We start from the raw sequence: 54,575 nt of genomic DNA, 5'->3' as shown, positions 1-54,575 counted from the left end.
CGAGCACCCGCCGGGCGCCGCACCGCCGGAGGGTGGCGAGATCGACCCCTTCGCGGATCTCGACCTGCCGGACGCGCCGGCCAAGCCCCGGGCGCCTGTCGAAGCGACGCCGGGCAATGTGGTGGCGGCGCGCGCCGCCGAGGCGGTCGCGCCGTTCGACACCGCCGCCTACGAGACGGTGTCGTCCCTGGAGCAGCTCGACGCCTGGATCGCGGAAGGCCAGGAGGCCGGGGTGATCGCAGTCGATACCGAAACCGACGCCCTGGACGCCCACAAGGCCGGCCTCGTCGGCGTCTCGCTGGCGGTGGCGACCGGCAGGGCCTGCTACATCCCCCTGGCCCACGTGCAGGCCGCCAAGGTGCAGGCCGACGCCACCGACCTGTTCGGCGAGGGCGCTGCCGCCTCCGACGTCGCCGAGCCGGTGCCGGGCCAGATCCCGCTCAAGGAGGCGCTCAGTCGGCTGAAGCCGCTCCTTGAGAATCCGGGTGTCCTCAAGGTCGGCCAGAACCTGAAATACGACTGGGTCGTGCTGGCCCGCTACGGCATCGAGATTGCGCCCTTCGACGACACGATGCTGATCTCCTACGTGCTCGACGCCGGCAAGGGCGGGCACGGCATGGACGAACTGGCCCGCCGCCATCTCGGCCACCAGCCGATCACGTTCTCCGATGTCGCCGGCACCGGCCGCAACAAAGTGACCTTCGACCGGGTCGCGATCGACAAGGCCACCGCCTACGCGGCCGAGGACGCGGATGTCACCTTACGCCTGTGGCGGATGATGAAGCCGCGCCTCGTGGCCGAGCACCGGGTCGCGGTCTACGAGACCCTGGAGCGGCCGCTGCTGCCGGTGATCGCCCGGATGGAGCAGCGCGGCATCCGGGTCGACCGCGAGATGCTGAGCCGCCTCTCGGGCGATTTCTCGCAGATCCTCGTCCGCCTGGAGGAGGAGATCCAGGAGGATGCTGGGGAAAAATTCTCGGTGGGCTCACCGAAGCAGATCGGCGACATCCTCTTCGGCAAGATGGGCCTGCCGGGCGCCAAGAAGACGCCATCGGGCCAGTGGGCCACACCGGCCACGCTCCTCGAAGAACTGGCTCAGGCCGGGCACGCCTTGCCCAAGAAGATCCTGGAATACCGCCAGCTCTCGAAGCTGAAATCCACCTACACGGATTCGCTCCAGACCCATGCCGACCGCGAGACCGCGCGGGTCCACACCTCGTTCTCGCTGGCGGCGACCACCACGGGACGGTTGTCCTCGTCCGAGCCGAACCTGCAGAACATCCCGATCCGCACCGAGGAGGGTCGGCGGATCCGGCGCGCCTTCGTGGCCGCGCCCGGGAACCGGCTGATCTCGGCCGATTATTCGCAGATCGAGCTGCGGCTGCTGGCCCACATGGCCGACATCCCGGAGCTCCGGAAGGCGTTCGAGGACGGGATCGACATCCACGCGGCCACGGCCTCGGCGATGTTCGGCGTGCCGCTCAAGGAGATGACCCCCGACCTGCGGCGTCGGGCCAAGACCATCAACTTCGGCATCATCTACGGCATCTCGGCCTTCGGCCTCGCCGACCGGCTCGGCATCGGCCGCGAGGAGGCCTCGGCGTTCATCAAGCAGTATTTCGAGCAGTTCCCGGGCATCCGCGACTACATCGACACGACCAAGCGGAGCTGCCGCGACAAGGGCTACGTCACCACCCTGTTCGGCCGGGTCTGCCACTACCCGCAGATCCGCTCCAACAACCCGTCCGAGCGTGCCAGCGTCGAGCGGCAGGCGATCAACGCGCCGATCCAGGGCTCGGCCGCCGACATCATCCGGCGGGCGATGACACGGATGGAGGCGGCGCTCGCCGCCAAGAAGCTGAACGCCCGCATGCTGCTGCAGGTGCACGACGAACTGGTCTTCGAGGTCGCCGAGGATGAGGTCGACCGCACGATCCCGATCATCGCCTCGGTTATGGAGGAGGCGCCGGCGCCGGCCCTGACGCTGAAGGTGCCGCTTGTCGTAGAGGCCAAGGCGGCGGGGAACTGGCAGGAAGCGCATTGAGCCGGGCTGCCGCGCAGGTCGTGCCGGCGGCATGAGCAGCGCGGATCGGAGCTCGGTCCATCTCCGTCTTCGCGAGCGCAGCGAAGCGACCCAGGGCGGCGCGACGTCTGAGACCGTGGCGCTGACCGGATTGCTTCGCTGGGCTCGCAAGGACGGCAGTGCCTTGATCCGGGTTGTTTCGATGGCCCGTGAAGCGAAATCTGCGAGCGGGCCGGCGAAGGGGTGATCGGGACATCGGCGATGATGGCCGCTGCACGATCGCCACTCGGAAGTCCGGCCCGGCCGATCGGCCCGGCAGGCTTGGAGATGCCGCCAAAGACCGTCATACGCGGGGCGCCCATGATCTGCACCGCTCGCAGCCCTTGACCGATCCTCTCGCCTTCCTCGCCGGCGGCGGCGAAGCCGCGGGCATGATCCGCGCGCGCGACTGGTCCGGCCATCCCCTCGGCGCCCCGGAAACCTGGCCTGCGGAGTTCCGCGCGGCCCTGTCGCTCGTGCTCAACTCGCCGGAATCGATGATCCTCGCCTGGGGGCCGGATCTCCACTTCTTCTTCAACGATACGTATTTCCCGCTGCTCGGACCGCGCCTGCCCTGGGCCATGGGCGCGCGGTTCGACGAAGTCTGGGCAGATGCCTGGGCGCAGGCGAAGCCGATCATCGATGCCGCCATGGCGGGCCGTTCGGAGCGGTTCGTCGATCTGCCGTGGCAGCTCGATACCGACCGGGGCGCCCAGGAGACGTGGTGGACGTTCTCGTACTCGCGGGTCCTCGATGCCGAGGGCCGGGTCGCCGGGCTGTTCATCCTCACCAACGAGACCACCGGGCGGGTGCTCGCCGACGCCGCGCTCCAGGAGAGCCAGGCCGCGCTGGAGGCGGCCCTCGGGGAGCTGCACAAGCTCAACGGCACCCTGGCCCAGCAGGTCGAGGAGCGCACCGCCGACCGCAACGCCCTGTGGACGCTCTCGTCCGACATGATGCTGCGCTGCCGGTTCGACGGAACGATCACCGCGGTGAACCCGGCCTGGACCGAGGTGCTCGGCTGGCGCCCGGACGAACTGGTCGGGACGAGGCTGATCGATCTCGTGCATCCGGACGATCTTCCCCGCACGGTCGAGGGCGCGCGGCGGCTGTCGGCGGGCGAACGCCTCGCACGCTTCGACAATCGTTACCGCCACCGGGACGGCGGCTACCGCTGGATCAGCTGGGCGGCGCGGCCGGGCGATGGGGTGATCGCCGCGGTCGGCCGCGACTTCACCGCGGAGCGCGAGCAGGCCGACGCCCTGGCGGCCGCCGAGGAGGCCCTGCGGCAATCCCAGAAAATGGAGGCGGTCGGCCAGCTCACCGGCGGCCTCGCGCACGACTTCAACAACCTGCTCGCCGGCATCTCCGGCTCGCTGGAGCTCATCCAGACCCGGCTGGGCCAGGGCCGCGTCATGGACGTGGACCGCTACATCACGGCCGCCCAGGGGGCTTCTAAGCGGGCCGCCGCCCTGACCCACCGTCTTCTGGCCTTCTCGCGGCGCCAGACCCTCGATCCGAAGCCCACCGACGTGAACCGGCTGGTCGTCGGCATGGAGGACCTGATCCGGCGGACCGTCGGCCCTTCGGTGGTCGTCGAGGTTCTGGGTGCGGCGGGTCTCTGGCCGGCCCTGGTCGATCCGCCGCAGCTCGAGAACGCGCTGCTCAACCTCTGCATCAACGCCCGCGACGCGATGCCGGACGGTGGCCGCCTCGCCATCGAGACCAGCAACGCCTGGCTCGACGAGCGCGCCGCGCGCCGGCACGACATGGCGCCGGGCCAGTATCTCTCGCTCTGCGTGACCGATACCGGCACCGGCATGCCGCCGGAGATCGTCGGCAAGGTGTTCGAGCCGTTCTTCACCACCAAGCCGCTCGGCCAGGGCACAGGCCTCGGCCTCTCGATGATCTACGGCTTCGCCCAGCAATCCGGCGGGCAGGTGCGGATCTACTCGCAGGTCGGGCAGGGGACCACGGCCTGCCTCTACCTGCCGCGCCATCGCGGCGCGGTGGCGGAGGAGGATCCGCAGGCCGGGATCGAGGCGCCTCCGCGGGCCGCCCCGGGCGAGACCGTGCTGGTGGTCGACGACGAGCCGACCGTCCGCATGCTGGTCACCGAGGTGCTGGAGGATCTCGGCTACACGGCCATCGAGGCCGCCGACAGCGGCGCCGGCCTCAGGGTCCTGCAATCGGACGTGCGCATCGACCTGCTGGTCACCGATGTCGGGCTGCCGGGCGGCATGAACGGGCGCCAGATGGCGGAGGCCGGCCGGATCAAGCGCCCGGGGCTGAAGGTGCTGTTCATCACCGGCTACGCGGAAGCGGCGGTGTTCGGCAACGGCCCGCTCGATCCGGGCATGCAGGTGCTCACCAAGCCGTTCGTGGTGGAGGTGCTCGGCGCGCGCATCCGCGAGATGATCGGAACGGCTTGACCGCGCCGCCGGTTCGGGCCTGATCGGCGAAACTGCCGGGGAGGGGACACGCCATGCGGGCGCTGCTGTGCACGAGGCTCGACGGGCCGGAGCATCTGGAGATCGTCGAGCGTCCCGATCCGGTGCCCGGTCCCGGGCAGGCCCTGGTCCGGATCCGGCTGGCGGCGCTGAACTTTTTCGACACGCTGATCACGGCTGGGCGCTACCAGGTGAAGCCGCCGCTGCCGTTCTCCCCGGGCGGCGAGGGCGTCGGTGTGGTCGAGGCTCTGAGCGAGGGCGCCTCCGGCGTTGCGGTGGGGGACCGGGTGATCGTCCATGCCGGGCACGGCTGCTGCGCCGAACGGATCGCCGTCGATGCCGCCCGGCTCACGCCGGTGCCGGACGCGGTGCCGGACGAGCAGGCGGCCGGCCTCACCATCACCTACGGCACCTCGCTCCACGCCCTGGCGAACCGGGCGCGCCTACAGCCGGGCGAGTGGCTCGCGGTGCTCGGCGCCTCCGGGGGTGTGGGTCTCGCGGCGGTGGAGCTCGGTCGGCTGATGGGCGCCCGGGTCATCGCCTGCGCCTCCTCGGAGGAGAAGCTCGCGGTCGCCCGCACCCACGGCGCCGAGGCGACGCTGGTCTACGATCCTGCGACCCTCAAGGATGAGTTGCGCCGGATCAGCGGCGGCGGCGTCGACGTGATCTACGACGCGGTCGGCGACGCCTACGCGGAGCCCGCCCTGCGGGCGCTCGGCTGGCGCGGGCGCTACCTCGTCATCGGCTTCGCCGCCGGCGCCATCCCGCGGCTGCCGCTGAACCTGATGCTCCTCAAGGAACTCGACGTGCAGGGCGTCCACTGGGGCGCCTTCCTGGATCGCGACCCGGAGGCGCACCGGGCCGACCAGCGCCGGCTCCTCGGCTGGGTCGCCGAGGGCAAGCTCACCGCGCAGGTGCACGGCGTCTACCCGCTGGCGGAGTTCCCGGAGGCGTTCGGCCTGCTGACCCGCCGGGCCGCCATGGGCAAGGTGCTGCTGCGGCCCTGATCGACCGATTCCCGGATCGCCGGTTTGATCAGGTCAAAGCAACGGGACGTTCATGCTCAGTCGTGATGGTGTCGCCTTCCGATTCGCGGCATGCGGCTGAGGTGATGGTATGATGATCTGGAGCAGGAGCATCACATTTCGGCTGATTCTTATTTCGACTGTCGGTCTAATTATTCTTGCCGTGAACTCTGCGGTCAACATAGCGCAGATCAACTCAGTCAACAATTCCGCCCGGGAAATGCGCGACGTTTGGATGCGCAAGGACGACCAGCGTGCCGAGCTGCAGTTCCTGGCGCTCCGGTATCATACGACGACGATCCGCAAGGTCGTCGCGGTCGACGAGACCGAGAACCGCGATCTCGATTCCGAATTCACCGAGATGAATGCGTCGATCCCGGAGGCATTCGGGCGATATCGGGCCCTCGTCGGGTCTTCGCGCGAGCGGACGTTGTGGGAGGCGTGCGAGACGCGGTGGCAGGCCTACCTGGCGGCGCGGGAGCCGATCATCGCGGCCCTCAAGCGCGGTGATCGGGCCGGCGCGCGCGACGCCATCGCACCGGCGCGCCAGCCGCTGGTCGACGTGTTCGGCGCGCTGTCGGATCTCGCCAAGTTCAATGCCGAGGGCACCGAAGCCTCAACGATCCATGCCGAAGACGCCTACCGCACGGCCTGGATGGTCACGCTCGGCCTGCTCCTCGCCGGGCTGGCCGTGACGGGGGCGACGCTCTGGGACGTCCTACGCCACATCGCACGGCCGATCCGGAGCATGACCGCCGCCATGAGCCGACTGGCCGCGCAGGATCTCACCGTCGTGATCCCCGGCGCCGAGCGGCGCGACGAGATCGGCGCCATGGCGGCCTCGGTCCAGGTGTTCAAGGAGGGTCTGATCCGGGCTCGGGCATTGGAAGACGAGGCGGCCGGCGCCCGCGCCGAGGCTGAGGCACAGCGCAAATCCGGCCTGCGCCAGATGGCCGATGGCTTCGAAGGTGCGGTGGGCGGCATCATCGGCACCGTCGCGACGGCCATCGCGGCGCTGCACGACACGGCCTCCCGCATGACCGAGGCGGCGTCGGGTACCGCCGGGCGCTCCACCGATGTGGCGCGCGCGGCCGAGCTCGCCGCTGTCAACGTCAACACGGCGGCTTCCGCCGCGGAGGAGCTTGGCAGCTCCGTCCAGGAGATCGGCCGGCAGGTGTCGGGGTCTGCCGCGCTGACTCAGGCTGCCGTCGAGGAGGCCGAATCGACCGCCCAGCTCGTCCAGGACCTGAGCGGCGCGGCGGCGCGGATCGGCGACGTCGTGACGATGATCACCACCATCGCCGAGCAGACCAACCTCCTGGCGTTGAACGCGACGATCGAGGCGGCTCGGGCGGGCGACGCCGGCCGCGGCTTCGCGGTGGTCGCTGCCGAGGTGAAGGAGCTGGCCGGCCAGACCGCCCGGGCGACCGAAGAGATCTCCGGCCAGATCGGCCGGATCCAGGCCTCCACCGGCGACGCGGTCTCGGCGATCGGCCGGATCGGCGGCCGGATCCGCGAGATCAGCGCGGTTGCCACACGGATCGCCGCCGCGGTCGAAGAGCAGGGCGCCGCCACCCAGGAGATCGTCCGCAACGTCTCGCAGGCCGCACTGGGCGCCGGCGAGGTGACCACCACGATCACCGAGGTGGCGGGGGCGGCGAACGAGACCGGGGCCGCAGCCGAGCAGGTTCTCGCCTCGGTCGCCGAGCTGGCGCTCCACGCCGAGCATCTCAGCGGCGAGGTGACCCGGTTCCTCGCGACGGTCCGGGCCGCCTGAGACCGGTCGGGCGGCTGGAACGCCGCCCGACCGGTCTCAGGGCTGTGCCGAGCGGGTCAGAGAAGCCCGCGCGCCTTCGCCAAGCCGACCAGGTCCGCCTGCGGACGGGCGCCGATATGCTGGATCACCTCGGCGGCCGCGAGCGTGCCGAGCCGAGCGCTGGTGACGTAGTCGAGGCCGCGGGCGTGGCCGGCCAGGAAGCCGGCCGCGAACAGATCGCCCGCGCCGGTCGTGTCGACCACTTCGTGCACCGGGCTCGCCTCGACCGAACGGACCTCGCCGCCCTGCACGACAAGCGCACCATCCGAAGAGCGCGTGACGAGGCCGAGGAGGTGGCGGCCGCGGGCATTGCGCTCGTCCCTGAGCGCCGCCACGGCGGCCTCGGGATCGTCGGTCTGATAGAGGCTCTGCAACTCGCCGATATTGGCAAACAGGATGTCGACGCTGCCATCCCGCACGAGCTCCAGGAACTCGTCACGGTAGCGGCCGACGCAGAACGCGTCCGACAGGGTCAGTGCGACGGCATTTCCGGATGCGTGGGCGATCTGAGCGGCCTTGCGGAACGCGTCCTTGGCGGCCGGCGGGTCCCAGAGATAGCCTTCGAGGTAGACGACGCGGGCGGAGCTCACGAGCGCCTTGTCGACATCGTCGGGCGTCAGGCCCTGGCAGGCGCCCAGGTAGGTGTTCATCGTGCGCTCGCCGTCCGGGGTGACGAGGACGAAGCAGCGGGCGGTCGCCGGCCCCTCGCTCGCCGCCGGGACGGTGAAGCCGACGCCGGTCGCCTTGAGGTCGTGGCTGAAAAGGCCGCCGAGCTCGTCGTCCCGGACCTTGCCGACGAAGCCAGTCTTGGTCCCCAGAAGCGCTGCGCCGACCGCGGTGTTCGCGCCCGAGCCGCCCGAGACGATCGTGGCCGGCCCCATCGCCTGGAACAGCGCCTCGGCCCGCCCCTCGTCGATGAGCTGCATGGCGCCTTTGGTGACGCCCTGCGTGGACAGGAAGGCGTCGTCCGTGCGGGCGATCACATCGACGATGGCGTTGCCGAGCACGAGGAGATCGAGGGGTGCGGTCATACGGGCGTCCTGATTCGCGTTCGCGCGGCTGTGGCATCCGTGCAGGTTCGGATCAAGCGTCGTCGGAGGCTGGCGGGAGATCGGCGAACAGGTCCGGCACGGGTAGGCTCAGGCCGGGCGGGGTTAGGTCAAGCGTGCCGGCTATCGCAATACGCGTCTCGATCAGGCCGCCTTCGGCGCGTTGGTGATGGATGACGAGGCGCTTCACCGGATCCACGATCAGATAGTGCATCACGCTCGCGAGGCTGAAGTAGCGGGCGAGCTTGAGACCCGAATCGACGGCACGTGTGCTCGGCGACTGTACCTCGACGACGATGATAGGATTGGTGATCTCGGTCGCATCGGGATGGGCACGCGCGCCGCAATAGACGAGAGCGTCGGGCTCGAAAACGGTATCCGCACCGATGCGGACACTGATACCGTCCGGCAGTGCGAAGCAGGCACGTTGCGCCTGATTCAGCGCTGATCGGAGAGCCAGATAAGCTGCGGCTTTGACCTCGGCATGCCGGACCCGCTCCGGCGACATCGCGAACACCTCGCCGTCGACCAACTCGAAGCGTCCGGGCCGATCCTCGGCCCAGGCCAGGAATTCGTCGACGTTCATCCGCAGCTTAGGCTGTGCGACCATGACTCCCAGCGTAGCACAGGTCCTAGGTGCTGAGAGCCGGCCCGAGGTCTAGACGGTGCCGGTATTTGCGCAGGATCCCTCGAGCAAAGCGCGATCCGGTGCAGCGATGGAACCTGCCCGGCCGCGTCTTCTTCACCTGCGGAGCCTGCCATAGCCCGGCCTATGCTCGGCTCTGGGTGGCCCGGCTGGCCGGCCGAACTGATCCCGCTTCCGCCGATGTCCTGATCGCGATGAAGCGCTCTCGGCAATCGAGCACCTCCGACTTCGGGAGCCCGGCCAAGTCCTGCACGGCGCGCTGCCCCGGGCGCGCCGCGACCGCCTCGTTCCGCCGCCGAGCCCGAGAGGAGCCTCACCCGGCAATCTTCTCCAGGGCCACATCCCGCGTCCGCGGGCCGAGGAGGCCGACGAGCAGGCCTGCCGCCAGCATCGCCGCCGAGATGAACAGGAACACCCCCGGCGTGCCGGTCTCGCGCAGCACGAACGCGATGATGAAGCCCGTGAAGATCGCCGAGAAGCGGCTCCAGGAATAGACGAAGCCGACCGCCCGGGCGCGGATGCCGGTCGGGAACAGCTCGGCCTGATAGGCATGGAAGCTGTAGGACATCACGTTGGAGGCGAGCGTCAGCCCGATCCCCAGCACGACGATAGCGGTGACGTCGCGCGTCTGCGCGAAGGTCAGCCCGCAGGCGATGTAGACGAGGGCGGCGGCCACGATGACGTGCTTGCGCTCGAACCGGTCGGCGATGGCCAGGCCGATCAGCGGCCCGATCGGGGCGGCGAGCGCGATCAGCGCCGTGTAGGCGAGGCTCGACGTCACGGTGATGCCCTGCGCGACCAGCAAGGTCGGCACCCAGTTGGCGAAGCCGTAGAAGCCCACGGTCTGGAACACGTTGAACCCGGCCATCATCAGCGCCCGGCGCCGATAGGGTTGGACCCACAGGTCGCGGAACGCGCCGCGCGGCGAGACCGGCTCTGGCGCGGAGGGGGCCGGCAGCGGCCGACCGTGTTCGGCCGCGATGCGCGCTTCCAGCTGCTTCAGGACCGCGTCGGCCTCCGCGAGCCGCCCGTGCTCGACCAGCCAGCGCGGGCTCTCCGGCAGGCCCGCGCGCATCCACCAGACCACGATGGCGGCAGAGGCGCCGATCAGCACCACCCAGCGCCAGCCGTCGATCCCCAGCGGCGCGAGAGGGATCAGCAGGTAGGACAGGAACGCCACCACCGGCACTGCGGTGAAGCCGATGCCCTGGCACAGGGCGAAGGCGCGGCCGCGGATCGCCTTCGGCACCAGTTCCGAGAGGTAGCTGCCGATCGTCACCATCTCCAGCCCGAGCCCGATCCCCGCGATGAGTCGCCAGAGGTTGAGGCCGAAGGCGTCGGTCTGGCAGGCCATCACCACGTTGGCCGCCGTGTAGGCGAGGAGCGACCACGTGAAGATCGTCCGGCGTCCGAAGCGGTCGGCGAGCCAGCCGCACGCGAGCGTGCCGATGAACAGGCCGGTGAACAGGGCGGCCACGAAGCTCGCGACGCCGCTGGCGCCGAACAGGCCGGGTGTCGTCGGGGTCAGGATCCCGGCCTTGACGAGGCCCGGGGCCACGTAGCCGGTGAACAGCAGGTCGTAGAGCTCGAAGAAGAAGCCGAGGCCGAGCAGGGCCACGAGCTGCCAGACCGTGCGGGTGGCCGGCAGGCGGTCGAGACGCGCCAGGATGGCGCTGGCATCCGGAACCTCAGCGGTAGCCCGGACCGCCATACGCGTCGCCATGCTTCTAAATCCTGTTCACGCCGCTGCGGCGCCCGGCCGGCGCAGTGCCGCGGAAGCGAGCGCCGCGCAAGGGATCCGCTCACGCCCCGAAGACCGACCAGCCCATGCGCTGCGTCAGCCGCTCCAGTGCGATCCGACCGAGATGGGAATTGCCCGCCGCGTCGAGTCCTGGCGACCAGACCGCGATGGAGGCCTTGCCGGGCGCGATCGCCAGGATGCTGCCGCCGACCCCGCTCTTGCCCGGCAGGCCCACGCGATAGGCGAACTCGCCCGACCCGTCGTAATGACCGCAGGTCAGCATGATCGCGTTGATGCGGCGCGCCCGCTCCGCCGAGACCACCGAGTGGCCGGTCGACGGGTTGATGCCGTTATGAGCGAGGAACCGGCCCGCCATGGCGAGCTGGCGGCAGTTCATCGCGATGGCGCAGTGGTGGAAGTAGACGCCGAGGGTGAAGTCCACCGGATTGTCGATGACGCCGAACGATTTCATGTAGTTGGCGAGCGCGGTGTTGCGGAAGCCCGTGCGCTTCTCTGAGGCCGCCACGGTCTCGTCGATGGCGATGCTCGAATCCTGGGCCAGGAACTGCAGGAAACGCAGGATCTCGCCGAGCGCCTCGCGCGGCGCGTGTCCCGAGAGGATTACGTCGGTGACCGCGATCGCGCCGGCGTTGATGAACGGGTTGCGCGGCACCCCGCGCTCGCGCTCCAGCTGGACGATGGAGTTGAACGGGTTGCCCGAGGGTTCGCGGCCGACGCGCTTCCACAGCCGGTCGCCGACCATGCCGAGCGCCAGGGTGAGGGTGAACACCTTCGAGACGCTCTGGATCGAGAACGGCGTCTCGCTGTCGCCGCCCGCGAAGACGCGACCCTCGGCGTCGATCACCGCCATGCCGAACTGGTTCGGGTCGATCCGGGCGAGTTCGGGGATGTAGTCGGCGACGGCGCCCCGGTCAGGGCGCAGAGCCATCTCCTCGGAGATGTCCCGGATGACGAGGGCAAGATCGGGCACGGTGAAGCTCACGCGTCGCGATGCGTCGGAACCGGGCCGGTTGGCGACGTCTCGGGCGATGCAAGGTCCGGTCCGGCCGCCGCGTGATCTAGCAGCGCGGACCAGAACTGAGAACCGGAGCGGCCGAGTTTATGCGATGATCAGCCGGCGAGCGTCGGCCGCCGGGCCGTCACCTGATCCGCACCGTCATCGCGCGCGCAGCGAAGCGACCCAGAGCGGCGCGACCTCGGCAAGCGTGGCGCAACGGGATTGCTTCGCGACGCTCGCACAGACGGCTGCGGTGAGTCCGCTCGACGAACCGGATTCACGCGGCGGCGAGCGCCGTGCCCATGGATTCCTTCTTCATCAGCTCCCGGAAGAAGCCGTCGAGATGGGTCAGCTTGTCGGGCGACCCGTCCTGGGCGATGCGGCCGCCCTCCAGCACGACGATGCGGTCGAAATCCTGCAGCGTCGACAGCCGGTGGGCGATGGCGATGACGGTCCGGCCCTTCATGAGATTGGCCAAAGCGTGCCGGATCGCCTGTTCCGACTCGGCGTCCAGCGCCGAGGTCGCCTCGTCGAGGAGCAGGATCGGCGAGTTCTTGAGGATGGCCCGCGCGATGGCGATGCGCTGGCGCTGGCCGCCCGAGAGCTTGACGCCGCGGTCGCCGACCATCGTGTCGAACCCTTCCGGCAGGGCCTGGATGAAGTCGGTGCAGTGGGCGGCTTCGGCGGCCTGCCAGACCTCCTCGTCGGTGGCGTCGGGCCGGCCGTAGCGGATGTTCTCGCGCAAGGAGCGGTGGAACATCGACACGTCCTGCGGGACCACCGTGATCGCCTCGCGCAGGGATTCCTGCGTCACCCGGTCGATGTCCTGGCCGTTGATCCGGATCGACCCGCTCTGCACGTCGTAGAAGCGCTGGATCAGCGAGAACAGGGTCGACTTGCCGCCGCCCGACTTGCCGACGAGGCCGACGCGCTGGCCCGGCTCGATCACGAGGTCGAAATCCGTGAAGACCGGGCGCCCGTCCGGGTAGCTGAAGGCGACGTGCTCGAAGGCGATCTGCGCGCCCTGGCCGGTGAGGGGCTTCGCCTCCGGATGGTCCACGAGGTCGTGGGGCTGGAGCAGGGTGTGGAGCGCCTCGGACAGGCGGGCCGTGTGCTGCGTGGCGTCGACCAGCGCGACTGCGAGGTCGCGGGTGGCGGCGAGGATCCGGATGCCGAGGGTGCAGACCAGAACGACCTGACCGTTGGTCGCCTGGCCGGCTTCCCACATCTGGATCGCCCAGTAGAGCAGGCCGAACACGGCGAGCACGGTGAGCACCGCGTGCACGATGCGCAGCTTCTCGAGGTAGAGCAGTGACGACCGGCGAGCCCGCATTTCGGTGGCGATCGTGCCCTCGAAACGCTGGCCCTCGCGCTTGAACGCCGAGAAGGCGCGCACCAGCGACATGTTGCCGACGAGATCGACCATCTCGCCGTCGACGGAGGCCGCCTTGGCGGCGAAGTCGTGGTGCAGCGGCTTGCCGGCGGACGCCATCTTGAACATCAGCACGACGACCGCGGCGAACACGCTGGCCAGGATCGCCGCCATCGTGGTGTTGACGGTGGCGATGTAGGCGATCGAACCGAAGGCCGCGACCGTCGGCGGCATCACGTTAAACACGAACATGTTCTCGACCGTGAAGATCGCGTTCGAGGTCGCCGTGATGCGCGACGCCAGGGTGCCCGGCTGGCGGTCCGAGAAGAAGGTCGGGGAATGGCCGGTCAGGTGCCGGAACAGGTCACGCCGGATGTCGCCGGTGATGCCCACGAAGGTGAAGGCGCCGGTCAGGGCCGCCACGCGCCAGAGCATGTTGTCGGCGGCGATGAAGCCGATCAGGACCGCGAGAGCGCTCCAGACCACGGTGTTGCCCGGGCCGGGTCCCTTCGTCAGCGCGTCGACCACGCCCTTGAGGGCGTAGTCGGTCGAGACCGAGAAGCCGACGGCGCCGAGCACGGAGATCAGGATGACCAAGTGCGGCAGCCAGCGCCGGCGGAGATACCGCCCGACGAAGGCGAAGGGCCTGTCGGCGTATCGGTGCAGCTCTTCCATCGCGGTGACCATTCCGTATTCGCGCGGCGTGGGCTTGCGGGTTAAGGCGGCGTGCAGCGCGGGCGCAAACTGACCCGCAGCGGCAACGCGAGAGCGTTGCCATTGTTGCACCGTCCCGCCTCGTATCGCGCGCCTTTTATCGCTCCAACCTGAACGCCACTTGAGCGGTTCAGACATACACAAGCGAAACCGATGCCGCGGCCGCTCAGGCCGCGGGATCGGTCTGGCGCGTCTCGGGCATAATGAGCGCCACCAGCATGAAGGCCGCAAATCCCATGCAGGCCAGCCCCAGGAAGGCGCTGTGGCTGCCGAGATGGTCGGCCATGATCCCGGCGAGCGAGGTCGAGAGGGCGGCGCCGATGCCCATGGCGGTTCCGACGGCGCCGAGGGCGAGGTTGAAACGCCCGGTGCCGCGGGTGAGATCCGAGACGATGAGCGGCACCATCACGCCGAGGACGGAGGCCGAGACCCCGTCGAGCACCTGGATGGCGACGAGGCCGTACGGATTGGTCGTGTAGGCGAGCAGCAGGCCGCGGACGGGCAGGGCGCCGAAGCCGAGGAGCAGCACCGGATAGCGCCCGAATCGCTCGGCCGCCCGGCCGACCGCCGGGGCGCTGACCGCCAGGACCGCCTGCGGGATCATGATGCAGGCGGCGATCAGCGCGGTCGCCGTCTCGCTCGTGCGCAGCGTCAGGACGCTGCCCACGAGCGGCAGCATCGCGGCGTTGGCGAGGAAGAACAGCACCATGCAGGCCGAGAAGCACAGCAGTCCGCGGTTGGTCAGCAGGGAGCGGATGCCGTCCTGCCCGGACGGGCGCGGCGCCTGCTGCGGCGCGGCCGGCTCCTTGAACACGCTCGGATCGATGTCCTGGGCGCGGATGCGCGACAGGGCGATGACCGCCGGGAGCCCGAGCGCGGCCGTCAGGTAGAACACGGCGCCGTTCGACAGGTAGTAGCCGATCGCGCCCATACCGGCCGCGCCGAGGGCGTTGCCCAAAGCTGCGAAGCTCGCGTTCCGGCCGAGGCGCTCGCCCGCATGGGCGCGCCCGACCAGGCCGATGCTGATCGCCGCGATGGCCGGCGTGAGGACGCAGCTCGCCCCCGAATGGACCGCCATCGCCAGCAGCACCACCAGGAAGCTCGGCCAGACCGCGAGCGCGAAGGCGCTGCCCGCGATGCCGATCACCGCCACGGCGGCGGCGAAGCGCTTCGAGCGCACCACGTCGACGAAGGCGCCGCCCGGCACCTGCCCGAGCAGGGCGACGAGGCTGCCGACGGTCAGAGCGAAGCCGATGTCGGACTGCGTCCACTTGGCCTGCGAGAAGTAGACCGCCAGGAACGGCCCGAAGCCGGTCTGTAGATTGGCGACAAAGAACGCGAAGCCATCGAGGCCGTAGCGGCTCGCCGGCGCGATCGCGCGCCCGGCAGGATGCGCCTCGGTCATCGGCATCGGCTCGCGCGCGCTCTCGGCCGCCTGATCCTTCAGGCGCAGGGGGCGGGAGCGGATATCTTGCCGGGACACCTCGCGCTCGCGGGTTGAGGTGGCGGTTCGAACCTTCAATCGGGCCACCGTCACTTATCCGGCGCCTTCTCCGGCGGGCTGGCGGCCGTGGTCGGGGCGGCGCCCGTCGGCGCGGGCGGGGGCGCTGCCGCAGGGCTGGCCGGAGTGGTCGCCGGTGTGGCGGGCGGAGCGACCGCGGCCGGCGCAGGCTGCGCGGCGGGCACGGCCGCGGTGGCCGCCTGCTCGCTCTCGCTCCCGGGCGCCGCCGGGCTGGCGGGGCCGAGCACCACGATCGGCTCGCCGGCCTTGTATTCGGGCGACACGCGGACCTGGTTGCGGGTCAGCGCGACGGACAGCTTGCGTTCCTTGCCGCCGTCCGGGGCGAAGCGCAGGGCGCGCCAGTCCACCGCGATCTTGCGGGTGCCGACGCCCAGGAAGCCGCCGAAATCGATGATCGCGGCGCGCGGATGCCCGTCCTTGTCGATGATGATGTCGATGACCCGGCCCAGCTCGTCGCCGCCGGCGCTGCGCACGCTGCGACCGAGCAGGCTCTCGTAATCCTGGGTGTCGAGGACCGTGGCCGGCGTGCCCTGCTGCTGGGCTTGCGGCAGGGGAGCCGGGGGAGGTCCCGGCGGGGTTGGGGCGGGCGGAGCCGCGGGGGCCGGCGCGGCGGTTAGGCCCGGGGTCGGGTTCGCCGCGGGGGCCGAGGGCGGAGCTTGACCGGATGCGCCCTCGCTGCCGCTGGACTGGGCCTGCGCCGCGGCCCCCGATGCCCAGAGGGCAAGCGTCACGACCGCGATCATCCGGTTGGTTCTGAACACGCTTCGTCCTCTGAGGAAGGGTCGGGCCCAGCCGGCACGCCGGCGCAACCGCGACCGTATCGGCTGGTTCGAGGTCCGCCGCCGGCCGGACCCCGCCTGCGATGGGCTCTCGTGCCGCAGGACCTGGGCGAAGTTATGGATCACGCCGGGCGGGCCGCAAGGATCGGACCGTTGCGGAAGGCGGGCGCCGGTCGGAGACGGTACTGTCTGGTTTTCGCCGCATCCCCGGCGTAGAAACCCGCGCACAAGCTCATGCGAGAGCTCATGCGAGCCGTGGACAGCACCGCGGCCCCTTGCGAGGACTGCACGATGTCGACCCTCCCCTCGTCGCGACGCGCCGCTGCGCGCGGCCTTGCGCTCGGCGTTGCCCTGGCCGGCCTCGTGGCAGGTTGCCAGGCGCTCGGTGGCGGCGGCGGCGTGATGCCGGCCACGGAGGTTGGGCTCCCGCCGTCCCTGCGGGGATCGCTGCCGAACCGCGAGCCGCGGAACGCCGCGGTCGATGCCGACGGCCAGCCGCTGCAGACCGCGCCGACGAAGCAGCTCGCGATCCCGAAAAGCGCCGGAGCCTCGACCCGCAGCGCCGATAACGGCGAGCGCCGGATCCGGCGCGAGGATCTCGATGGCGGCAACGCCGCGGTCGGCGGCAGCGGCGGTAGCGGCTCGATGGGTCCGATGCTGTCGCCCGGCGGCAGCGTCGGCCTCGGCGGGAAGTTCTGAGCGCGCGGCGCGGCGCGGGCCGCCCGACCGCTCAGGCGGTCGGCGCACGCCGTCCGTAGTAATCCTCGATCCGGCCGCCATAGGCCGGATCCGCGAAGCCGTCCTCACCCGGCCCGTGGCTCGGCGCCCCGGCGAGGACGCCCGGATCGATATCGACCACGTAGCCCCCGAGTTCGGTGCTGTAGGTCAGCGCCTTCCACGGCAGGGGATGATGGTTCTCCCCGAGCCCCAGGAAGCCGCCGAAGGCCAGGACCGCGTAGGCGACCTGCCCGGTTATCTTATCCACCATGAAATTGTGGACGGCGCCGAGATGGCGGCCGGTCCGGTCATAGACGGCCGTGCCCTCGACCTTGTTGGAGCCGATCAGCCGGCTGGTCTCGTCGATGGCGATGCCCTCGCCCATGGGATCGAGTTCCAGCGTGCCCGGCTTCCGCACGGCGCGTTCTTTGGGTAGGTCCGTCGGCATGGTCACTCCCGGTTCGTCGACGCGGCAGGGGCCGCATCCGGTCATCCCTGCGGACCAAGCGGGTCGATGCGGACGGGTTCCGTGCGCCCCGCGCCGTGCATGGTTGCGGCGCGGTTAGACGTGCGTCTCGGCTCGGCCCGCGGAGCGCTCAGAGATCGGCCGGCAGGCCGGCGCTCGCCCGCCGCTGGTTGATCCGGTCCCGAACCGAGCGGCTCGCCAGGAGCATCTCGAAGCCGAAGGCGACGAGGGCGCACAGCGTGCACAGGATCGCCGCACCGAAAAGGCCGAACAGCAGGGTCGCCACCGTGTTGTCGCGCAGCGCTCCGACGAACAGCGTCAGCACCGAGCCGCAGGTGGCCACGCCGCCGAGGGCGGCCAGGAACACCGCGGCGTCGAGGGCGAGCGAACGCTGGTGTAGGCGGTCGAGGCGCCGGCCCAGGAGGATGCGCTCCGCCTCGCCCGCACCGGCCAGCAGGCCGGAGACGCGGTCGGCCTGATCCGCCACCCGGGCGAGCCGGGCACCGAAGACGTTCAGCAGCGTCGCGATGCCGGACAGGAGAAAGACGGGGCTCAGCGCCACCTGAACGATGTGCGCGGTGCTTTCCAGGGCCGTGAGTGCGGTCGGATCAGTCATGCCGGCCGGCAGATGCACCGGGCAGGCCCGGGCCGCAACAGCGATGCGCCGCGCTCAGTTCAGATGAGGCCGCGACCCGGCTCCATGCCGGAAGCGGCCGGTTCGGCCCGGATGCTGAGCCCGAGACCAGTGATCAGCCCGGTGGCGAGCAGCAGCGCGAGTGTGAGGGCGGGGGCGATCATGACTGTACTTCAGCGGCAGGATCATTAAGAGCAGGTTTCATCGGCGTGAATCCGGTGAATAATCTTCCCGCTCGCGCCAATCCGGCCGCTCCGGCGTGGATTCTGGCGCCTGCCTTGTGGATGAGGGGGGCGCGAAGGCGATTTCCCCTTGGAACGGCAGCGGCACCGCTTAGTTGCTGCTATGCTGGCTCGGCCGTGGGGCGATCATGCCCCGGCCTGCGGCCCGAGAACCGGAGGAATTTTATGGCCACAAAGACCGAGAAAGCTGCGCCGAAGGCAGCCAAGACCACCAAGACTGCAGAGAAGGCCGCTCCGGCCAAGGCTGCGAAGCCCGCTGCGACCAAGTCCGCCAGCACCAAGCCGAATGCCCTGCAGCAGCCGCTGAAGCCTTCGGCCGAGCTCGGCGCCATCGTCGGCACCAGCCCGCTGCCCCGCGGCGAGGTGGTCAGCAAGGTTTGGGATTATATCAAGAAGAACAACCTTCAGAACCCCGAGAACAAGCGCGAGATCGTCGCCGACGACAAGCTCAAGAAGGTCTTCGGCAAGGACAAGTGCTCGATGTTCGAGATGAACAAGCATCTCGCGGCGCACCTGAAGGCCTGATCTTACCCTAGAGCCAAGCCCGGCCCTTCACCGGGCCGACGGCTCTAGGAGTTTCGTCGCTTCATTTGCGTGCGGCAGCCGCCCGTCATGAGGATGCCCAGCGCACGGTGAGCCGCCGTCATTCCGGGCTCCGCTGCGCGACTCCGGAATGACGGGGTGAAAGCGGCTGCGACGCCTTCATACGGCGAAGCGGATTGCGCGGGCGGCCGAGGACGATCGCGCGATGCGCCTTCTGTCGCCCGCACGGGAACTGCGGCCCTTCACGCCTGTCCCGTGATCCGAAGCCGCTCTAGGCGAGGCCCTGGAGGACACCGCCATCCACCCGCAGGGCGGCGCCGGTCGTGGCGCTCGCCGCCGGGCTGCAGAGATAGGCGACCAGGTTGGCGACCTCCTCCACCCGCGCAAGGCGCTGGATCAGGGAGCTGGGGCGATGCTCGGCGACGAACTTGCGGCCCATGGCCTCCAGGTCGGCATCGGCCTGTCCGCCGGCCATCTGCGTCATGAATTCCGCGACGCCCTCCGACAGCGTCGGTCCGGGCAGGACGCTGTTCACGGTGACGCCGCTGCCCGCGACCGTCTGGGCGAGGCCGCGCGAGACCGCGAGCTGTGCCGTCTTGGTCATCCCGTAATGGACCATCTCGGTCGGCGTGTTGATGCCGGACTCGCTGGAGATGAAGATCACCCGGCCCCAGCCCCGCTCCGCCATGCCCGGCGTGTAGGCCCGTGAGAGGCGCACGCCGCTCATCACGTTGACGTCGAAGAAGCGCTGCCAGTCCGCGTCGGGGATTTCGAAGAACGGCTTCGGCTCGAAGATCCCGGTGTTGTTGACCAGGATGTCGACGGTCGGCAGATCCCGCACCAGCGCGGCGACGCCCGCGTCTGTCGACACGTCGCCCGCCGCCGCGAAGGCGCGGCCGGCTCTCGCCTCGCCCCGCAACTTGGCGAGGGCCGCCTCGACCCGCTCGGGCGTGCGGCCGTTGAGGCCGACTTCGGCGCCGAGGTCGCACAGCTCCTTGGCGATGGCGTAGCCGATGCCGGCGGTCGAGCCGGTGACGAGGGCCTTCCGGCCTGTAAGATCGAGATCCATGGGATTCTCCAGCACGTGACGATCGAGCGACTAAATCGGGGCGTCAACGCAGGCCCGCCCGGTCGGTGGCATGCCGGAGCCGTCTAGCCGCTCCGGCTCCGCCGCAGGACGCTGGCGCAGCCGCCGATCACGGCGAGCGCCACCGCGCAGGACAGGGAGAGGGTCACGGCCCGATCGGCCCCGAGCCCGTGGGTCAGGCCGAAGATCACCGCCACGAGGGCGGCGCCGAGCGACTGGCCGGTGAGGCGCGCGGTCGATTGCATCCCGCTCGCCCCGCCCGCCCGCTCTCGGGGGGCCGAGGTCACGATCACCTTGTTGTTCGGCGACTGGAAGAGGCCGAATCCGAGGCCGCACAGGGTGAGGCGCCAGACGATGTCGAGGGTGGCGGGCGCGGCGGGCAGCAGCGTCATGCAGACGAGGCCGGCGGCCATCATGGCCAGCCCGATCCCGCCGAGGATCCCGGGCGGATAGCGGTCGGCGAGCCGCCCGGAGATCGGCGCCATGGCGGCGACCGCGATCGGCCAGGGCGTCAGCAGGAAGCCGGTCTGGGTGCTGGAGAGGTGCAGCACGTCCTGGAAGTAGAAGGGCAGCGCCACGTAGGAGACCATCTGGGCGCAGAACGAGGCCACCGAGGTCGCCATCGACAGAGCGAAGGCGGGGATCCGCAGGAGGTCGACCGGCAGGAGCGGTGCGGGCAGCCGGATCTGGCGCCGCACGAACACCGCACCGATCACGAGGGCGCCCGCCAGTTCCGCGACGGCGATCCGCTGGCCCTCCGGGTCCCCGAGGCCGTCGATGCCGATGATCAGGAGGCCGAAGGTCAGCGCATTGAGGATCGCGCTCACGAGATCGAAGGGCCGTCCGCTCGCCGGCGTCACCGGCAGGGTGCGCGAGGCCACCGCCAGCGCCAGCAGGCCGACCGGGATGTTGACCAGGAACAGCCAGGGCCAAGTCGCCACCGACAGGATCGCGGCCGCCACGGTCGGGCCCGCGGCCGAGGCCACGGCGACCACCAGCGCGACGTTGGCGACGCCCTGGCCGATCATCCGGTGCGGGTAGATGAAGCGCACGAAGCCGATATTGACGCTCATGATCGCCGCGGCGCCGAGACCCTGGACGATCCGGGCCGCGATCAGCAGCGGCAGGCTCGGCGCGACCGCGCAGGCAAGCGATGCGGCCACGAAGATCGCGAGGCCCGGCAGGTAGACCTTCCGGAAGCCGAAGATGTCGCCGAGGGAGGCGAGCGGCAGCAGACTCGCGGTGACGGCGATCTGGTAGGCGTTGACGACGAAGATCGCGTCGGCCGGCTTGACCGCGAGGTCCTTGGCCATGACCGGCAGGGCGACGTTGACGATGGCGCCGTCGAGCACCGCCATGGTCATGGCGAGCCCGACCGCCGCCATGGCGAGGACGCGCTCCCGCGGCGGCAGGCCGTCGGTGCTGCTGCCCTGTGCGGCGGCGCCTGAACCGGGCGGGACCTGCGCCATGATCGCGCGCGCTCCTGCGGCGTCCCGGACGGCCGTGACGTCGATCGTTGGGAAAAATCCGGGCGCGGTCGCGCCACGAAGACTGGCTTCCTGTCGCGCAGCGCCGGCGGCCCGTCGAGGGGCGCGGTGTGTTGTATGTCACGGCGCGGGCGGGTTTGTTCGCCTCGGGCGACCGATCGGCGCGTCCATGCGCGGCCCGGGGCGCCGCTCAGGCGAGCATGTAGGTCAACAGCGAACGGAGCTGCGCCGGCTTGATCGGCTTGCGCACGAGCTCGGCCCCCGCCGCCACGACCCGCGCCTCGACGTCCTCGGTATGATCCGCGGTCGTCACGATGACCGGGAGCGGATCGGTGCGCCCGGCCTGGAGGTAGGCGGCGACGTCGAGCCCGCAGGCGCCGTCGTCGAGGTGGTAATCGAGCACGAGGATGTCCGGCGGCGGCGCCCCGGCCGCGACGGCCGCTTGAACGCCGGCGAGATCGCGGAAGGTCGAGACCCGCGCGTCCCAGTTCTGGAGCAGGCGCGCGAGGGCGTCGGCCGTGGAGGCGTCGTTCTCGACCACCAGGACATGCGCCCCCGACAGCCGGGTCGCCACGGGAGCGGGCGGCGCGCCGGCGGCCGGAACGGCGCTCAAGGGCAGGGACAGCGCGACGCGGGTGCCGTGGCCGGGCCGGGAGGCGAGGCTCAGCGGATGGTCCAGCGCCTGGGCCATGCGCCGGACGATCGACAGGCCGAGGCCCAGCCCCGGCTCCTCCCCGGTGGCGGTGCGCGCGCCGCCGCGGAAGAACTCGTCGAAGACGAGGTCGCGTTCCTCGGCGCTGATCCCGCAGCCGGTATCGGTCACCTCCACCCGGACGCCGCCGGCGCGCCGCCGCGCGGCCAGGACGATGCCGCCCGCGCTCGTGTACCGGACCGCGTTCGAGACCAGGTTCTGGAGGATGCGCTGCAGCAGGACCACGTCGCTGGTGACGGTCAGGTCCGGGCAGCGCACCGAGAGCCGCAGGCCCTTGCGCTCCGCGAACGGCTTGAAGCTCTCCGCCAGCTCGGCCAGCAGGTCGGGCAGGAACACCGGCTGCAGTTGCGGCCGGACGATGCCGGCATCGAGCTTGGAGATGTCCAGGAGTGTCTTGATCAGGTCCTCGATCGTCTGGAGCCCGCGCTCCACCTGGCCGGCGATGATGCGCGCCTCCGGCGGCACGTCGAGGTCGGCCAGCGCCGAGATCGACAGGCGAGCGGCGTTCACGGGCTGCAGCAGGTCGTGGCTCGCCGCTGCGAGAAAGCGGGTCTTGGACCGGTTCGCGGTCTCGGCCTCCTCCTTGGCGGCACCCAGCGCCGCGTTGGAGCGCTCCAGCCGGTGCATCAGCCCGGTGAGCTCCTCGGTCCGGGTGCGGACCCGGCCTTCCAGCATGATGGCGGTCTGGAACAGCGAGTAGGCGCTGCCCCGCTGGTCCATGGTCCGCTCGACATGGGACATCAGCGCGGCGTTGATGCGCTCGAGCTTCTCGATCCGCCGGTGCAGGGACGCGTCGGTCTCGAGCCCGCCGGCATGGACGGTCACGAGGCCACCGGGGGCAGGGCGTCGCCGGGTTCCGCCACGGCCAGGCTCTTGCCGATAGCGATGCCCGTGAAGGTCTGGTTCAGGTGCATCGCCCGGTACTGCTCGCCGAAGGTCTCGAAGCCGACGACGTTGTAGCGGCGGTAGAGGTCGGTGATGCCGTGGCGCACCTGGCGGCTCTCGGCGTCGAGACGGCGCAGCACGCATTCGAAGCCGATGATCAGGTCGACCCCGCCGAGCGCCGCGTCGAGCCGGGTCAGCTCCGCCCGCGTCGAGGCGACGATGTCGCGCGGCTCGGCCAGCGTCAGCACGACGCCCTCGTCGACGGCGCAGAAGAAGCTCAGCGAGCCGTCCTCGTTCATCCGGCGGATCGACCGGCAGAAATACTCGCCCCCGACCTTCACGGCGAGCGGGTAGGCGGCGAAGCTCATCGGCGACAGGCCTTCGGGATCGAGGCCGATCGCCATCGCGTATTCGCGCGCCGCCGGCTCGGCATTCAGCTCGTGCACGGTGCGCCGCTCGCCGTCCGACGCCGTGACCACGAACTTGGTCCGAGTCGGCTCGAAATTGTCGCTCTTGAAGATCTCCACCGAGAAATCCGTCTCGACCAGCACCAGGACCGCCGCCTTGCGGTGGATCTTGCCGCCGTGGAGCAGGACCGCGTCCCGGAAGCGCAGGTCGTCGCCGGCCGAGCCGCCGACGATCGGGATCCCGTCGAGCGCCCAGGCGATGGCCGAGACCACGGTTTCCTCGGCATTGGTGAGGCCGTCGATCAGCGAGAGCGCGAAGCGCCGCCCGGCCGCGGCCGGGTCACCCTCGCGGCAGCGCTCCGACGGATCGAGCGTCCGGCGCAGCGAGCGGACCGCGGACGCGGTCCGCTCGACGTCGAGATGGTCGATGGCATCCAGCACCGTCGAGACGATGCGGAAGCGTTCGGCTGGAAACGCGATGGCGACGAGGCCACGGTCTAGACCGCCGGCCGGCGCGATGCCGCCCGACATCGAGCAGCCGGCCACTGGAACGCCGGGAAACCGGGTCTCCAACTCGCGGGCCAGCATCTCGGCATCGTAATCGGCGGAGAAGAACACCACGATCTGCGACAGGGCGGAATCGCCGACGGCCCGGGCCACGTCCCCGACCGCGTCGGTGGCCGAGGCCGCCTCCGTCCAGGCCGTGCAGATGCCGCACAGATGGCGGCGAACCCCCGATCCCTGAACCACGTTCCACCCCCTGCGACCCCCTCGGCGAGCTTGGCGCCCGCTCTTCAGCGTCTTACGCGGAGTATGTCGTGCGCAACCGAACCACGCAACTTTGCGGCTCGATGCGCGCTCAGGTTCAGTCGGTCAGGACCGCCCCGTCAGGTCCATTTGGACCGTCACTTCATGCAGGCATCCTCGGCCTTCTCGAAAGCCGCCGGCTTGGGCTCGTGCTCGGGGGGACGGTTGCGGCCCAGCGCGCCGTCGGAGCGGGCACGCAGATACGTATAGATGTCGGGCATGTAGCACATGACGTTCCGGTTATCCCCGAAGGCCGGCATGACCAGCTCCTGCGAGGCGTTCACGTCCTTCTTGCCGCCGACGATGATCCCGGCGAAGTGCGCGTAGTCCATGCCCTTGAGGGCATCGACCAGAGACGGCGCGTAGGTCGAGCCCATGCCGTCCGGCCCGTGGCAGACGATGCAGTTGGCGTTGTACCGGAGATAGCCGGACATCGTGTACCAGTCGACTTTCTTGCCGTTGTCGGTGACGTGGTAGGTCGGGTCGCCGTTCTTGTCGGTGTACTGGCCGTCCTGGACCTTGGCCGGCTGTGTCGGACCGTCGCTCTTCAGGTCGGCGGCGCTCGTCCCGCCGGACGCCGCGGGCGGCGTGGTCGGGGCCGCGAAGGCCGCGACCGGACCGAGAGCACCTGCTGCGAGTCCGGCCAGGACGATCCCGGTAACCCTGCTTGCTGCGCACCGCATGAGATTTCCTCCTGCCGCCCACAGGCTGTTTCCCGGGGATGCGGCGCGGGGATAACGACCTTCGCCGATCAGGAAGGTCTCGGTGTTCATTCACGTTTTCGCGCAGGCGGCGAACCCGCGATCACAACGATGTGGCCGTCCTGCATTATCCGCGTTGCGCACAGCATTAACCTTTTGTTAATCGGCGGATTGCCGCCGGCCCGCCGGCGTGAGAGCTTTCGTTAACGAGAGCTTAACGGTTGGGTCACGGCGATGCGGTTCGCGGTTTCCAAGGTGCAGGGACTGGTCTCCGGCTCCGCATCGCGTCGGCTCTCCGGCCCTCGCCGCGCGGTCTTCGGCCTCGCCCTCTCGGTCCTCGGCCTGGCCGGGCTCGCGCTCCCTGCGGCGGCGCAGACGCTGGCGAGCCTGCCGTCCGAGGCCGGTGCCAAGGTGCAGGGTGATGCCCGTCCGATCGCCGCGTGGGTGACGTTCTGCCAGAGCTACGCGGCGGAATGCGCGGTGGACCGGACCGAGCCGTCGCGGATCAGCCTGACGCCGGCGACCTGGGCGACGATCGTGTCGGTGAACCGGCGGGTGAACAAGGTGGTCGAGCCGATGACCGACCAGGACCACCTGCACGTGGCCGACCGCTGGGACCTAGCCGAGGACGGCATCGGCGATTGCGAGGACTTCCAGCTGCTCAAGCGCCACATGCTGGCCGAGGCGGGCCTGCCGCGGCGGGCGATGCGCATGACCGTGGTGATCGACGAGAAGGGCGAGGGCCACGCGGTGCTGACGCTGGTCACCGACCGGGGCGACCTCGTCCTGGACAACAAGACCAACGCGATCCTGCCCTGGCACCGGACCGGCTACGTGTTCATCAAGCGCGAGAGCCAGGACGCTGTCGCCTGGGTGTCGCTCGGCGGCGTCACCTCGCCCGTCACAACCGCCAATCGCTGAGGCTGCCGCGTCGGGCGCCGCCCGCGGGTGCCTCTCGCCTCCGAGCCGATATCTTAACCGGTTGCTAACCCTATCGGTGGCATTCTGTCCGGGGACGGAGTGCCTGATCGATGCTGCCAGCCCGCCACCTGTCGCCGGTCCTGTCTCTCGCGGCGCTGCTGGTCGTCGGCTGCGGTACGGCACGGGCGAGCGGCGACGCCGCGATGCGGCACGACCTCTGGCGCGACTGCCTCAACCGCAACTTCGAGATCCAGGCCGTGCTCACCGAGCGGGAACTGGCCGCCGACGCGGCCTTTCGGGCCTGTCGGGACACCGAGGACGCGTATCTGTCGGCCCTGGCGGGCTCGCCGCTCCTCGCCGACGACGACGTGGTTCGCGCCCGGCCAATGCTTGCCAGCCGCTTCCGCGCCTGGTTGATCGGCGGCCGCGGATAGGTCCCCGACCCGGTGATGGGCCCGGGACCGTGTCCGTCGCGCGATGACCCCCGGCCGGGCGAGCCGAAACCCTGCCTTTCCCGCCGCGCTGACTGTCGAATGCGTCGTTGCGAGGACGACCGGCCCGCAACCGTCAACCCGTGGAATCCCGACCTCGGGTGTGCGGATGCGCCCGACGATCGCGCGTCAGATCTGCCGAGCCCTCCGCGTCGGCTCGGATTGTCCAGGGGCGGATTTGAAAAATCGCCCGGCGAAAAAAAATCTATAGATTTCGAATAGATGTGTTCTGTGCCCGGTTGCTGGAAGACGTGTCCACCGAGGCGCGCCGGTCGGCCGAGGCGCGGTGCCGGGCGGCCACCCAGGAGATGGCCGAACGCTTCGAGCGCGCCGTCGCCGGGATCATCGCCCGGGTCGCTTCCGCGGCCGCTGCGCTTCAGGCGACCGCGCGGCAGATGGCCGATACGGCCCAGGGGACAGCTCGGGACTCCAACCGGGTCGCCGCCGGGCAGGCCGAGGCCAACATCGCCACATTCGCGGCCGCGACCGGGCAACTCGACGGCTCGACCAGGAGATCCGCCGCCAGGTCAGCGCCTCATCCGACATGGCCCAGCTGGCCGTCGCCGAGGCCGATCAGACCGCGGCCTTGGTGACGGAGCTGCACGAGGCGGCGGAAGCGATCGGCACCGTGGTCCGGCTGATCGCCGCGCTCGCCGAGCAGACGAACCCGCTGGCGCTGAACGCCGCGATCGAGGCGGCTCGTGCCGGCTCCGCCGGGCGCGGCTTCGCGGTGGTGGCCGCCGAGGTGAAGGCGCTCGCCGGGCAGACGACGGCGGCGACGGAGGATATCGCCGGGCAGATCGGCCGGATCCAGCGTGTCACCGGCGATGCGGTCGGTGCGATCAGCGCGATCCTGAGCCGGATCCGTGAGATCGCCGAGATAGCGGAATCCGTGGCCGCTTCGGTAGAGGGGCAGGGCACCGCAACGCGGGACAACGTCTGCCATGTTGCGGACGCGACGGCAGGCACCCGCGCGGTCACCGTCACGATCACGACCGTGGCGCAGGCTGCCGCGCAGACCGGCATTGCGGCGGCGCACGTGCTCGCTACCGCCTCGGACCTGCCGCAGCACGCCGACGCGCTCAAGACCGAGATGGACAGGTTCCTCGTCACTGTCCGGGCGGCTTGAGCGGTTCCGCCTGCGTCATCCCGGCGCCGATGCAGGCCTCGCCAGGGCGGCCGGCCGCGTTCCGGCCTACGCCCCGCAAGCACAACAGCTGCGTACGTTCGAGATCCGCTGTTCGCGTGCGCCGTAGATCGGGTTCGGGGTCCCGTAGATCCGCCAGTGCTTGATCCACTGCTTGACGTAATGCGGGCCATTCGGCGTCGTCGCGAGCGCGTGGGCGGCCCAGCAATCGGCCAGCTTCTTGGATGTGGTATGGATGGCGAGCGATCCGTATGCCTGGACGAAATAGAAATGACTGGCATCGGCGACTTGGGCATCGACGGCGGCGGCCCGCGAGGGACAGTAGAAGATGCCGTCCGGTCTCGCGGACGCGACTTCTCCGCCCGTCATCGCGCATTGATTCGTCAGCGTGACGTCAAGTAGTCCACCCGTGGGACGCCATTGCGCCAGACTTTGGTGTGTCAGTCCAGCGTAGTTCGTGGCAACCGCGACGAACAGGATCGTTTTGTTCATGACGTTCTCCTCCGGATCGAGCTGCGGAGGAACTTTACATCATGAAGGCTGCCGTCGATCACTTGCTAGGCACTGCTGGAATCTGGGTGCATGACAAAATGAGCCGCGCTTTGCGAGACCGTGCGCTCGGCCTGCCCCGGCCGCGCGCCGCGATCCCGTCCCGCTACGGCTTCAACCGGGCCTTGATCCGCCGGGTGAGCCCGTCGCGGACGTCCCGATAGGCGTCGAGGCGCTGCTCGCGGGAGGCGTCCTGCACCAGCGTCGGATCCGGGGTCGGCCAATACTCGACATCAGCGGCGAGCGTGTGCGTCAGGGCGAGGGCGCGGTGATGCGCCTCCGGAGCGAGGGTGATGATCAGGTCGAAGTTCAGACCCTCCCAATCCTCCAGCTCCTCGATGGTGCGCGGGCGATGCCGGCTCGCGTCGATCCCGATCTCGTCGAGGGCGGCGATCATGAACGGGTCCGTGGGCTCACCGGAGCGCACGCCCGCCGATTGCACGTAGGTCGACTTGCCGAAATAGGCGCGCGCGATCGCCTCCGCCGCCACCGAGCGCACGGCGTTGTAGTTGCACATGAACAGGACGGACTGGACCCGTTGCTTCTTCGGTATGGTCTCGGGGAAGGGCTCAGCCATCGCGCGCAGGGCCGAACGGCACCCTAGCCCTTCCAGTGCAGGGCGAAGATCAGGGTGAACAGGCGGCGCGCCGTATCGTGGTCGAGGTCGACCTTGCCGTCGAGGCGCTGCTTGAGCGTGTCGGACGCCTCGTTGTGCAGGCCCCGCCGACCCATGTCGATCGCCTCGATCTGCGACGGCGAGGCGGTGCGGATCGCGTTGTAGTAGCTCTCGCAGATCATCTCGTAGTCGCGGATCACCCGCCGGAACGGCGTCAGCGACAGGAGGTGCGTCATCACCGGCTCGCCATCCACCGTGCTGATCGCAAAGGACAGCTTGTTCTCGACGAGGCCGAGCGTCAGCGCATAGGGGCCCTCCCGGCCGGGGATGGTGAAGGAATTGTCCTCCAGGATGTCGAACAGCGCAATCGCCCGCTCGTGCTCCTGATCCGGGTTGCCGCGGGCGATCGACGCCTCGTCCAGGCTCACCTTCGCGAGGCGGTTCGGCCCGCGCTGCTTCTCCGCCATCCCCAAAACCTCACAGGTTCAGCCGGATCGCGACGGAGCGGGCATGCCCCTCAAGGCCCTCCGACCGGCCGAGGTTTATCGCTGCCGGGCCGAGCGCCCGCAAGCTCTCCGGCGTGCAGGCGAGAATCGTGGTCCGCTTCATGAAGTCGAGGACCCCGAGCCCGGAGGAGAACCGGGCCGAGCGGGCCGTCGGCAGGACGTGGTTGGGGCCACCGACATAGTCGCCGATCGCCTCCGGCGTGTGCGAGCCGAGGAAGATCGCTCCGGCATTGCGCACCCTGGCGGCCAGCGCCTCGGCATCCTCCGTCTCGATCTCCAGGTGCTCCGGGGCGAGGCGGTCCACCAGCGGCACGGCCTCGTCGAAGGTCCGGACCCGGATGATCGCGCCGTAATCGCGCCAGCTCGCCCGGGCGATCTCCTGGCGCGGCAGGGTGGTCAGCGCGCGCTCGACGGCAGCCTCGACGGCGCCGGCGAGTTCGGCGCTGTCGGTGATCAGGATCGCCTGCGCGGCCACGTCGTGCTCGGCCTGCGCAAGCAGGTCGGCGGCGATCCAGTCCGGGTTGGCGTGGCCGTCGGCCAGGATCAGCACCTCGGACGGGCCGGCGATCATGTCGATGCCGACCTGGCCGAAGACACGGCGCTTGGCCGCCGCCACCCAGGCGTTGCCGGGCCCGACGATCTTGGCGACCGGCGCGATGGTCGCGGTGCCGTAGGCCAGCGCCGCCACCGCCTGGGCGCCGCCGACCCGGTAGACCTCGTGCACGCCCGCGAGCTGCGCGGCGGCCAGGACCAGCGGGTTCATCTGGCCGTCCGGTGTCGGCACCACCATGACGAGGCGCGGCACGCCGGCGACTCGGGCCGGGAGCGCGTTCATCAGCACGGAGGACGGATAGCTCGCGGTGCCGCCCGGTACGTAGAGGCCGACCGATTCCAGGGCCGTCCAGCGCCAGCCGGCTGTGACCCCGAGGGCGTCCGTGGCGCGGTGGTCCGTCGGGCGCTGCGCCCGGTGGAAGCTCTCGATCCGCTCGGCGGCGAGGCGCAGGGCGTCCAGGGATTCAGCCGGACAGGCCGCGACCGCCGCGGTGATCTCCGCGTCGGTCACCCGGAGGTTCTCCGCGGAAAACCCCGCGCCGAGGCGGTCGAACCGCCGCGTGAATTCGACCAGGGCCGTGTCGCCCCGGGCGACGACATCCCCGATGATGCCGCGCACGGCCTCGTCCACGTCCTCGGCGATCTCCCGCTTGACCGTGAGCAGGCGCGCGAAATCGGCGGTGAATTGCGGATCGCTGCTGTCGAGCCGGACCATCGGATGCCTTCTGTCTCTCGTCAGGCCGCCGTGCCGGCGGCCGTATCCCGCGTGTCGATGTCGTGGCCGGGACGGGTCGCCGCTTCCCAGACCGGGCCCAGATCCTTCATCCGGACCTCGATGCATTCGACCTCCAGCCGCACCGCCGCACCGCCGGAGAAGACCAGATCGACGTGGCCCGAGGGGGCGTTCGTGGGCGTGAAGGTCAGGGCCAGCAGGCTCATCGGCGTCGCGTCGCCAGGTGTCAGGCCGCGCGTCTTCACGGTGAGGACGCGCTCGAAATGGACGCCGGCGAGGCGCCGCCTCGGCGGGACGTCCGGCGTCCAGTCGAAGCGCCGCGCGACCATCAGGAACCGGTGCTCGCCGGCCAGATAGGTCAGATCCTCCGGGCGCAGGATCGCGTCCTGGAGGTGCGCGGAGATCACGGTCAGGTCCTCGGCGTCGAGGGCGGCGAGCCTGAGCAGCTCCATGAAGGTGTCCTCGGGAAACGTCAGCGCGGATCGGATCAGACGGGAGCGGCCCGCGGCAGGGCGTAGGTAGCGGGACGCTCCCGTTCGGGCAACGGCCTGAGCCGCTTGGCGATCCGGATCCGGCCCAGGTTCGGCCCAGCGCGGCCGCGTAACATTGCCTCTCCAACGCGTCGAGGCAGGATCGGGGATGGGCAAGCGCATCACGCAGGCGGGGCTGATCGTGCTGACGCTGGGGATGGCGGCCGGAGGTCCTGCCGCGGCGCAGGTCGGCCCGGACGCGCGGCCCTACGTGTTCGGCCGTCCTGACCCGGACCGGTTCGACGAGCCTCCGCCGCGGTGGGGTCGCCGGCCGCCGCCTCCGGACGACGCGTATGACTGGCCGCGGCGCCTACCTCCACCTCCGCCGGATGACGACGGGCCGCGCTATCGCGGGCACTATCGCGACGAGCGGCCGCTGTGGCGCGACAGCGTCTGCGTGACCGCCCGCGGTACCTGCGTGACGGCGCCAGCGCCGCCCAATGCGCCGTGCGGCTGCGAGATCCCGGGCTTCGGCTACAAGCGCGGGCAGATCGGCGACTGACGGGCGCGCTTGCCGAAAGACGCCTGCGGTGGACGGGCTTCGCTCCGTCATCACGCGGGTAGCGACGTGGGACCCCAGGGGCGCGCGACGTCGAGAGGCGTAGCGCAGCCCTGATCGCGACGACGGCCGGTTGGCCGCGTCCCTGGGCTCAGGCCCGCACGCGCTCGATCTGCGCCCCGCAGCGGCCGAGCTTGGCCTCCAAGGCCTCGAAGCCGCGGTCGAGATGGTAGACCCGGTTGATCTGGGTCTCGCCCTCGGCGGCGAGGCCCGCGATGACCAGGGAAACCGAGGCGCGCAGGTCGGTGGCCATCACGGGCGCGCCCTTCAGCCGCTCCACGCCCTCGACGATGGCGAGGTCGCCCTCGAGCCGGATCTTCGCACCGAGGCGGGCCAGCTCCTGCACGTGCATGAACCGGTTCTCGAAGATCGTCTCGCGGATGTGCGACTGGCCCTTGGCCAGCGTCATCAGCGCCATGAACTGCGCCTGCAGGTCGGTGGGGAAGCCCGGGAACGGGTCGGTGGTGATGTCGACCGCCGCAATGCCGGCGCCGTTGCGGCGCACCCGGATCCCGCCCTCGACCTGACTGATCTCGGCCCCGGTGGTCGACAGGACGTCGAGCGCGGAGTGCAGCAGGTCAGCCCGCGTGTCCTTCAGGACCACGTCGCCGCCGGCCATGGCCACGGCCATCGCGTAGGTGCCGGTCTCGATCCGGTCGGGCAGGACCTCGTGGCGGGCGCCGCCCAGCCGGGCCACGCCCTCGATCTCGATGCGCGGGGTTCCAGCGCCGCGGATCTTGGCGCCCATCTTGTTCAGGCACTCGGCGAGGTCGACCACTTCCGGCTCGCGGGCGGCGTTCTCGATCACCGTGGTGCCGTAGGCCAGCGACGCCGCCATCAGCGCAACGTGGGTGCCGCCGACCGTGACTTTCGGGAAGTCGATCCCAGCCCCGCGCAGGCCGTTCTTGGTCCGGGCGACCACGTATCCGGCATCGATCTCGATCTCGGCGCCGAGTCTCTCCAGGGCCATGATCAGCAGGTCCACGGGCCGCGTGCCGATGGCGCAGCCGCCGGGCAGCGACACCTTGGCCTCGCCGAAGCGGGCGAGCAGCGGCGCGATCACCCAGAAGCTCGCCCGCATGGTCGAGACCAGCTCGTACGGCGCGGTGGTGTCGATGACGTTCGAGGCGGTGAGCCGGACGGTCTGGCCGGTCTCGGTGGTCTGGCCGGGCCGCTTGCCGACGACCATGTGGTCCACACCGTGGTTGCCGAGGATCCGCGTCAACGCGGCGATATCGGCGAGCCGCGGCACGTTGATCAGCTCCAGCGTCTCGCCGGTGAGCAGGCTGGCGATCATCAGCGGCAGCGCCGCATTCTTGGCGCCCGAGATCGGGATGATGCCGTTGAGCGGCACGCCGCCGGTGATGTGGATGCGGTCCATCGTGTGTCCTCGGGCGGCGCACCCTCACTGGCGCGCGGCCGGCCGTACTGCTCGCGGGCGCGGAAGCGCCCAGGCTTAGCCGTGCCCTATAGACCGGATTTGTCGGAATCAGGACCGCTTCCGTCAGGCTTGCGCGCGCAGGACTGGTCCGCATCCGGAGCCGGACTCGCCTCCGCCCGGCCGCGGCCCTGGGCCTTGCGGCGGCGCAGGTTCTGGCGAAGCGCTGCCTTGAGCCGTTCCGCGCGCTCGACCTTCGGGTCGGTCATGGCGCGACCCTTGGTCGCCGCAAGGTTGGGGCGGGCACATCCCGGCCGGACGAGCGATCTGCGGGTGGTGCCATGGGCTGTTACAGGGCGCTGGAGCCAAGTTCGGACCGGACGATCCTTGGGGACGCTAGCGGGTTCGCGCCGGCCTCTCAACGGATGCAACGCAGCGATGCCCGAACCTTACCTTGAACCAGTTCCAGATCCGCGCGTATCTTGCGCCCCTCACGCGAAGGACTGACCGAGGCCGGACCTCGATCGCGGGACCCGGGCGCTCGACGGCGCCGCCCGCGCGGCCGAACACGCGAAGGACGCTCGATGACCGTGACCCGGATGCCCAGCACGATGCTCGCCCCAACGGGATCGACGCGCGCGGGTTCTGGCTACGAGCGCTACTTCCGCGGTGCCCTGGATCAGCTGCACGGCGAGCGCCGTTACCGCGTCTTCGCCGACATCGAGCGGATCTCCGGGCGGTTTCCGACCGCGAAGTGGCGCCAGCCCGAAGGCAAGACCACCGAGATCACCGTGTGGTGCTCCAACGACTATCTCGGCATGGGGCAGCACAAGGAGGTCGTGGCTGCCATGACCGACACCGCCGCGCGCTGCGGCGTCGGGGCCGGCGGCACCCGCAACATCGCTGGCAACAACTCGCCCCTCGTCGATCTCGAGCGCGAACTCGCCGACCTGCACGGCAAGGAGGCAGGCCTCGTCTTCACCTCGGGCTACGTGTCGAACCAGGCCGGCATCTCGACGATCGCCAAGCTGATCCCCGACTGCCTGATCCTCTCGGACGCCTTCAACCACAACTCGATGATCGAGGGCGTGCGCCATTCCGGCTGCGCGAAGAAGATCTTCCGCCACAACGATCTCCAGCACCTCGAGGAGCTGCTTCAGGAGGCCGGCGATCGGCCGAAGCTGATCGTGTTCGAATCGGTCTACTCGATGGACGGCGACGTGGCGCCGATCGGCAAGATCTGCGACCTCGCCGACCGCTACGGAGCGATGACCTACCTCGACGAGGTTCACGCCGTCGGCCTCTACGGCCCGCGCGGCGGTGGCATCGCCGAGCGCGACGGCGTGATGCACCGGGTCGACGTTATCGAGGGGACGCTGGCCAAGGGATTCGGCTGCGTCGGCGGCTACATCACCGCCTCGGCGGCGATCTGCGACGCGGTGCGCAGCTTCGCGCCCGGCTTCATCTTCACGACGGCCCTTCCGCCTGCCGTGGCGGCTGCGGCCCGGGCGTCGGTGCGGTATCTCAAGCGCTCGAGCGCCGAGCGGGAGGCGCATCAGCGCCAGGCGGCGGCCACCAAGCTGGCCCTGAGCGCGGCGGGCCTGCCGGTCCTGGAGACCGAGACCCACATCGTGCCGGTGATGGTCGGCGACGCCGAGCTGTGCAAGGCGGCGGCCGATCACCTGCTGGAGCACCACGCCATCTACATCCAGCCGATCAACTACCCGACGGTGCCGCGCGGCACCGAGCGTCTGCGAATCACGCCGTCGCCGTTCCACGACGCGGGGCACATCGCGCGCCTGGCTGCGGCGTTGACGGAAACCTGGGAGGCGCTGGACCTGCCGCGGGCCGGGACGGTGTTCGTCGAGGCGGCGGAGTAGACGTTTTCGACGCAGCTGACAGAGTGCGGCCTACCCCCTCTCCCGTGCGGGAGAGGGTTGGGGTGAGGGATGATTGACTTCAGAATGGGGCAGGCTCTCGACGCGCGCTGAAGGGCGCGTTTCTTCCGGAGAGACCTGATCCCACACCTTGTCCCTCTCCCGCCCGGGAGAGGGGACCCGCGCCGCGCCGGTCAGCCGGTAGGGCTTGTTCAGGCTGGCACCCAGCCCATCCCCCAACCCCATCTCGTCTTTTTCGGCGCCGGCCTGTAACGACTGCGCCAACCCGTCCTCGCGAAAAGTCTCGAAAAGATGATCTCCTCACCCCTCATGACCGTCATGGTCGATGCCGTGCGCAAGGCCGCGCGCGGCCTGCGCCGCGACTACGGCGAGGTCGAGAACCTGCAGGTCTCGCGCAAAGGTCCGGGCGACTTCGTCTCCGCGGCCGACCGCAAGGCCGAGGAGGTGCTGCGCGACGCCCTGATGAAGGCGCGTCCGGGCTACAGCCTCGTGCTCGAGGAGAACGGGATCATCGAGGGCACCGACAAGAGCCACACCTGGCACGTCGATCCCCTCGACGGAACCTCGAACTTCCTCCACGGCGTGCCGCATTTCGCGGTCTCGGTCGGCCTCGAGCGCGAGGGCCAGATCGTGGCCGGCGTGATCTTCGACCCGATCAAGGACGAGCTGTTCGTCGCCGAGCGCGGCAAGGGCGCCTACCTCAACAACCGGCGCCTGCGCGTCTCCGGACGCCAGGACATGGCCGACGCGCTGGTCGGGTACGGCACGCCCTATCTCGGCCGCGGCAGCCATCCGCGCCTCCTGCGCGAACTCGGCGCCGTGATGGCGGTGGCCGGCGGCACGCGCCGGATGGGTTCGGCGGCCCTCGACATGGCCTACGTCGCCTGCGGGCGCCTCGACGCCTACTGGGAGCGCGACCTCCAGACCTACGATTTCGCCGCCGGCGTGATCCTGGTGCGCGAGGCGGGCGGCTTCGTGAGCTCGGCGGACGGCGCGGCCGAGCCGCTGGCGCCCCGGTCGGTCGCCGCTGGCAACGAGGGGCTGCACCGGGAGCTCGTCGCCATCCTCAAGAAGGTCCAGGCGGCCTGAGCCGCCCTGTCATCCCGGGACCGCGCAGCGGAGCCCAGGATCGAGAGCCGCGACAGCGACAGATCCTGCGCCGTCAGTGTTTCTGAGTTTCGGGCTCGCCTGCGGCGCCCCGGAACGACGGCGCCGCCTATGCCGCCCGCAGCCTGAGCCGGCCGCCACGCCGCCACCAACTGGTCAGCACCGCAACCTTCTGCTTTAAGCCCGCTCGTCTCCACGGAAGGCCGAACGCATGGAAGCCCGCCGCCACGTCGCGCTGAAGGAATCGGTCCGCTCGATTCCCGACTACCCGAAGCCCGGGATCATCTTCCGCGACATCACCACGCTGCTCAGCGACCCGCGCGCCTTTCGGCGGGCGGTGGACGCGCTGGTGCACCCTTACGCCGGCGGACAGATCCATCAGGTGGCTGGCATCGAGGCGCGGGGCTTCATCCTGGGCGGGGCCATCGCCCACCAACTCTCCTGCGGCTTCGTGCCGATCCGCAAGAAGGGCAAGCTCCCGCACACGACCGTGTCGATGGCCTACGCCCTCGAATACGGCACCGACGAGATCGAGATCCACGTCGACGCGGTCAGGCCCGGCGACAAGGTGCTGCTGGTCGACGACCTGATCGCCACCGGGGGCACCGCGACCGCGGCCGTGAACCTGCTCCAGAAGATCGGGGCCGAGATCGTGGCCGCCTGCTTCGTCATCGACTTGCCCGAGATCGGCGGGGCGCAGCGCCTGCGCGACATGGGCGTCGAGGTGCGCGCCCTGATGCAGTTCGAGGGCCATTGAGACCGGCGAAACGTTGACTTCGCGGGGTCCATCCGCCATAAGCCCGCCACTCGCGACGTGGCGCCCCGCATGGGCGCCCTTCGTGTTTGCAGACAACCAAGGACGCGTGAAGGTCGGGTGCGGCGTCAGCCGCCCGCGAGCGCGCCTCGACCTTTGAAGGCTCTGAGCCATGAAGAGAACCTACCAGCCGAGCAAGCTCGTCCGTAAGCGCCGTCACGGCTTCCGTGCGCGCATGGCCACCGCCGGCGGTCGCAAGGTGATCGCGCGTCGCCGCGCCCACGGCCGCAAGAAGCTGTCGGCCTGAAGCCGGATCCTCGCGGGCGCGGCCGCCGTCAGGCCCCGCGTCACGAGGCAAGTGGTGTCGGCCGGGATCGAACCATCGATGGCGACGATCGAGCGGCTCAAGAAACGACCCGACTTCCTGGCGGCAGCCGAGGGGCGTCGCTTCCACACCGAGCGCATGACCGCGCAGGGGCGTCTCCGAAACCCGGAGGCCTGCCCCGGCCTCCGTCTCGGCTTCACCATCACGAAGCGTGTCGGCCACGCGACGGAGCGCAACCGAATCCGGCGCCGCCTGCGCGCGGCCGTCGGGCTGGTCGCGGCCGAACTGCCGGGCGAGCTCGCTGGCCTGCCGGCCGACATCGTGCTGATCGCCCGGCGACCGGCGCTGGACGCCTCGTTCGAGGCCCTGGCCGAGGACCTGCGGCGCGCGATCCCGGTCGTGACCCGCCCGGCGGCGCCCCGCGGCGATCGGTCCCCCCATCGCTCTGGCGGCCGGCGGTCCAAGACCACACCTCAGACAGCATCTCTCCCGCGCGATGCGGACCGCGCCTCCGCGCAGGCCGTGCCGCGCGGAGAAGCCGACATCGGCCCGTTGCAGCGGTGCGACAGAGATCCCCGAATCACCGGCGCGCACAGGTCCCCCGGGGCCGGCGCCGGTCCTGATGCCACTCCGAACGCGTGCGGCGGTGTCCCTGATGGGCAATGACAAGACGAACATGTTCGTGGCCATCGGCCTGTCGCTGCTGGTGCTGCTCGGGTGGCAGTACTTCGTGGCCGGCCCGCGCATGGAGCAGCAGCGGCTGATCGAGGCGCAGAACAAGGCCGCGCAGCAACAGCAGCAGCCCCCGGGCGTGACCCCGGACGGCGTGCCCTCGCCGTCGCCGAAGGAGGGCGGCCCGGCCGCACCCGCGCCCGGCACCCTGCCGACCGCGCAGGGAGGCCCGGTCTCCCGCGAGGCGGCGCTCGCCCGCTCGCCGCGCATCCGGATCGAGACCCCGGCGCTCTCCGGCTCGATCGCCCTGAAGGGCGGCCGCGTCGACGACGTGTCGCTCAAGAACTACCACGAGACCGTCGATCCCAAGAGCCCCGAGATCGTGCTGTTCTCGCCGGCCGGCAGCGAGACGCCCTACTACGCCGAGTTCGGCTGGGTCGGCGCCAATGCCGGGCCGCTGCCCAACAACGACACGCTCTGGACCAGCGACGGCAAGACGCTCTCGCCCGGCATGCCCGTGACCCTGACCTGGGACAACGGCGCCGGCCTCGTGTTCAAGCGGATCTTCGCCGTCGACGACAAGTTCATGTTCACGGTCCGCGACGAGGTCGAGAACAAGGGTTCGGGAGCGATCACGCTCTACCCGTACAGCCTCGTCTCCCGCTGGGGTAAGCCGCACACCCAGGGCTACTACGTCCTACACGAGGGCATGATCGGCTATCTCGGCAACGACGGCCTCCAGGAATTCACCTACGACAAGCTCGCCAAGGAGGGCGCCTATGGCGGCGCCAACACCAAGGGCCGGGCCTGGACCGGCGTGAACGGCGGCTTCGTGGGCATCACCGACAAGTACTGGGCGGCGGCCGCGATCCCCGATCAGGACACGCCCTATACCGGCGCCTTCACCGACCGGACCGACGGCACCACCAACGTCTACCAGGCGAGCGTGCGCGGCGACGCCGTGAACCTGGCGGCGGGCGCCTCGGCGACCGCGACGCAGCGGCTGTTCGCGGGCGCCAAGGAAGTCAACCTGATCAACAACTACGAGAAGGACCTCGGCATCAAGCACTTCGATCTGATGATCGACTGGGGCTGGTTCTTCTTCATCACAAAGCCGATGTTCCGGGCGCTGGACTTCTTCTACCACCTGTTCGGCAATTTCGGCGTCTCGATCCTGGTGGTGACCTTCTGCCTGAAGCTGCTGTTCCTGCCGATCGCGAACCGGTCCTACGTCTCCATGGCCAAGATGAAGGCCGTGCAGCCCGAGATGGCCGCCATCCGCGAGCGCTACAAGGACGACCGCCTGAAGGCGCAGCAGGCCACGATGGAGCTGTACAAGAAGGAGAAGATCAATCCGGTCGCCGGCTGCTGGCCGGTGCTGATCCAGATCCCGGTCTTCTTCGCGCTCTACAAGGTGCTGTTCATCACCATCGAGATGCGCCACGCGCCGTTCTTCGGCTGGATCCACGACCTCGCGGCGCCGGATCCGACGAGCATCGTCAACCTGTTCGGCCTGCTGCCCTTCCCGGCGCCCGACTTCGTCCACCTGGGCGTCTGGCCGCTGATCATGGGCGTGACCATGTTCGTGCAGATGAAGATGAACCCCGCGCCGCCGGACCCCGTCCAGGCGCAGATCTTCACCTTCATGCCGATCGTGTTCACCTTCATGCTCGGCTCGTTCCCGGCCGGCCTCGTGATCTACTGGGCCTGGAACAACACCCTGTCGGTGATCCAGCAATACGTCATCATGCGCCGCAACGGCGTGAAGGTGGAGCTGTGGGACAACCTGCGGACCACGTTCCGGCGCGGCAACGGCACGAAGGCGGCCGCCACCAAGAGCTGACGGGCGAGACACCGTGACTGAGACCACCGACGACGCGGCCGACCTCCTCGAGGCCGGCCGCCTCCTGTTCGCAGGCGCCGCCGATTTCTACGCGGCCACCCAGACCCTTGACCGCCTACCGCCCATGGAGGGCGTCGAGATCGCCTTCGCGGGCCGCTCGAATGTCGGCAAGTCGAGCCTGATCAACGCATTGACCGGGCGGAACACCCTGGCGCGGACCTCGCACACGCCGGGTCGGACGCAGCAGCTCAACTTCTTCCGGATCGGCGAGCGCCTGTCGCTGGTCGACATGCCCGGCTACGGCTACGCGGCCGTCGAGAAGGCCAAGGTCGAGGCCTGGACCCGGCTGATCCATTCCTACCTCAAGGGCCGCGCCAGCCTGGCACGGGTGTTCATGCTCATCGACGCCCGGCACGGCTTCAAGTCGATCGACACCGACGTGCTCGACGGCCTCGACAAGGCCGCGGTGAGCTATCAGGTCGTGCTGACCAAGGGCGATTCCCTCAAGAAGGGCGAGGTCGCGAGCCGTATCGCCGGGATCGAGGCGGGGCTCGCCAAGCGTCCGGCGGCATATCCGCAGGTGATCCTGACCTCGAGCCGCGACGATTCCGGCGTGCCGGAGCTGCGGGCGGCCATCGCCAAGCTTCTGGTGGAGCGCGGCGCGTGAGGCTCTCAGGCCTGGACCGCGCTCTGGCGGCGCTCGCCTGCCTCGCCGGCCTGCTCGGCGTCGCGCTGAGCGCGGCCGCCGCGCATATCCCCGGGGCGGATTCGCTGAAGACGGCGGCGCAGTTCCTGCTGTTCCACGCCCCCGCCATCCTGGCGCTCGTCGGCTTCGGGGCGGCGAGTCTCGCCCGGGCCGGTCTCGCCCGCGTCGCGGCGGGGCTGCTGATCCTGGGGCTGATCCTGTTCTGCGGTGACCTCGCGGTGCGCACGTGGCTCCAGCACCCGCTCTTCCCGATGGCGGCGCCCATCGGCGGCTTCGCGCTGATGGGCGGCTGGCTCGTCGGGATCCTGGGCGCGCTCGTGCCGGCGCGGCGCGGGGCCTGACAGTCCGGCTCGCGACCTGAGCGCCGCTGTCGTTGCGAGCGCAGCGAAACAATCCAGGGCAGCATGACATCGATCAGCGCGGCGCCGGCTGGATTGCTTCGCTCCGCCCGCAAGGATGTTGCGCCTCAGCCGGCCCGAACCTGCAGGAATTTCACCGGTGGCCCCTGCGTGTCGGAAAAAACCCCCGCGGTAAGCGCCCCGCCATAGACCGCGGCGGTGTCGAGGTTCGTTCGAAACCGGCGGATCTCGGGACGCCCGTTTCGCTGCGGCGAGTGACCGTGGACCACGTGGCGGCCGAAATCGTGGTCGCCGTCCAGGAACGGCTCGCGGATCCAGAGGCGGTTGTGATCGTCCGGATCCGGGATCTCTCCGCCGGGCCGGAAGCCGGCATGGACATACCAGCGCGCTTCGTCCTCGTGCAGGGTCGGCAGGCCCTCGAGCCAGTCGAGGGTGTCGCGCGGCAGATCGCCGACCTCCCGCGCACCGAAGGCGGCGAGCGTCGCTTCCCCGCCGTTGTAGAGCCAGTGCTCCGCCGCCTGGGGCGTCTGCAGGGCGTCGAGCAGCATTCGCTCGTGGTTGCCCATCAGGCAGACGACGCGCTCGGGCTCGGCCCAGTTCAGGCGGCTGACGGTGCGGAGCACCGCGGCGCTGTCAGGGCCGCGGTCGATGTAGTCCCCGAGAAAGACCAGCCGGTGCGCGCGGCCGCCGGCGTGGTCCTCGATCCGCTTCAGCAAGGCGTCGAGGAGGGCGGCGCAGCCGTGGACGTCGCCGATTGCGTAGGTGAGGGGGCCGGAATCCATGGTGCCATCGTCCATCGCGGCGCCGCGCTCCGCAAGACCGCGCCGGGCCGGCGGGCTACTCAGCCAGGGCGCGCATCACCGCAATCAGGTCCGCCTTGCCCTCGAAGCCGATGCCCGGCAACTCCGGCATGGTGATGTGGCCGTCCTCGACGCGGACTCCGTCCGGGAAGCCGCCATAGGGCTGGAACAGGTCCGGATAGCTCTCGTTGCCGCCGAGTCCGAGGCCGGCCGCGATGTTGAGCGACATCTGGTGCCCGCCATGCGGGATGCAGCGGGACGGTGACCAGCCGAACTCGGCCAGCACGTCGAGGGTGCGCAGATACTCCACCAGCCCGTATGACAGGGCGCAGTCGAATTGCAGCCAGTCGCGGTCGGGCCGCATGTTTCCGTAGCGCAGGAGATTGCGCGCATCCTGGTGCGAGAACAGGTTCTCGCCGGTGGCCATCGGCCCGGGATAGTAGGGCGCGAGCGCCGCCTGGAGCGCGTAGTCGAGGGGGTCGCCCGCCTCCTCGTACCAGAACAGCGGATAGTCCCGGAGCATCCGGGCATACGCGATGGCGGTCTCGAGGTCGAAACGGCCGTTGGCGTCCACCGCGAGGCGGCCTCGGCCTTCGATCTCGGCGAGCACCGCCTCGATCCGGCGCCGGTCCTCGTCGATCGGCGCGCCGCCGATCTTCATCTTCACGACATTGTAGCCGCGGTCCAGGTAGCCGCGCATCTCGGCCCGCAGGGCGGAATCGTCCTTGCCGGGATAGTAGTAGCCGCCCGCTGCATAGACGAAGACGCGAGGGTTGGCCGCGACGCCGTTCCGCTCCGCGAGCATCCGGAACAGCGGCTTCCCGGCGATCTTGGCCGCCGCGTCCCAGATCGCCATGTCGAGGGTGCCCACCGCCACCGAGCGCTCGCCATGGCCGCCGGGCTTCTCGTTGCGCATCATCGCGGCCCAGATCCGGTGCGGATCGAGGTTGTCGCCCGCATCGGTGAGGAGGCTCGCCGGATCGGCCTCCAGGATCCGATCGCGGAAACGCTCGCGGATCAGGCCGCCCTGGCCGTAGCGGCCGTTGGAGTTGAAGCCGTAGCCGACGACCCGCCGCCCGTCCCGGACCTCGTCGGTCACCACCGCCACGAGGCTCGTGGTCATCTTCGAGAAGTCGATGTAGGCGTTGCGGATCGGCGAGGCGATCGGCTTGGTGACCTCGCGGACGTCGACGATGCGCATGGCTCTCTCCTGGCTGGGGCGGTGATCGCGCTCTAACCCCGGTGGCGGCCGGGAGGCCAATGCCGATTCCGGGTCGCGCGATGCGCGGCCGGCATCGGCCGTGCGCTACCACCAGGGAGTCCCACATGGACCTGGACTGGCTGAGGGATTTTCTGGCGCTCGCCGAGCACCGGACCTTCTCGCGGGCCGCGGAGGCCCGGCACGTGACGCAGCCGGCCTTCAGCCGGCGGATCCGCGCCCTGGAGGATTGGATCGGGGCGCCCCTGTTCCTGCGGGGCGCGCAGGGCGCCGTCCTGACGCGCGCCGGTGACCGGTTCCGCCCGGAGGCGGAGAACCTGGTCCGCGGCCTGGAGCGGGCCCGCCGGGAGACCCGGGCGGCCGGCGACCGCGCCGGGGCGAGCCTCGCCATCGCCGCCACGCACGCCCTATCCTTCACCTTCTTCCCCGGCTGGATCCGGGGATGCGTGCAGTTCGACGCGCTCGGCGCGCTGAACCTGATCTCGGACAGCATGGAGGCTTGCGAGGCGATCATGCTGGCCGGCGAGGTGCAGTTTCTTCTCTGCCACTATCGCGCCGACGCCCAGACCCGCCTCGACGACGGACGGTTCGAATCTGTCCGCGTCGGCGCGGACAGCCTCGTCCCGCTCTGCGCGCCGACCGACGGCGGCGCACCGCTCTGGCCGCTCGCCGTGCCGGGCCGTCCGGCACGCCATCTCGCCTACGGAAGCGCCTCGGGTCTCGGCCGTATCCTGGCGGCAACCGGCATCGCGGGCGACCGGGAGGCGGTCTTCACCTCGCACCTCGCGGCGACGCTCATGACCATGGCCCGCGAGGGCTACGGCGTCGCGTGGCTGCCGCTGACGCTCGCCGAGGCCGCCCTGGAGCAGGGCCATCTCGTCAGGGCCGGGCCCGACAGCCTGGACGTGCCGGTCGAGATCCGACTGTTCCGCGCGCCCGAGAGCCGGACCGTCGCCGCCGAGGCGCTGTGGCAGCGGCTCACCGGGTGCGAGCCCACCGGATCTCAATCCTTCGCGACCCGGGCGTAGCGCCCGTCGTACCGTCCGGCCCGGATCTGCGCGAGGACCTCCGCCTCGCGGGCGGCCTGGGCGCGCACGGCTTCGCGCAGCGTCGGCACGAGGGCGGGCGGGAAGGTCACGACGCCGTCCGCGTCGCCGATCACCACGTCGCCCGGATTGACGGTCCAGCCACCGACGCAGACGGGTACGTTGAGCGCGCCGGGTCCGGTCTTGAACGGGCCGCGCGGGGTGGCGGCCCGTGCGTAGCAGGGGAAAGCGCCGTCGGCGAAGGATTCGGTGTCGCGCACGGCGCCGTCGACCACGAAGCCGGCCACACCGCGGCTCTCGGCGATCGCCTTCATGATGTCGCCCACGAGCGCCCGGCTCGTGTCGCCGCCGCCGTCGACCACGATCACATCGCCGCGACGGACCTCCTCCAGCGCCTGATGGATGGCGAGGTTGTCGCCCGCCCGGACGCGCACCGTAAAGGCTGTGCCGGCGAGCCGCGCGCGTCCGTGGAAGGCGCGCAGGCCCGCGAGGACCGGCATCCGGTCGAGGCAATCGCTGATGGTCGCGGTCGGAACGCCGTCGAAGGCCGCGAGCAGCGCGGGATCGACGGAGGGCGGCGGCGGATTGCGTGAGATGGCAGTCATCGGCCCCGACATATCTCTGCCGCCACGGCCGTCGGGACCAGGACGGGTCACAAGAAGACCCGGTGATCCTGCCTCAGGACGAGCTCGGTGTCGCGGTCGAAATCCGGGCCTGTCAGTGATCGGCGGCCGGTACCGCCCCGCCGCCGCTCGTCGCGAGCTTGCGGCGGGCATCGGCCTGGCCGCTGGTCGCCCCGAAGAAGTTGGCGGAATCGCCGAGCTGAACCGAGGGCTGGCAATTCGGCGTGCAGGACAGGGATTCCCGCTCAAGCCCGCGCTGGACCGTGATCGTCGAATCCCGCGACGCCTCGACCCGGATCGTCGTCTCGGCGATCATCGCCCCGGCATTGTCGAGGGCGATCAGGTTCGTCGACCCGAAGCTCTTGCCGGTCAGCACGAGGACGCCGTTCTTCTGCGGCGTGACTTCCGCGATGATCGGGTTGCCGACGATGACCGTCGACGTCTTCTCGGGCAGGCGGATGACCTTGGCATTGTCCACCAGGATGGTCACCACCGGCAGCGGATCGGGCTGGCCGGCGGCCGCGGCGGCTCCCGCCATCAGGCAGAGAATGAGGCCGGTTCGGCCCGCATGCGACAGAGTGCGGCGCATCGAAAGTCCTCGGGAAAGGGCCGGCGGAGTCCGAGACGCCGCCTCATCGCGCGACACTACGGGGCACCGGTGAAGGAAGCGCTAAGCAAGACCGGAAGTCCGGCGCGCGAGACATCAGGGAAACCCAACCTTCACCAAGCTCACACTCGGCCGGCCTTATCGACCCATGCGCAATCGATTTAACCGATTTTCAAGGCGTAATTGGCAGTCTGTGCAGGCCGCCGATCGAGACCTGAAAACTCTTCATCGGTCATCGCGCAAGCATTTAGTCGCACTGTGTTGATCGAAGGATCTCTCCTCATGAAGACCCTGTTCTCGCGCTTCGCTTCGGACGAGTCCGGCGCCACCGCCATCGAGTACGGCATGATCGCCGCCCTGATCGCGGTCGTCATCATCGCCGCGCTGAAGACGCTGGGTAATAACCTCGGCAACAAGTTCAACCAGATCTCCACGAACATGAACTGATCGCGACCTCGACGGCCACGATCTGCGGCAGGTCTGAGACTCCCTGGCTGTCAATGGACAGACGGGGATGTCTCGACCGGCCGGCGCGGCCGTTGGTCCAGGTCTGAGTGCGCGGGGGCAGGCTGGGCCCGGCCCCGTTGGATCGATCCTCCGCAGCAAGCAACGTCAAGGTTGGTCCCGCGATGGTCGGCGCAGGCATGGCAAGTTCCGTGGCGGTTTCAGGGATCCCGGGTCTCGGCCTCGCCGGCTTCGGATTGCTGGTGCTGTTCCCGTTCCTGATGGCCTATGCTGCGGCGAGCGACCTGCTCACGATGCTGATCCCGAACCGCATCTCGCTCGCCCTCGTCGCCGGTTTCGCGGTCCTGGCCCTGACGGGGCCGATGAGCTGGACCGAGATCGGCTTCCATCTCGGCGCCGGCGCGGCCGTGCTCGTGGCGACCTTCACGCTCTTCGCCTTCGGAATCATCGGCGGCGGCGATGCCAAGCTGGCGGCTGCCACTGCCCTGTGGCTCGGCTTCGACGGTCTCGGCGACTATCTCCTCGTCGCCTCGGTCTTTGGGGGAGCCCTGACCCTGGGCATCCTGTTCGCGCGGTCGCATCCGCTGCCCGGCCGGATCGCCCGCATGCCGTTCGCCCTGCATCTGCACGATGCCAAGACCGGCATTCCCTACGGCATCGCCCTCGCGGCCGCGGCCCTGCTCGTGCTGCCCGAGACCGAGGTGTGGACCCGGGCGCTGGCGGGCTGACGCGACGGGACGTCGCCGGACGAGCGCTCGTTCCCCGCCTGCACCGCTCCGCCGCGTGAATTCCTCGGTTCGGGATCTGGAGCCGCGGTCCCCGCCTGGATAAAAGTCGAGCATGCCCCTCGCGCTGCTGCGTCGCCCCGATCCGGAACACCTCGAGGTTGAGCACGAGGGGGCGAGCCTTCACATCGCGCTCCGTCGGCGCCCGACCGCGCGCCGCATCACTCTCCGGGTCTCGGCCGCCACCGGCGAGGTGGTGATCACCCTGCCCAGCCGGACCGCCGTGAACACCGCGCAGCGTTTCGCCGCGAGCCATGCGGGCTGGATCGCCGCGCGGCTCGCGCGCGTGCCCGCGCGCGTGCTCTTCGAGCCGGGGGCCGAGGTGCCCCTGCGCGGCGAGGCGCACCGCATCTGCCTGCGCGACACCCGCAGCGGCGCGGTGCGCGTCGTGCGCGAGAACGACGCGTCGGTGATCTCGGTCTCCTGCGACCCGGCCCATGTGGCGCGCCGGGTCCGGGATTTCCTCACCCGGGAAGCGCGGCGCGACCTCGCGGAGGCGATCGAGCGCTACGCACCGCGTCTCGGCCAGCGGCCGACCCGCATGACCCTGCGCGATACTCGCAGCCGCTGGGGGTCCTGCACGGCGCGCGGCGAGCTGAACTTCTCCTGGCGCCTGATCCTGGCACCGCCGATGGTGCTCGACTACCTCGTCGCCCACGAGATGGCGCACCTGCGCGAGATGAACCATTCGCCGCGGTTCTGGGCGCTCCTGGGCGACCTCTGCCCGAACGTGGAGGCCGCCGAAGCCTGGCTCAAGCGCAACGGCAGCAGCCTGCACCGTTACGGCTGAGCGGCCGGACGGGCCGGCATCAGGATAGCGTCAGCCCGTCGTCAGCCTTTGGCGCGCAGCACGCGCTGGCGGACCACGACGTCGGCCGGCCATACTGGCCGCGGATCGACTTCGCCGGGCATGAGCGTGCGCGGGGCGACGCTGTCGCAGACCTCGCGCTGGCGGATGATCACCGGGTTGCCGAACGCGTCGCGCCGGCGGATCACGCCGCCGTCCCGGCAGAAGCCGGCGATCGCCGCCTGGCCGTTGCGGCGGCCGTACGGGTTCGCCGCGACCGGCGGATGCTCGACCACCAGCGTGTCGCTGCGGTTGAGCGAGCGCTCGACATAGGTGGTCTCGTCGACCGGCAGGGACTGGGCCCCGGCCTGCGCGAGGGTGGCCATCAGGCAGGCGGCCGAGAGGGCGAGCAGGCGCATCACGGGTTTAGGATCCGGCGCTGGAGGACTGACGGGGATTTATCTAGGCCGGGACTGCCCGCCCGGATAGCGTCGAGGCGCAACACCGCGCCCGCATCGCTTGACAGCGCGGGTCCGGCCATGGTCGGAACACGCCCGATTGTACGGCTCCCGCCGGTCCTCGGCCGGAGCGTTCCGAAGGGTTCGTCGGTGCCGCTTCACGCGAGGCTCGTTCGTTTCCGGCGCGCTGCCCGGCGCGTCGCGCTGCCGGTCTTCCTCGCCCTCGTCGCGGCAGCGCTTGCGCCGGCGGGGCCCGCGGCCGCCCAGGGCATGGTGCGCAAGACTTTCGAGGACTGGCAGCTGCGCTGCGAGACTCCGGCCGGCGCCAAGGCCGAGCAATGCGCCCTGGTGCAGTATCTGGCTGCCGAGGATCGCCCGAACCTGACCCTCGTGGTGATCGTGCTGAAGACGGCGGACAACCGCGGCTATCTCCTGCGCGTGGTCGCGCCGCTCGGCGTCCTGCTGCCCTCGGGCCTCGGCCTGAAGATCGACCAGACCGATATTGGCCGGGCTGGGTTCGTCCGCTGCCTGACCACCGGCTGCGTCGCCGAGGTCGTGATGGACGACGGGTTGATCCGCCAGTTCAAGAACGGTTCGCAGGCCACCTTCATCGTGTTCCAGACGCCCGAAGAAGGCGTCGGCATCCCGCTCTCGATGAAAGGTTTCGCGGCCGGGTTCGACAGCCTGAAATGACGATGCCGGTCGGGAGGCGCGCGATGTTGGGATATCGGCACATCTCTCTGAAGCTTTCAGCGAAGACGCCGCGGAACGCGTTGATCTCCCGCTCGGCCGCCCCACTCGGCTTCGGCAGCCTTCTGCTGGCCTCTGTGCTGGTCGCTGTCCCGGCCAGGGCCGAGGAGGGGAACGTCTTCTCCAACCTGTTCAAGTTCGGCGGCACCACGGTGCCGCCGTCACAGGCTGAGAGCCTTGATCCGGCCTATTGCCCGCCCGTCGAGGTCGCCGAGGGCGGCGCGGCCTCCCGAACCCTGGCGGGCGAGGCGGTGCGCACACAGTTCTCTCTCGGCCGCCTCGCCCGCGAATGCACGCGGCGCCAGGATGGCTCGATCACCGTGAAAGCCGGGGTGGAGGTGAACGTGCTGCTCGGCCCGGCGGGCGCACCCGGCCGCTTCGACGTGCCGGTGACGTTCCAGATCCGCCACGAAGGCAAGGTCGTGACGAGCCGCGTCGAGCGCGCCAGCGTGACCGTCGGACCCGGCGAGGCCCAGGGCTTCGCCACCATCGTCGCCGACGAGCTCCTGGTCCCGGTCGCCCTGACGGCGGATTACGACATCGCGGTGGGCGTCGGCACCGCGAAGGGCGGTGGCGGAAAGGCCGCCGCGAAGCCGCGGCGGCGCAAGCCCGCGGTCGCTGCAGCCCCCGATGGCGGAGGCGACGCTGCCCAGTGACGCCGCGGCGCGCCTCGGCGATCCCCTTCTCCCACCCGCGACTCTGAGAACGCCGGCCGTCCGCGGCCGGCTCTGGCTCGGCCGCGAGACGCAGTTCCGCCTGGAGCCGACCGACGATCCGGTCTTCGATCGCCGCATTGTCCTGCCGGACGGCACCACCGGCTGGATCGTGCTGAGCTACGGCGGCGATCCCGCGCCGGCACAGCCTCGCCCGATCCTCCGAGTTCTGCGCGGCCCCGAGAACGTCCCGCAGGACTTCGTCCTCCCGGGGGCGTCGTCCGGCATCGCCCATTGGCTCGGCCTGATCCCGTCGGATGCGACGGAGATCCGCCTCTGCGCGGCACCCGACTTCGTTCTGGAACGGGTCGGATCGCGGCGCGAGATCGGGGTCCTCGCCCAATGTCTCTTGCGCCGGCCTTGGCGCTTCGTCGGTGCCCTCTACGAGCGTGCGCGGGGATCTAAGCGCCGCTATCGCGACACGCTGCGCGGTGCCTGCGCGGTGACGTCGATGGCACAGTTTCCGTCCTGGCTCGCGGCACGGGCGCGGCCGGCGCGACTCCCCGTCAGCGGCTTGCGGATCCGCTGCCTCGTCCTGGCGCGGCCCGGCGAGACGGTGGCCTTATCCGCCACGCTCGACGCGCTTCTCGCGCAGACGCACCCCGTGCAGGCTCTCTGCGTCGCCTGGGATGGGGACGCTCCCGAAACGCCGGATCCGCGAGCCCTCCATCGAAGCTGGGACGCGGGCACGTCCGCGGACGACCTGATCGCTGGCGCCGAGGCCCTGTGCCTACTGCGGCCGGGCGACATTCCGGCCCCCGATGCCCTGGCGCTGCTGGCGCAGGCTCTGCCTCAAGCGGATCTCGCCTACGGCGACGCCATCGGCCTCGACGGGACACCGCAGCTGAAGCCGGATTGGAGCCCGGATCTCGCCCTGGCGACGGGCTATTCAGGGCGGCCTCTTCTCCTGTCACGCGCGTTTCTCGTCGCATCGGGGCCGGGGCCGGTTGGTCCGATGGCGCAGTTCGCCCTGGCCATCGATCTTGCCGCGACGTCGGCGCGCGCGGCGCATGTCCCACGTGTCCTCGCCCGCACCGTGAATGACCTCCTCGATCCGGCCGCCCGGGCGGAGGCGCTCGGGGCTCGCCTGAAAAGCCAGGGCTCACCCATTCGTGCCGCTTTCCGCGACGGCGCCGTCCGCCTGGACTGGCCCCTGCCGGATCCGGCACCGAAGGTCAGCGTCGTGATCCCCTCGCGCGACGGTCTCGACCTGATCACGCGGGTCTGCCGCGGCGTCCTGCACGAGACGGCCTATCCGTCCCTGGAGCTGATCATCGTCGACAACGGCTCGACCGATCCCGCCGTGCTGGCCCATTACGAGACCCTGCGCCCCGATCTGCGCGTGCGCATCCGCATCGATCCGCAGCCCTTCAACTTCGCCGCCATGGTCAATGCCGGCGTCGCCGAGGCCTCGGGCGCGGTGATCGTGCTGCTCAACAACGACGTCGCGGTGCTCGAGCCCGGCTGGCTGGAGGCGATGGTCCGGCTGGCCTGCCGGCCCGAGGTCGGCGCCGTGGGCGCGAAGCTCCTCTACGGCGACGGCACCCTGCAGCATGCCGGCGTCGTCGTCGGCCTCGGCGGCCGCGCCGGTCACATCCTGCGCCGCCGTCCAGGCGACACGCCGGGCCATCTCGGGCGCCTGCGCGTCGCCCACGAGGTGTCCGCCGTGACGGCCGCCTGCCTCGCCGTCGCGCGGGAAAAGTACCTGGCGGTGAACGGCTTCGACGCCGAGGCCTTCCCGGTCGACTTCAACGACGTCGATTTCTGCCTGCGCCTCGGCGCCGCCGGCTGGAAGACGGTCTGGACGCCGGATGCGACCCTCGCCCATCTCGAATCGGTCAGCCGCGGACCCTCCGTCGGCGCGAAGCGCGTGCGCTTCGAGGAGGAGGCGGCCCGGTTCTCCGAGCGCTGGCGCGCCGTGATCCGCCACGATCCGTTCTACCATCCCGCCCTGTCGCTCACGACCTTCGGCGAGGATCTGGAATGAGGCCGGAGCGCCCGAGCTCCGGCGGCAATCTGTGTCTTGGATCTCCCCGCCGATCCTGGCGCCGGCTCGCCGCCGCGCTGCGCATCCTTCTGAGCCGGCCGCGGGCCGCCGCCGCGATCGCCGCAGCCCGGTTGACGGGCAAGCGTTTGCGCGCCCGTCAGAGTCTCGCATCGCTCGTCGGGATCGATCACCGGCTTGCGCTCTCGCCGCGCCTCCTGAACCGCTTTCTGCCCGCATCCGAGGACCTGAGCCCCACCTTCCGCCTGATCGGCGACGGCCAGCTCGTCGCCGGTGCCCCCGACCGTATCGAAGCTGCGTTCGCCGCCCATCCGGACGTTCAAGCCATCTACGGCGACGCGCTTATCCAGGATCGGCCCGGCGGGCCGGTCCTGCCGCTGCTGCCGCCGGTCTTCGACGACGACCGGCTGGTGGCCTTCGACTATCTCGGACCCGTCCTTGCCTATCGGAGCACTGCCCTCGATCCGGGGGCCGAACCTGTCAGTCCCGCCGAGGCGGCGTTCCGCATCGCGGAGCGGTTCGGCTCCAGCGCGGTCGGTCACCTTCCGGAGGTCCTCTCGGTCCGGCGCACGGTAGGGGAGGGGGCACAGAATCCCCATGACGCGGTGGGGCGCGGTCATCTCGACCGGACCGGCCGCGCCGAAACCCGCATCGCATTCGGGGCGGACGGGCTGGTGCAGGTGCTGAGCCCGCTTCCCGATCCGCGACCGCTCGCCAGCGTCATCGTCCCGACCCGCGACCGCCTCGACCTGCTCCGCCCCTGTCTCGACAGCCTGCGGCGCTGCACCGACTGGCCCCGTCTCGAGATCCTGGTCTGTGACAACGACAGCCGTGAGCCCGAGACCCTGGCCTATCTATGCTCCTTGGAGGACGAGGGGCTGGGGCACGTCGTGCCCTGTCCCGGGCCGTTCAACTTCGCAGCCATGAACAACGCCGCTGCGGCCCGCGCCCGCGGCGACCTGCTTGTGTTCGTCAACAACGACGTCGAGGCGTTCCGGTCCGACTGGCTCACGCTCATGGCCCGGGAAGCGCTGCGCCCGGATGTAGGGGCCGTTGGCGCCAAGCTCCTCGACGGCGAAGGCCGGATCCAGCATGGCGGCATCGTGCTCGGCACCGGCGGCCTCGTCACCCATGGCCACCGCCACTTCCCGGGCGACGCCCCCGGCTATCTCGCGGCGTTGCGCGTCACGCACGCGGTCTCGGCAGTGACGGCCGCCTGCCTGGTCGTCGCGGCGGACAAGTTCCGGGCGGTCGGCGGCTTCGACGAGGCGGTCTTCGCCGTCGATTTCAACGACGTTGATCTGTGCCTGCGCCTCAACGCGGCCGGCTTTCGCACGCTGCTGGTCCCCGAGGCGGTCCTGCATCACCGCGAGGCGGCGAGCCGCCGCTGGACCCCGGAGGCCCGTGCCCGCCACGCCCGCGAGATCGCGGCGCTGAAAACGCGATGGGGGCCGCTGCTGGTGCAGGACCCCCATTATCATCCGGGCTTCGACCCGGACCTCTCGACCCATGCCCGCCTGCAGCCGGGCTTTCCGGAGGCCGGGCCGGCGCCCCTGCGCCGCCCGCCCGCCTGAGCGCGCCTACTGGACCAGGCGCGGGCCGCCGCCCTGGACCTTCTCGTTCTCCGACATGATGCCGAGCCGCTTGGCGACCTCGGTATAGGCCTCGATCAGGCCGCCGAGATCCTTGCGGAACCGGTCCTTGTCGAGCTTGTCGGAGGACTTGATGTCCCACAGGCGGCAGGAATCGGGGGAGATCTCGTCGGCGACCACGATGCGCATCATGTCGCCTTCCCAGAGGCGGCCGGTCTCCATCTTGAAGTCGACGAGGCGGATGCCGACGCCGAGGAAGAGGCCCGACAGGAAGTCGTTGACGCGGATCGCCAGCGCCATGATGTCGTCGATCTCCTGCGGCGTCGCCCAGCCGAAGGCGGTGATGTGCTCCTCCGACACCATCGGGTCGTTCAGCGCATCGTTCTTGTAGTAGAACTCGATGATCGAGCGCGGCAGCTGGGTGCCTTCCTCCAGGCCCAGCCGCGTGGCCAGCGACCCGGCCGCGACGTTGCGCACGACGACCTCGAGCGGGATGATCTCGACCTCGCGGATCAGCTGCTCACGCATGTTCAGCCGGCGGATGAAGTGCGTCGGCACGCCGATATCGTTGAGGTGCTGGAAGACGAACTCGGAGATCCGGTTGTTCAGCACGCCCTTGCCGTCGATGACCTCGTGCTTCTTCGCGTTGAAGGCCGTCGCGTCGTCCTTGAAGTGCTGGATGAGCGTGCCGGGCTCCGGCCCCTCGTAGAGGACCTTCGCCTTGCCCTCGTAGATGCGACGGCGGCGGTTCATAGGCGTGTACCGTGGTTTGAGGAAGTCCATGGGCCGAGGCTCCTGATGCGCGACGATGGGGAGGAATCCGCGGCGCGGCGACCGGACGCGAGGTCGAGTCGCCGGACGGCCTCTGCCCGAGGGCCCCGGCGACCGGTGGCCAAACTAGCCGAACCGGGCTTCCAGCACAACGCGTTAGCCCGCGGGGCGGGATTGCACCGGCCGGTCCGGACGTGGCCGGAACGGCCGCGCCGGCCCGTCCGCCTCAGCGGATCCACCCGTCACGCCGCCGTCTTGGACGGGTAGCGGCAGAGGTCGGCGATGAGGCAGCGCGGGCATTCCGGCTTGCGCGCCTTGCAGGTGTAGCGACCGTGCAGGATCAGCCAGTGATGGGCATGCAGGCGGTAGGGTTCCGGCACGATCGCCTCGAGCCCGGCCTGGACCTTGTCGGTGGTCGCGCCGACGAACAGCGGGATCCGGTTCGAGACCCGGAAGATGTGGGTGTCGACGGCGATCCGCGGAACTCCGAAGGCGATGTTCAGCACGACGCTCGCAGTCTTGGCACCGACCCCGGGCAGCACCTGGAGCGCGTCCAGGCTCGCCGGCACCGCGCCGCCGTGCTCCTCAACGAGGATGCGCGAGAGCGCCACGACGTTCTTCGCCTTGGTGTTGAACAGCCCGATCGTCCGGACGAAGTCGCGGACCCGGTCCTCGCCGAGCACCAGCATCTTCTCCGGAGTGTCGGCGACGGCGAAGAGCGGGCCGGTGGCGAGGTTGACGCCGCGGTCGGTCGCCTGGGCCGAGAGCACAACGGCCACGAGGAGCGTGAAGGGGTTGACGTAGTGGAGCTCGCCCTTCGGCTCCGGCTCGGCCGCGTGGAAGCGGCGGAAGATCTCCGTCAGCGTCGCGGGATCCACGGCCTCCGGGACGGTCTCCACGGCGGCCGACAGGGCCGGCGTGATCGGGGCACCGAGGCGCGCCGAGGTGGCGCTCTTCGACGCGGATCCGGATCGCGCTGTCGCCCGCGCCGTCGCACCGCGACCGGCGCGATCCGTCACGGGAGGGGGAGTCTTTCTGGCGGGCATGGGCGCGTTATATGGATCGCATGGCGAGCGGCAATCCTTCCGTCCACCCGTACGGGCTCGATCCGGACACGATCGACCGGCCTGTCTTCGAAGCGACCATCCGGCCGCATCAATCCCTCAGCCGGCGCGGCTTTCGGGTGGTGATGACCGGCTGCTGCGCGGTCTCGCTCACCGTCTCGGTCTGGGCCTGGCGGATGGGGTTCTGGCCGGTGGCCGGCTTCTTCGGCCTCGACATGCTGGCGATCTACGCGGCGCTGAAGGTGAGCTTCCGCCGCGGGCGCTCCTTCGAGGAGGTGATGATCTCCCAGATCGAGATCCTGCTCGCCCGGGTCAGCCACCGGGGTGAGCGGCGCGAGTGGCGGTTCAATCCCCTCTGGACG

At 70.2% G+C, this 54,575-nt stretch carries 56 protein-coding genes (2 of these 56 running past the window's edge); 27 read left to right on the top strand and 29 right to left on the bottom strand.

The features are described from left to right. The 4 genes from polA to AC3WSN_RS18960 form a co-directional block, all read left to right on the top strand. Window positions 1-2,044: the 3' portion of a DNA polymerase I gene (gene polA, locus AC3WSN_RS18975; protein WP_492540000.1), read on the top strand. 1,115 nt of this gene lie to the left of the window's left edge; 2,044 of the gene's 3,159 nt are visible here — the last part of the coding sequence; the start codon falls outside the window, past its left edge; the stop codon is at window positions 2,042-2,044. Window positions 2,045-2,406: 362 nt separating this feature from the next. Further along, complete coding sequence (locus AC3WSN_RS18970) at window positions 2,407-4,494, top strand: hybrid sensor histidine kinase/response regulator (protein WP_492539998.1); 2,088 nt, start codon at window positions 2,407-2,409, stop codon at window positions 4,492-4,494. A gap of 53 nt (window positions 4,495-4,547) precedes the next feature. Next, window positions 4,548-5,519, top strand: a complete 972-nt coding sequence (locus tag AC3WSN_RS18965) for an NADPH:quinone oxidoreductase family protein (RefSeq protein WP_492539996.1) — start codon at window positions 4,548-4,550, stop codon at window positions 5,517-5,519. A 112-nt stretch (window positions 5,520-5,631) separates the two neighbouring features. After that, on the top strand, window positions 5,632-7,314 hold the full coding sequence (locus AC3WSN_RS18960; protein ID WP_492543164.1) for a methyl-accepting chemotaxis protein: 1,683 nt from the start codon (window positions 5,632-5,634) through the stop codon (window positions 7,312-7,314). Between the two features lie 56 nt (window positions 7,315-7,370). Here the strand turns inward: AC3WSN_RS18960 and AC3WSN_RS18955 are convergent, their stop codons facing one another. The 7 genes from AC3WSN_RS18955 to AC3WSN_RS18925 form a co-directional block, all read right to left on the bottom strand. Continuing rightward, window positions 7,371-8,384: an adenosine kinase gene (locus tag AC3WSN_RS18955; protein WP_492539994.1), complete on the bottom strand. Its 1,014-nt coding sequence runs from the start codon at window positions 8,382-8,384 to the stop codon at window positions 7,371-7,373. Window positions 8,385-8,436: 52 nt separating this feature from the next. After that, window positions 8,437-9,012 (bottom strand): Uma2 family endonuclease, encoded by a 576-nt coding sequence (locus tag AC3WSN_RS18950; protein ID WP_492539992.1) that lies wholly within the window; start codon window positions 9,010-9,012, stop codon window positions 8,437-8,439. Between the two features lie 349 nt (window positions 9,013-9,361). After that, window positions 9,362-10,771 (bottom strand): MFS transporter, encoded by a 1,410-nt coding sequence (locus tag AC3WSN_RS18945; RefSeq protein ID WP_492539990.1) that lies wholly within the window; start codon window positions 10,769-10,771, stop codon window positions 9,362-9,364. Window positions 10,772-10,850: 79 nt separating this feature from the next. After that, window positions 10,851-11,780, bottom strand: coding sequence for a glutaminase (locus AC3WSN_RS18940; protein ID WP_192709942.1), 930 nt, complete (start codon window positions 11,778-11,780; stop codon window positions 10,851-10,853). 304 nt (window positions 11,781-12,084) lie between these two features. Then, the gene (locus tag AC3WSN_RS18935; RefSeq protein ID WP_192709943.1) at window positions 12,085-13,854 is read right to left on the bottom strand and encodes an ABC transporter ATP-binding protein; all 1,770 of its coding nucleotides are present in this window, start codon (window positions 13,852-13,854) and stop codon (window positions 12,085-12,087) included. A gap of 205 nt (window positions 13,855-14,059) precedes the next feature. Next, complete coding sequence (locus tag AC3WSN_RS18930; protein ID WP_192709944.1) at window positions 14,060-15,430, bottom strand: MFS transporter; 1,371 nt, start codon at window positions 15,428-15,430, stop codon at window positions 14,060-14,062. Beyond that, window positions 15,427-16,158, bottom strand: coding sequence for a PRC-barrel domain-containing protein (locus AC3WSN_RS18925; RefSeq protein ID WP_492543162.1), 732 nt, complete (start codon window positions 16,156-16,158; stop codon window positions 15,427-15,429). Before AC3WSN_RS18925 ends, AC3WSN_RS18930 begins: the two co-directional genes overlap by 4 nt. A gap of 327 nt (window positions 16,159-16,485) precedes the next feature. On the opposite strand from AC3WSN_RS18925, the gene AC3WSN_RS18920 reads away from it, so the two are divergent. Further along, window positions 16,486-16,893 (top strand): hypothetical protein, encoded by a 408-nt coding sequence (locus tag AC3WSN_RS18920; RefSeq protein WP_192709945.1) that lies wholly within the window; start codon window positions 16,486-16,488, stop codon window positions 16,891-16,893. A 31-nt stretch (window positions 16,894-16,924) separates the two neighbouring features. On the opposite strand, the gene AC3WSN_RS18915 is transcribed toward AC3WSN_RS18920, so the two are convergent. The 3 genes from AC3WSN_RS18915 to AC3WSN_RS18905 form a co-directional block, all read right to left on the bottom strand. Beyond that, entirely contained in the window at window positions 16,925-17,359 is a 435-nt protein-coding gene (locus AC3WSN_RS18915) for a PRC-barrel domain-containing protein (RefSeq protein ID WP_192709964.1), read from the bottom strand. A gap of 148 nt (window positions 17,360-17,507) precedes the next feature. After that, window positions 17,508-17,993 (bottom strand): DUF2721 domain-containing protein, encoded by a 486-nt coding sequence (locus AC3WSN_RS18910; RefSeq protein ID WP_192709946.1) that lies wholly within the window; start codon window positions 17,991-17,993, stop codon window positions 17,508-17,510. A 59-nt stretch (window positions 17,994-18,052) separates the two neighbouring features. Further along, window positions 18,053-18,175 carry a hypothetical protein gene (locus AC3WSN_RS18905; protein WP_283214847.1) on the bottom strand — a complete coding sequence of 41 codons (123 nt, stop codon included), beginning with the start codon at window positions 18,173-18,175 and terminating at the stop codon, window positions 18,053-18,055. 243 nt (window positions 18,176-18,418) lie between these two features. On the opposite strand from AC3WSN_RS18905, the gene AC3WSN_RS18900 reads away from it, so the two are divergent. After that, window positions 18,419-18,778 carry an SWIB/MDM2 domain-containing protein gene (locus tag AC3WSN_RS18900; RefSeq protein WP_192709947.1) on the top strand — a complete coding sequence of 120 codons (360 nt, stop codon included), beginning with the start codon at window positions 18,419-18,421 and terminating at the stop codon, window positions 18,776-18,778. A 289-nt stretch (window positions 18,779-19,067) separates the two neighbouring features. On the opposite strand, the gene AC3WSN_RS18895 is transcribed toward AC3WSN_RS18900, so the two are convergent. The 5 genes from AC3WSN_RS18895 to AC3WSN_RS18875 form a co-directional block, all read right to left on the bottom strand. Then, on the bottom strand, window positions 19,068-19,865 hold the full coding sequence (locus tag AC3WSN_RS18895) for an SDR family NAD(P)-dependent oxidoreductase (protein ID WP_492539986.1): 798 nt from the start codon (window positions 19,863-19,865) through the stop codon (window positions 19,068-19,070). 83 nt (window positions 19,866-19,948) lie between these two features. Beyond that, a complete protein-coding gene (locus tag AC3WSN_RS18890) occupies window positions 19,949-21,352 on the bottom strand; it encodes an MFS transporter (RefSeq protein WP_492539984.1) in 1,404 nt (467 codons plus the stop codon). A 208-nt stretch (window positions 21,353-21,560) separates the two neighbouring features. Next, on the bottom strand, window positions 21,561-22,907 hold the full coding sequence (locus AC3WSN_RS18885; RefSeq protein ID WP_492539982.1) for an ATP-binding response regulator: 1,347 nt from the start codon (window positions 22,905-22,907) through the stop codon (window positions 21,561-21,563). After that, window positions 22,904-24,124, bottom strand: a complete 1,221-nt coding sequence (locus AC3WSN_RS18880) for an FIST signal transduction protein (protein ID WP_492539980.1) — start codon at window positions 24,122-24,124, stop codon at window positions 22,904-22,906. The genes AC3WSN_RS18885 and AC3WSN_RS18880 overlap by 4 nt, the downstream gene beginning before the upstream one ends. A gap of 155 nt (window positions 24,125-24,279) precedes the next feature. Then, window positions 24,280-24,864 (bottom strand): c-type cytochrome, methanol metabolism-related, encoded by a 585-nt coding sequence (locus tag AC3WSN_RS18875; protein WP_192709952.1) that lies wholly within the window; start codon window positions 24,862-24,864, stop codon window positions 24,280-24,282. Between the two features lie 252 nt (window positions 24,865-25,116). Here AC3WSN_RS18875 and AC3WSN_RS18870 point away from each other — a divergent pair, with 252 nt between their 5' ends. From AC3WSN_RS18870 to AC3WSN_RS18860, 3 genes are all read left to right on the top strand, one after another. Then, window positions 25,117-25,803: a transglutaminase-like cysteine peptidase gene (locus AC3WSN_RS18870; protein WP_492539978.1), complete on the top strand. Its 687-nt coding sequence runs from the start codon at window positions 25,117-25,119 to the stop codon at window positions 25,801-25,803. Between the two features lie 110 nt (window positions 25,804-25,913). Then, entirely contained in the window at window positions 25,914-26,237 is a 324-nt protein-coding gene (locus tag AC3WSN_RS18865) for a hypothetical protein (RefSeq protein WP_192711517.1), read from the top strand. 601 nt (window positions 26,238-26,838) lie between these two features. Beyond that, window positions 26,839-27,423 carry a methyl-accepting chemotaxis protein gene (locus AC3WSN_RS18860; protein WP_492539976.1) on the top strand — a complete coding sequence of 195 codons (585 nt, stop codon included), beginning with the start codon at window positions 26,839-26,841 and terminating at the stop codon, window positions 27,421-27,423. A gap of 66 nt (window positions 27,424-27,489) precedes the next feature. Here the strand turns inward: AC3WSN_RS18860 and AC3WSN_RS18855 are convergent, their stop codons facing one another. From AC3WSN_RS18855 to AC3WSN_RS18835, 5 genes are all read right to left on the bottom strand, one after another. Further along, complete coding sequence (locus tag AC3WSN_RS18855; protein WP_492539974.1) at window positions 27,490-27,933, bottom strand: hypothetical protein; 444 nt, start codon at window positions 27,931-27,933, stop codon at window positions 27,490-27,492. A 163-nt stretch (window positions 27,934-28,096) separates the two neighbouring features. After that, a complete protein-coding gene (locus AC3WSN_RS18850; RefSeq protein WP_492539972.1) occupies window positions 28,097-28,567 on the bottom strand; it encodes an arsenate-mycothiol transferase ArsC in 471 nt (156 codons plus the stop codon). Window positions 28,568-28,590: 23 nt separating this feature from the next. Further along, window positions 28,591-29,073 (bottom strand): UPF0262 family protein, encoded by a 483-nt coding sequence (locus AC3WSN_RS18845; RefSeq protein WP_192711512.1) that lies wholly within the window; start codon window positions 29,071-29,073, stop codon window positions 28,591-28,593. A 10-nt stretch (window positions 29,074-29,083) separates the two neighbouring features. Next, window positions 29,084-30,379 carry a histidinol dehydrogenase gene (hisD, locus tag AC3WSN_RS18840; RefSeq protein WP_492539970.1) on the bottom strand — a complete coding sequence of 432 codons (1,296 nt, stop codon included), beginning with the start codon at window positions 30,377-30,379 and terminating at the stop codon, window positions 29,084-29,086. 20 nt (window positions 30,380-30,399) lie between these two features. After that, on the bottom strand, window positions 30,400-30,849 hold the full coding sequence (locus AC3WSN_RS18835) for a DUF2948 family protein (protein ID WP_192711510.1): 450 nt from the start codon (window positions 30,847-30,849) through the stop codon (window positions 30,400-30,402). Between the two features lie 187 nt (window positions 30,850-31,036). On the opposite strand from AC3WSN_RS18835, the gene AC3WSN_RS18830 reads away from it, so the two are divergent. Then, a complete protein-coding gene (locus tag AC3WSN_RS18830; protein WP_492539968.1) occupies window positions 31,037-31,429 on the top strand; it encodes a hypothetical protein in 393 nt (130 codons plus the stop codon). 148 nt (window positions 31,430-31,577) lie between these two features. On the opposite strand, the gene murA is transcribed toward AC3WSN_RS18830, so the two are convergent. Together murA and AC3WSN_RS18820 are read right to left on the bottom strand one after the other, a co-directional pair. Continuing rightward, the gene (gene murA, locus AC3WSN_RS18825) at window positions 31,578-32,867 is read right to left on the bottom strand and encodes a UDP-N-acetylglucosamine 1-carboxyvinyltransferase (RefSeq protein ID WP_492539966.1); all 1,290 of its coding nucleotides are present in this window, start codon (window positions 32,865-32,867) and stop codon (window positions 31,578-31,580) included. Between the two features lie 86 nt (window positions 32,868-32,953). Then, a complete protein-coding gene (locus tag AC3WSN_RS18820) occupies window positions 32,954-33,133 on the bottom strand; it encodes a hypothetical protein (protein WP_492539964.1) in 180 nt (59 codons plus the stop codon). A gap of 342 nt (window positions 33,134-33,475) precedes the next feature. Between AC3WSN_RS18820 and hemA the strand changes: the two genes are divergently transcribed. From hemA to AC3WSN_RS18780, 8 genes are all read left to right on the top strand, one after another. Beyond that, window positions 33,476-34,744: a 5-aminolevulinate synthase gene (hemA, locus tag AC3WSN_RS18815; protein WP_492543160.1), complete on the top strand. Its 1,269-nt coding sequence runs from the start codon at window positions 33,476-33,478 to the stop codon at window positions 34,742-34,744. Window positions 34,745-35,053: 309 nt separating this feature from the next. Continuing rightward, the gene (locus tag AC3WSN_RS18810; protein WP_192711507.1) at window positions 35,054-35,851 is read left to right on the top strand and encodes an inositol monophosphatase family protein; all 798 of its coding nucleotides are present in this window, start codon (window positions 35,054-35,056) and stop codon (window positions 35,849-35,851) included. A gap of 229 nt (window positions 35,852-36,080) precedes the next feature. Continuing rightward, entirely contained in the window at window positions 36,081-36,626 is a 546-nt protein-coding gene (locus AC3WSN_RS18805) for an adenine phosphoribosyltransferase (RefSeq protein ID WP_210029822.1), read from the top strand. Window positions 36,627-36,795: 169 nt separating this feature from the next. After that, the gene (rpmH, locus tag AC3WSN_RS18800; RefSeq protein ID WP_039893469.1) at window positions 36,796-36,930 is read left to right on the top strand and encodes a 50S ribosomal protein L34; all 135 of its coding nucleotides are present in this window, start codon (window positions 36,796-36,798) and stop codon (window positions 36,928-36,930) included. A 78-nt stretch (window positions 36,931-37,008) separates the two neighbouring features. Beyond that, a complete protein-coding gene (rnpA, locus tag AC3WSN_RS18795) occupies window positions 37,009-37,614 on the top strand; it encodes a ribonuclease P protein component (RefSeq protein ID WP_492539961.1) in 606 nt (201 codons plus the stop codon). After that, window positions 37,604-39,463 (top strand): membrane protein insertase YidC, encoded by a 1,860-nt coding sequence (yidC, locus tag AC3WSN_RS18790; RefSeq protein ID WP_192711504.1) that lies wholly within the window; start codon window positions 37,604-37,606, stop codon window positions 39,461-39,463. Before rnpA ends, yidC begins: the two co-directional genes overlap by 11 nt. Window positions 39,464-39,476: 13 nt before the next feature. Further along, a complete protein-coding gene (yihA, locus tag AC3WSN_RS18785; RefSeq protein WP_492539959.1) occupies window positions 39,477-40,130 on the top strand; it encodes a ribosome biogenesis GTP-binding protein YihA/YsxC in 654 nt (217 codons plus the stop codon). Beyond that, window positions 40,127-40,510, top strand: coding sequence for a DUF423 domain-containing protein (locus AC3WSN_RS18780; protein ID WP_238196313.1), 384 nt, complete (start codon window positions 40,127-40,129; stop codon window positions 40,508-40,510). Before yihA ends, AC3WSN_RS18780 begins: the two co-directional genes overlap by 4 nt. A 125-nt stretch (window positions 40,511-40,635) precedes the next feature. Here the strand turns inward: AC3WSN_RS18780 and AC3WSN_RS18775 are convergent, their stop codons facing one another. After that, window positions 40,636-41,310, bottom strand: a complete 675-nt coding sequence (locus AC3WSN_RS18775; protein ID WP_492543158.1) for a metallophosphoesterase family protein — start codon at window positions 41,308-41,310, stop codon at window positions 40,636-40,638. Between the two features lie 55 nt (window positions 41,311-41,365). Continuing rightward, window positions 41,366-42,529: a mandelate racemase/muconate lactonizing enzyme family protein gene (locus tag AC3WSN_RS18770; protein WP_492539957.1), complete on the bottom strand. Its 1,164-nt coding sequence runs from the start codon at window positions 42,527-42,529 to the stop codon at window positions 41,366-41,368. A gap of 125 nt (window positions 42,530-42,654) precedes the next feature. On the opposite strand from AC3WSN_RS18770, the gene AC3WSN_RS18765 reads away from it, so the two are divergent. Further along, window positions 42,655-43,575: a LysR family transcriptional regulator gene (locus AC3WSN_RS18765; RefSeq protein ID WP_492539955.1), complete on the top strand. Its 921-nt coding sequence runs from the start codon at window positions 42,655-42,657 to the stop codon at window positions 43,573-43,575. On the opposite strand, the gene AC3WSN_RS18760 is transcribed toward AC3WSN_RS18765, so the two are convergent. Beyond that, complete coding sequence (locus tag AC3WSN_RS18760; protein WP_492539953.1) at window positions 43,551-44,198, bottom strand: RraA family protein; 648 nt, start codon at window positions 44,196-44,198, stop codon at window positions 43,551-43,553. The genes AC3WSN_RS18765 and AC3WSN_RS18760 overlap by 25 nt on opposite strands. 112 nt (window positions 44,199-44,310) lie before the next feature. Continuing rightward, a complete protein-coding gene (locus AC3WSN_RS18755) occupies window positions 44,311-44,805 on the bottom strand; it encodes a pilus assembly protein N-terminal domain-containing protein (protein ID WP_192711497.1) in 495 nt (164 codons plus the stop codon). 300 nt (window positions 44,806-45,105) lie between these two features. On the opposite strand from AC3WSN_RS18755, the gene AC3WSN_RS18750 reads away from it, so the two are divergent. The 3 genes from AC3WSN_RS18750 (at window position 45,106) to AC3WSN_RS18740 (ending at window position 46,863) form a co-directional block, all read left to right on the top strand. Beyond that, the gene (locus AC3WSN_RS18750) at window positions 45,106-45,270 is read left to right on the top strand and encodes a Flp family type IVb pilin (protein ID WP_192711496.1); all 165 of its coding nucleotides are present in this window, start codon (window positions 45,106-45,108) and stop codon (window positions 45,268-45,270) included. A 197-nt stretch (window positions 45,271-45,467) separates the two neighbouring features. Continuing rightward, window positions 45,468-46,016, top strand: a complete 549-nt coding sequence (locus AC3WSN_RS18745) for an A24 family peptidase (protein ID WP_373323743.1) — start codon at window positions 45,468-45,470, stop codon at window positions 46,014-46,016. Window positions 46,017-46,128: 112 nt separating this feature from the next. Beyond that, window positions 46,129-46,863 carry a M48 family metallopeptidase gene (locus AC3WSN_RS18740; RefSeq protein ID WP_192711494.1) on the top strand — a complete coding sequence of 245 codons (735 nt, stop codon included), beginning with the start codon at window positions 46,129-46,131 and terminating at the stop codon, window positions 46,861-46,863. Window positions 46,864-46,904: 41 nt separating this feature from the next. Here the strand turns inward: AC3WSN_RS18740 and AC3WSN_RS18735 are convergent, their stop codons facing one another. Further along, entirely contained in the window at window positions 46,905-47,279 is a 375-nt protein-coding gene (locus AC3WSN_RS18735; RefSeq protein WP_492543156.1) for a hypothetical protein, read from the bottom strand. Window positions 47,280-47,468: 189 nt separating this feature from the next. On the opposite strand from AC3WSN_RS18735, the gene AC3WSN_RS18730 reads away from it, so the two are divergent. The 4 genes from AC3WSN_RS18730 to AC3WSN_RS18715 all read left to right on the top strand — a co-directional run bounded on the left by AC3WSN_RS18730 (window position 47,469) and on the right by AC3WSN_RS18715 (window position 52,360). Next, complete coding sequence (locus AC3WSN_RS18730) at window positions 47,469-48,011, top strand: invasion associated locus B family protein (RefSeq protein ID WP_238196318.1); 543 nt, start codon at window positions 47,469-47,471, stop codon at window positions 48,009-48,011. Window positions 48,012-48,091: 80 nt separating this feature from the next. Continuing rightward, window positions 48,092-48,724: a hypothetical protein gene (locus AC3WSN_RS18725; RefSeq protein ID WP_492539950.1), complete on the top strand. Its 633-nt coding sequence runs from the start codon at window positions 48,092-48,094 to the stop codon at window positions 48,722-48,724. Then, the gene (locus tag AC3WSN_RS18720; RefSeq protein ID WP_492539948.1) at window positions 48,699-50,768 is read left to right on the top strand and encodes a glycosyltransferase family 2 protein; all 2,070 of its coding nucleotides are present in this window, start codon (window positions 48,699-48,701) and stop codon (window positions 50,766-50,768) included. The genes AC3WSN_RS18725 and AC3WSN_RS18720 overlap by 26 nt, the downstream gene beginning before the upstream one ends. Further along, window positions 50,765-52,360: a glycosyltransferase family 2 protein gene (locus tag AC3WSN_RS18715; protein ID WP_492539946.1), complete on the top strand. Its 1,596-nt coding sequence runs from the start codon at window positions 50,765-50,767 to the stop codon at window positions 52,358-52,360. The genes AC3WSN_RS18720 and AC3WSN_RS18715 overlap by 4 nt, the downstream gene beginning before the upstream one ends. Window positions 52,361-52,366: 6 nt before the next feature. Here AC3WSN_RS18715 and purC read toward each other — a convergent pair whose 3' ends face one another. Both purC and nth read right to left on the bottom strand, forming a co-directional pair. Then, window positions 52,367-53,161: a phosphoribosylaminoimidazolesuccinocarboxamide synthase gene (gene purC / locus AC3WSN_RS18710; RefSeq protein WP_010684691.1), complete on the bottom strand. Its 795-nt coding sequence runs from the start codon at window positions 53,159-53,161 to the stop codon at window positions 52,367-52,369. Between the two features lie 230 nt (window positions 53,162-53,391). Then, a complete protein-coding gene (nth, locus tag AC3WSN_RS18705) occupies window positions 53,392-54,195 on the bottom strand; it encodes an endonuclease III (RefSeq protein WP_492539944.1) in 804 nt (267 codons plus the stop codon). A 20-nt stretch (window positions 54,196-54,215) separates the two neighbouring features. On the opposite strand from nth, the gene AC3WSN_RS18700 reads away from it, so the two are divergent. Then, window positions 54,216-54,575: the 5' portion of a DUF2244 domain-containing protein gene (locus AC3WSN_RS18700; RefSeq protein ID WP_492539943.1), read on the top strand. Its footprint extends 162 nt past the window's final position; only the first 360 of its 522 coding nucleotides appear in the window; the start codon lies at window positions 54,216-54,218; its stop codon lies off the right edge, out of view.

The organism is Methylobacterium sp. FW102-HT35C08 (genome assembly GCF_058790235.1).
The sequence above is the reverse complement of the archived record's forward strand: the minus strand, read 5'-3'. Positions and strand labels throughout refer to the sequence as shown.

What these genes read in the sequence shown, in the direction of transcription:
- purC (WP_010684691.1), bottom strand. Translation starts at nt 53,161, where the DNA reads ATGGACTTCCTCAAACCACGGTACACGCCTATGAACCGCCGCCGTCGC.
- AC3WSN_RS18945 (WP_492539990.1), bottom strand. Translation starts at nt 10,771, where the DNA reads ATGGCGACGCGTATGGCGGTCCGGGCTACCGCTGAGGTTCCGGATGCC.
- yidC (WP_192711504.1), top strand. Translation starts at nt 37,604, where the DNA reads ATGGGCAATGACAAGACGAACATGTTCGTGGCCATCGGCCTGTCGCTG.
- AC3WSN_RS18910 (WP_192709946.1), bottom strand. Translation starts at nt 17,993, where the DNA reads ATGACTGATCCGACCGCACTCACGGCCCTGGAAAGCACCGCGCACATC.
- AC3WSN_RS18740 (WP_192711494.1), top strand. Translation starts at nt 46,129, where the DNA reads ATGCCCCTCGCGCTGCTGCGTCGCCCCGATCCGGAACACCTCGAGGTT.
- AC3WSN_RS18860 (WP_492539976.1), top strand. Translation starts at nt 26,839, where the DNA reads ATGGCCCAGCTGGCCGTCGCCGAGGCCGATCAGACCGCGGCCTTGGTG.
- AC3WSN_RS18715 (WP_492539946.1), top strand. Translation starts at nt 50,765, where the DNA reads ATGAGGCCGGAGCGCCCGAGCTCCGGCGGCAATCTGTGTCTTGGATCT.
- AC3WSN_RS18870 (WP_492539978.1), top strand. Translation starts at nt 25,117, where the DNA reads ATGCGGTTCGCGGTTTCCAAGGTGCAGGGACTGGTCTCCGGCTCCGCA.
- AC3WSN_RS18895 (WP_492539986.1), bottom strand. Translation starts at nt 19,865, where the DNA reads ATGGATCTCGATCTTACAGGCCGGAAGGCCCTCGTCACCGGCTCGACC.
- AC3WSN_RS18770 (WP_492539957.1), bottom strand. Translation starts at nt 42,529, where the DNA reads ATGCGCATCGTCGACGTCCGCGAGGTCACCAAGCCGATCGCCTCGCCG.
- AC3WSN_RS18960 (WP_492543164.1), top strand. Translation starts at nt 5,632, where the DNA reads ATGATCTGGAGCAGGAGCATCACATTTCGGCTGATTCTTATTTCGACT.
- AC3WSN_RS18850 (WP_492539972.1), bottom strand. Translation starts at nt 28,567, where the DNA reads ATGGCTGAGCCCTTCCCCGAGACCATACCGAAGAAGCAACGGGTCCAG.
- hisD (WP_492539970.1), bottom strand. Translation starts at nt 30,379, where the DNA reads ATGGTCCGGCTCGACAGCAGCGATCCGCAATTCACCGCCGATTTCGCG.
- AC3WSN_RS18820 (WP_492539964.1), bottom strand. Translation starts at nt 33,133, where the DNA reads ATGACCGACCCGAAGGTCGAGCGCGCGGAACGGCTCAAGGCAGCGCTT.
- AC3WSN_RS18765 (WP_492539955.1), top strand. Translation starts at nt 42,655, where the DNA reads ATGGACCTGGACTGGCTGAGGGATTTTCTGGCGCTCGCCGAGCACCGG.
- murA (WP_492539966.1), bottom strand. Translation starts at nt 32,867, where the DNA reads ATGGACCGCATCCACATCACCGGCGGCGTGCCGCTCAACGGCATCATC.
- AC3WSN_RS18805 (WP_210029822.1), top strand. Translation starts at nt 36,081, where the DNA reads ATGGAAGCCCGCCGCCACGTCGCGCTGAAGGAATCGGTCCGCTCGATT.
- AC3WSN_RS18855 (WP_492539974.1), bottom strand. Translation starts at nt 27,933, where the DNA reads ATGAACAAAACGATCCTGTTCGTCGCGGTTGCCACGAACTACGCTGGA.
- AC3WSN_RS18950 (WP_492539992.1), bottom strand. Translation starts at nt 9,012, where the DNA reads ATGGTCGCACAGCCTAAGCTGCGGATGAACGTCGACGAATTCCTGGCC.
- AC3WSN_RS18755 (WP_192711497.1), bottom strand. Translation starts at nt 44,805, where the DNA reads ATGCGCCGCACTCTGTCGCATGCGGGCCGAACCGGCCTCATTCTCTGC.
- AC3WSN_RS18720 (WP_492539948.1), top strand. Translation starts at nt 48,699, where the DNA reads ATGGCGGAGGCGACGCTGCCCAGTGACGCCGCGGCGCGCCTCGGCGAT.
- AC3WSN_RS18745 (WP_373323743.1), top strand. Translation starts at nt 45,468, where the DNA reads ATGGCAAGTTCCGTGGCGGTTTCAGGGATCCCGGGTCTCGGCCTCGCC.
- AC3WSN_RS18925 (WP_492543162.1), bottom strand. Translation starts at nt 16,158, where the DNA reads ATGATCGCGGTCGTGACGCTTGCCCTCTGGGCATCGGGGGCCGCGGCG.
- AC3WSN_RS18750 (WP_192711496.1), top strand. Translation starts at nt 45,106, where the DNA reads ATGAAGACCCTGTTCTCGCGCTTCGCTTCGGACGAGTCCGGCGCCACC.
- hemA (WP_492543160.1), top strand. Translation starts at nt 33,476, where the DNA reads ATGCTCGCCCCAACGGGATCGACGCGCGCGGGTTCTGGCTACGAGCGC.
- nth (WP_492539944.1), bottom strand. Translation starts at nt 54,195, where the DNA reads ATGCCCGCCAGAAAGACTCCCCCTCCCGTGACGGATCGCGCCGGTCGC.
- AC3WSN_RS18865 (WP_192711517.1), top strand. Translation starts at nt 25,914, where the DNA reads ATGCTGCCAGCCCGCCACCTGTCGCCGGTCCTGTCTCTCGCGGCGCTG.
- AC3WSN_RS18875 (WP_192709952.1), bottom strand. Translation starts at nt 24,864, where the DNA reads ATGCGGTGCGCAGCAAGCAGGGTTACCGGGATCGTCCTGGCCGGACTC.
- rpmH (WP_039893469.1), top strand. Translation starts at nt 36,796, where the DNA reads ATGAAGAGAACCTACCAGCCGAGCAAGCTCGTCCGTAAGCGCCGTCAC.
- AC3WSN_RS18935 (WP_192709943.1), bottom strand. Translation starts at nt 13,854, where the DNA reads ATGGAAGAGCTGCACCGATACGCCGACAGGCCCTTCGCCTTCGTCGGG.
- AC3WSN_RS18830 (WP_492539968.1), top strand. Translation starts at nt 31,037, where the DNA reads ATGGGCAAGCGCATCACGCAGGCGGGGCTGATCGTGCTGACGCTGGGG.
- rnpA (WP_492539961.1), top strand. Translation starts at nt 37,009, where the DNA reads ATGGCGACGATCGAGCGGCTCAAGAAACGACCCGACTTCCTGGCGGCA.
- AC3WSN_RS18835 (WP_192711510.1), bottom strand. Translation starts at nt 30,849, where the DNA reads ATGGAGCTGCTCAGGCTCGCCGCCCTCGACGCCGAGGACCTGACCGTG.
- AC3WSN_RS18760 (WP_492539953.1), bottom strand. Translation starts at nt 44,198, where the DNA reads ATGACTGCCATCTCACGCAATCCGCCGCCGCCCTCCGTCGATCCCGCG.
- AC3WSN_RS18965 (WP_492539996.1), top strand. Translation starts at nt 4,548, where the DNA reads ATGCGGGCGCTGCTGTGCACGAGGCTCGACGGGCCGGAGCATCTGGAG.
- AC3WSN_RS18915 (WP_192709964.1), bottom strand. Translation starts at nt 17,359, where the DNA reads ATGCCGACGGACCTACCCAAAGAACGCGCCGTGCGGAAGCCGGGCACG.
- AC3WSN_RS18810 (WP_192711507.1), top strand. Translation starts at nt 35,054, where the DNA reads ATGATCTCCTCACCCCTCATGACCGTCATGGTCGATGCCGTGCGCAAG.
- AC3WSN_RS18955 (WP_492539994.1), bottom strand. Translation starts at nt 8,384, where the DNA reads ATGACCGCACCCCTCGATCTCCTCGTGCTCGGCAACGCCATCGTCGAT.
- AC3WSN_RS18920 (WP_192709945.1), top strand. Translation starts at nt 16,486, where the DNA reads ATGTCGACCCTCCCCTCGTCGCGACGCGCCGCTGCGCGCGGCCTTGCG.
- AC3WSN_RS18845 (WP_192711512.1), bottom strand. Translation starts at nt 29,073, where the DNA reads ATGGCGGAGAAGCAGCGCGGGCCGAACCGCCTCGCGAAGGTGAGCCTG.
- AC3WSN_RS18735 (WP_492543156.1), bottom strand. Translation starts at nt 47,279, where the DNA reads ATGCGCCTGCTCGCCCTCTCGGCCGCCTGCCTGATGGCCACCCTCGCG.
- AC3WSN_RS18905 (WP_283214847.1), bottom strand. Translation starts at nt 18,175, where the DNA reads ATGATCGCCCCCGCCCTCACACTCGCGCTGCTGCTCGCCACCGGGCTG.
- AC3WSN_RS18890 (WP_492539984.1), bottom strand. Translation starts at nt 21,352, where the DNA reads ATGGCGCAGGTCCCGCCCGGTTCAGGCGCCGCCGCACAGGGCAGCAGC.
- AC3WSN_RS18775 (WP_492543158.1), bottom strand. Translation starts at nt 41,310, where the DNA reads ATGGATTCCGGCCCCCTCACCTACGCAATCGGCGACGTCCACGGCTGC.
- AC3WSN_RS18900 (WP_192709947.1), top strand. Translation starts at nt 18,419, where the DNA reads ATGGCCACAAAGACCGAGAAAGCTGCGCCGAAGGCAGCCAAGACCACC.